This window comes from Nonomuraea sp. AD125B, from assembly GCF_041402765.1.
In the GTDB taxonomy this organism is placed as follows: Bacteria; Actinomycetota; Actinomycetes; order Streptosporangiales; family Streptosporangiaceae; genus Nonomuraea; species Nonomuraea bangladeshensis.
In genome coordinates this window covers 57,033-112,302 of sequence record NZ_JBGLOU010000018.1, presented here as the reverse complement: position 1 = coordinate 112,302, position 55,270 = coordinate 57,033, and the positions used below count along the sequence as shown (strand labels likewise).

The 55,270-nt window shown below is 73.9% G+C and carries 59 protein-coding genes (2 of these 59 only partly in view); 36 read left to right on the top strand and 23 right to left on the bottom strand.

Translation table 11 applies throughout. From position 1 onward, the window contains the following. The 6 genes from ACBR40_RS38080 to ACBR40_RS38055 form a co-directional block, all read right to left on the bottom strand. Window positions 1-321, bottom strand: partial view of a hypothetical protein gene (locus tag ACBR40_RS38080; RefSeq protein ID WP_371251904.1) — the beginning only. Its footprint begins 594 nt before the window's first position; the window shows 321 of its 915 coding nt (coding positions 1-321); the start codon lies at window positions 319-321; the stop codon falls past the left edge of the window. Between the two features lie 30 nt (window positions 322-351). After that, on the bottom strand, window positions 352-1,272 hold the full coding sequence (locus ACBR40_RS38075; protein WP_371251842.1) for a hypothetical protein: 921 nt from the start codon (window positions 1,270-1,272) through the stop codon (window positions 352-354). Between the two features lie 10 nt (window positions 1,273-1,282). Next, window positions 1,283-2,176 (bottom strand): hypothetical protein, encoded by an 894-nt coding sequence (locus tag ACBR40_RS38070; RefSeq protein ID WP_344206123.1) that lies wholly within the window; start codon window positions 2,174-2,176, stop codon window positions 1,283-1,285. A 101-nt stretch (window positions 2,177-2,277) separates the two neighbouring features. Next, complete coding sequence (locus ACBR40_RS38065; RefSeq protein WP_371251841.1) at window positions 2,278-5,115, bottom strand: NACHT domain-containing NTPase; 2,838 nt, start codon at window positions 5,113-5,115, stop codon at window positions 2,278-2,280. Between the two features lie 60 nt (window positions 5,116-5,175). After that, a complete protein-coding gene (locus ACBR40_RS38060) occupies window positions 5,176-7,044 on the bottom strand; it encodes a propionyl-CoA synthetase (protein WP_371251840.1) in 1,869 nt (622 codons plus the stop codon). 72 nt (window positions 7,045-7,116) lie between these two features. After that, complete coding sequence (locus tag ACBR40_RS38055) at window positions 7,117-8,046, bottom strand: GNAT family N-acetyltransferase (protein WP_371251839.1); 930 nt, start codon at window positions 8,044-8,046, stop codon at window positions 7,117-7,119. A gap of 130 nt (window positions 8,047-8,176) precedes the next feature. Between ACBR40_RS38055 and ACBR40_RS38050 the strand changes: the two genes are divergently transcribed. Together ACBR40_RS38050 and ACBR40_RS38045 are read left to right on the top strand one after the other, a co-directional pair. Beyond that, window positions 8,177-9,106 carry a hypothetical protein gene (locus ACBR40_RS38050; protein WP_371251838.1) on the top strand — a complete coding sequence of 310 codons (930 nt, stop codon included), beginning with the start codon at window positions 8,177-8,179 and terminating at the stop codon, window positions 9,104-9,106. Window positions 9,107-9,171: 65 nt separating this feature from the next. Next, entirely contained in the window at window positions 9,172-9,687 is a 516-nt protein-coding gene (locus ACBR40_RS38045) for a hypothetical protein (RefSeq protein ID WP_091084726.1), read from the top strand. Between the two features lie 48 nt (window positions 9,688-9,735). Here the strand turns inward: ACBR40_RS38045 and ACBR40_RS38040 are convergent, their stop codons facing one another. Then, entirely contained in the window at window positions 9,736-10,641 is a 906-nt protein-coding gene (locus tag ACBR40_RS38040; protein WP_371251837.1) for a LysR family transcriptional regulator, read from the bottom strand. A gap of 98 nt (window positions 10,642-10,739) precedes the next feature. On the opposite strand from ACBR40_RS38040, the gene ACBR40_RS38035 reads away from it, so the two are divergent. From ACBR40_RS38035 to ACBR40_RS38010, 6 genes are all read left to right on the top strand, one after another. Further along, window positions 10,740-11,462, top strand: coding sequence for an amino acid racemase (locus ACBR40_RS38035; RefSeq protein ID WP_344206114.1), 723 nt, complete (start codon window positions 10,740-10,742; stop codon window positions 11,460-11,462). Beyond that, window positions 11,459-11,968 carry a RidA family protein gene (locus ACBR40_RS38030; RefSeq protein ID WP_344206112.1) on the top strand — a complete coding sequence of 170 codons (510 nt, stop codon included), beginning with the start codon at window positions 11,459-11,461 and terminating at the stop codon, window positions 11,966-11,968. The genes ACBR40_RS38035 and ACBR40_RS38030 overlap by 4 nt, the downstream gene beginning before the upstream one ends. 79 nt (window positions 11,969-12,047) lie before the next feature. Then, window positions 12,048-12,923 (top strand): acetaldehyde dehydrogenase (acetylating), encoded by an 876-nt coding sequence (locus ACBR40_RS38025; protein WP_371251836.1) that lies wholly within the window; start codon window positions 12,048-12,050, stop codon window positions 12,921-12,923. Beyond that, entirely contained in the window at window positions 12,920-13,924 is a 1,005-nt protein-coding gene (dmpG, locus tag ACBR40_RS38020) for a 4-hydroxy-2-oxovalerate aldolase (RefSeq protein ID WP_344206109.1), read from the top strand. The genes ACBR40_RS38025 and dmpG overlap by 4 nt, the downstream gene beginning before the upstream one ends. After that, a complete protein-coding gene (locus tag ACBR40_RS38015) occupies window positions 13,925-14,713 on the top strand; it encodes a 2-keto-4-pentenoate hydratase (RefSeq protein WP_371251835.1) in 789 nt (262 codons plus the stop codon). Between the two features lie 11 nt (window positions 14,714-14,724). After that, complete coding sequence (locus ACBR40_RS38010; RefSeq protein ID WP_371251834.1) at window positions 14,725-14,850, top strand: hypothetical protein; 126 nt, start codon at window positions 14,725-14,727, stop codon at window positions 14,848-14,850. Here ACBR40_RS38010 and ACBR40_RS38005 read toward each other — a convergent pair. After that, complete coding sequence (locus ACBR40_RS38005; RefSeq protein WP_371251833.1) at window positions 14,834-15,640, bottom strand: class I SAM-dependent methyltransferase; 807 nt, start codon at window positions 15,638-15,640, stop codon at window positions 14,834-14,836. The genes ACBR40_RS38010 and ACBR40_RS38005 overlap by 17 nt on opposite strands. A 136-nt stretch (window positions 15,641-15,776) precedes the next feature. On the opposite strand from ACBR40_RS38005, the gene def reads away from it, so the two are divergent. The 5 genes from def to ACBR40_RS37980 all read left to right on the top strand — a co-directional run bounded on the left by def (window position 15,777) and on the right by ACBR40_RS37980 (window position 19,241). After that, on the top strand, window positions 15,777-16,316 hold the full coding sequence (gene def / locus ACBR40_RS38000) for a peptide deformylase (protein WP_371251832.1): 540 nt from the start codon (window positions 15,777-15,779) through the stop codon (window positions 16,314-16,316). Between the two features lie 7 nt (window positions 16,317-16,323). After that, window positions 16,324-16,953, top strand: a complete 630-nt coding sequence (locus ACBR40_RS37995; protein ID WP_371251831.1) for a helix-turn-helix domain-containing protein — start codon at window positions 16,324-16,326, stop codon at window positions 16,951-16,953. Further along, window positions 16,950-18,356, top strand: a complete 1,407-nt coding sequence (locus ACBR40_RS37990; RefSeq protein WP_371251830.1) for an aspartate aminotransferase family protein — start codon at window positions 16,950-16,952, stop codon at window positions 18,354-18,356. Before ACBR40_RS37995 ends, ACBR40_RS37990 begins: the two co-directional genes overlap by 4 nt. Window positions 18,357-18,427: 71 nt before the next feature. Next, entirely contained in the window at window positions 18,428-18,844 is a 417-nt protein-coding gene (locus ACBR40_RS37985; RefSeq protein ID WP_344206097.1) for a CBS domain-containing protein, read from the top strand. A 34-nt stretch (window positions 18,845-18,878) separates the two neighbouring features. Then, window positions 18,879-19,241, top strand: coding sequence for an MmcQ/YjbR family DNA-binding protein (locus ACBR40_RS37980; RefSeq protein ID WP_371251829.1), 363 nt, complete (start codon window positions 18,879-18,881; stop codon window positions 19,239-19,241). A gap of 81 nt (window positions 19,242-19,322) precedes the next feature. Here the strand turns inward: ACBR40_RS37980 and ACBR40_RS37975 are convergent, their stop codons facing one another. Both ACBR40_RS37975 and ACBR40_RS37970 read right to left on the bottom strand, forming a co-directional pair. Further along, the gene (locus ACBR40_RS37975) at window positions 19,323-20,204 is read right to left on the bottom strand and encodes a hypothetical protein (protein WP_371251828.1); all 882 of its coding nucleotides are present in this window, start codon (window positions 20,202-20,204) and stop codon (window positions 19,323-19,325) included. Window positions 20,205-20,266: 62 nt separating this feature from the next. Further along, window positions 20,267-21,136, bottom strand: a complete 870-nt coding sequence (locus ACBR40_RS37970; protein ID WP_371251827.1) for a hypothetical protein — start codon at window positions 21,134-21,136, stop codon at window positions 20,267-20,269. Window positions 21,137-21,238: 102 nt separating this feature from the next. Here ACBR40_RS37970 and ACBR40_RS37965 point away from each other — a divergent pair, with 102 nt between their 5' ends. The 8 genes from ACBR40_RS37965 (at window position 21,239) to ptsP (ending at window position 28,091) form a co-directional block, all read left to right on the top strand. After that, window positions 21,239-22,000 carry a DeoR/GlpR family DNA-binding transcription regulator gene (locus tag ACBR40_RS37965; protein WP_344206090.1) on the top strand — a complete coding sequence of 254 codons (762 nt, stop codon included), beginning with the start codon at window positions 21,239-21,241 and terminating at the stop codon, window positions 21,998-22,000. Continuing rightward, window positions 21,997-23,022, top strand: coding sequence for a 1-phosphofructokinase (gene pfkB / locus ACBR40_RS37960; protein WP_371251826.1), 1,026 nt, complete (start codon window positions 21,997-21,999; stop codon window positions 23,020-23,022). Before ACBR40_RS37965 ends, pfkB begins: the two co-directional genes overlap by 4 nt. Window positions 23,023-23,086: 64 nt before the next feature. Then, the gene (gene mtlA / locus ACBR40_RS37955) at window positions 23,087-24,211 is read left to right on the top strand and encodes a mannitol-specific PTS transporter subunit IIC (protein WP_344206087.1); all 1,125 of its coding nucleotides are present in this window, start codon (window positions 23,087-23,089) and stop codon (window positions 24,209-24,211) included. A 3-nt stretch (window positions 24,212-24,214) separates the two neighbouring features. Continuing rightward, window positions 24,215-24,523, top strand: a complete 309-nt coding sequence (locus ACBR40_RS37950) for a PTS lactose transporter subunit IIB (protein ID WP_344206086.1) — start codon at window positions 24,215-24,217, stop codon at window positions 24,521-24,523. After that, on the top strand, window positions 24,516-24,941 hold the full coding sequence (locus ACBR40_RS37945) for a PTS sugar transporter subunit IIA (protein ID WP_371251825.1): 426 nt from the start codon (window positions 24,516-24,518) through the stop codon (window positions 24,939-24,941). The genes ACBR40_RS37950 and ACBR40_RS37945 overlap by 8 nt, the downstream gene beginning before the upstream one ends. Further along, entirely contained in the window at window positions 24,938-25,942 is a 1,005-nt protein-coding gene (locus tag ACBR40_RS37940; RefSeq protein ID WP_344206083.1) for a zinc-dependent dehydrogenase, read from the top strand. Before ACBR40_RS37945 ends, ACBR40_RS37940 begins: the two co-directional genes overlap by 4 nt. A gap of 18 nt (window positions 25,943-25,960) precedes the next feature. Further along, a complete protein-coding gene (locus ACBR40_RS37935; protein WP_344206081.1) occupies window positions 25,961-26,248 on the top strand; it encodes an HPr family phosphocarrier protein in 288 nt (95 codons plus the stop codon). After that, window positions 26,241-28,091 (top strand): phosphoenolpyruvate--protein phosphotransferase, encoded by a 1,851-nt coding sequence (ptsP, locus tag ACBR40_RS37930; protein ID WP_371251824.1) that lies wholly within the window; start codon window positions 26,241-26,243, stop codon window positions 28,089-28,091. The genes ACBR40_RS37935 and ptsP overlap by 8 nt, the downstream gene beginning before the upstream one ends. A gap of 97 nt (window positions 28,092-28,188) precedes the next feature. Here the strand turns inward: ptsP and ACBR40_RS37925 are convergent, their stop codons facing one another. Together ACBR40_RS37925 and ACBR40_RS37920 are read right to left on the bottom strand one after the other, a co-directional pair. After that, entirely contained in the window at window positions 28,189-30,690 is a 2,502-nt protein-coding gene (locus ACBR40_RS37925; RefSeq protein WP_371251823.1) for an ATP-dependent Clp protease ATP-binding subunit, read from the bottom strand. A 92-nt stretch (window positions 30,691-30,782) separates the two neighbouring features. Beyond that, complete coding sequence (locus tag ACBR40_RS37920; protein WP_344206077.1) at window positions 30,783-31,427, bottom strand: NAD(P)H-binding protein; 645 nt, start codon at window positions 31,425-31,427, stop codon at window positions 30,783-30,785. 22 nt (window positions 31,428-31,449) lie between these two features. Here ACBR40_RS37920 and ACBR40_RS37915 point away from each other — a divergent pair, with 22 nt between their 5' ends. Further along, window positions 31,450-32,142 (top strand): HAD family hydrolase, encoded by a 693-nt coding sequence (locus ACBR40_RS37915; protein WP_329578683.1) that lies wholly within the window; start codon window positions 31,450-31,452, stop codon window positions 32,140-32,142. Window positions 32,143-32,250: 108 nt separating this feature from the next. Further along, complete coding sequence (gndA, locus tag ACBR40_RS37910; RefSeq protein WP_371251822.1) at window positions 32,251-33,675, top strand: NADP-dependent phosphogluconate dehydrogenase; 1,425 nt, start codon at window positions 32,251-32,253, stop codon at window positions 33,673-33,675. A 6-nt stretch (window positions 33,676-33,681) separates the two neighbouring features. Here gndA and ACBR40_RS37905 read toward each other — a convergent pair whose 3' ends face one another. Further along, window positions 33,682-34,461: a thioesterase family protein gene (locus ACBR40_RS37905; RefSeq protein ID WP_371251821.1), complete on the bottom strand. Its 780-nt coding sequence runs from the start codon at window positions 34,459-34,461 to the stop codon at window positions 33,682-33,684. A gap of 90 nt (window positions 34,462-34,551) precedes the next feature. Between ACBR40_RS37905 and ACBR40_RS37900 the strand changes: the two genes are divergently transcribed. Next, entirely contained in the window at window positions 34,552-34,983 is a 432-nt protein-coding gene (locus ACBR40_RS37900; RefSeq protein ID WP_344206073.1) for a type II toxin-antitoxin system PemK/MazF family toxin, read from the top strand. Here the strand turns inward: ACBR40_RS37900 and ACBR40_RS37895 are convergent. The 4 genes from ACBR40_RS37895 to ACBR40_RS37880 all read right to left on the bottom strand — a co-directional run bounded on the left by ACBR40_RS37895 (window position 34,980) and on the right by ACBR40_RS37880 (window position 38,260). Beyond that, entirely contained in the window at window positions 34,980-35,867 is an 888-nt protein-coding gene (locus tag ACBR40_RS37895) for a hypothetical protein (protein ID WP_344206071.1), read from the bottom strand. The two genes, ACBR40_RS37900 and ACBR40_RS37895, sit on opposite strands and share 4 nt — an antisense overlap. Next, window positions 35,864-36,409: an RNA polymerase sigma factor gene (locus tag ACBR40_RS37890; protein WP_371251820.1), complete on the bottom strand. Its 546-nt coding sequence runs from the start codon at window positions 36,407-36,409 to the stop codon at window positions 35,864-35,866. The genes ACBR40_RS37895 and ACBR40_RS37890 overlap by 4 nt, the downstream gene beginning before the upstream one ends. 117 nt (window positions 36,410-36,526) lie before the next feature. Next, window positions 36,527-37,312 (bottom strand): DUF4184 family protein, encoded by a 786-nt coding sequence (locus ACBR40_RS37885; RefSeq protein WP_371251819.1) that lies wholly within the window; start codon window positions 37,310-37,312, stop codon window positions 36,527-36,529. Between the two features lie 39 nt (window positions 37,313-37,351). Next, complete coding sequence (locus ACBR40_RS37880) at window positions 37,352-38,260, bottom strand: hypothetical protein (RefSeq protein WP_371251818.1); 909 nt, start codon at window positions 38,258-38,260, stop codon at window positions 37,352-37,354. A 103-nt stretch (window positions 38,261-38,363) separates the two neighbouring features. Between ACBR40_RS37880 and ACBR40_RS37875 the strand changes: the two genes are divergently transcribed. The 4 genes from ACBR40_RS37875 (at window position 38,364) to ACBR40_RS37860 (ending at window position 42,640) form a co-directional block, all read left to right on the top strand. Then, complete coding sequence (locus ACBR40_RS37875) at window positions 38,364-39,647, top strand: NAD(P)/FAD-dependent oxidoreductase (RefSeq protein WP_371251817.1); 1,284 nt, start codon at window positions 38,364-38,366, stop codon at window positions 39,645-39,647. Between the two features lie 89 nt (window positions 39,648-39,736). Continuing rightward, window positions 39,737-40,456: a DUF3152 domain-containing protein gene (locus tag ACBR40_RS37870; protein ID WP_344206065.1), complete on the top strand. Its 720-nt coding sequence runs from the start codon at window positions 39,737-39,739 to the stop codon at window positions 40,454-40,456. Between the two features lie 113 nt (window positions 40,457-40,569). Continuing rightward, on the top strand, window positions 40,570-41,691 hold the full coding sequence (locus ACBR40_RS37865; protein ID WP_371251816.1) for an MBL fold metallo-hydrolase: 1,122 nt from the start codon (window positions 40,570-40,572) through the stop codon (window positions 41,689-41,691). Window positions 41,692-41,725: 34 nt separating this feature from the next. Then, on the top strand, window positions 41,726-42,640 hold the full coding sequence (locus tag ACBR40_RS37860) for a pirin family protein (RefSeq protein ID WP_371251815.1): 915 nt from the start codon (window positions 41,726-41,728) through the stop codon (window positions 42,638-42,640). Window positions 42,641-42,665: 25 nt separating this feature from the next. On the opposite strand, the gene ACBR40_RS37855 is transcribed toward ACBR40_RS37860, so the two are convergent. The 5 genes from ACBR40_RS37855 to ACBR40_RS37835 all read right to left on the bottom strand — a co-directional run bounded on the left by ACBR40_RS37855 (window position 42,666) and on the right by ACBR40_RS37835 (window position 47,617). Then, window positions 42,666-43,817 (bottom strand): amidohydrolase family protein, encoded by a 1,152-nt coding sequence (locus tag ACBR40_RS37855; RefSeq protein WP_371251814.1) that lies wholly within the window; start codon window positions 43,815-43,817, stop codon window positions 42,666-42,668. A gap of 56 nt (window positions 43,818-43,873) precedes the next feature. After that, window positions 43,874-44,833, bottom strand: a complete 960-nt coding sequence (locus ACBR40_RS37850) for a hypothetical protein (RefSeq protein ID WP_364456268.1) — start codon at window positions 44,831-44,833, stop codon at window positions 43,874-43,876. 150 nt (window positions 44,834-44,983) lie between these two features. Then, window positions 44,984-45,763, bottom strand: coding sequence for a phosphotransferase enzyme family protein (locus tag ACBR40_RS37845; RefSeq protein ID WP_371251813.1), 780 nt, complete (start codon window positions 45,761-45,763; stop codon window positions 44,984-44,986). 106 nt (window positions 45,764-45,869) lie between these two features. Then, complete coding sequence (locus tag ACBR40_RS37840; protein WP_371251812.1) at window positions 45,870-46,802, bottom strand: hypothetical protein; 933 nt, start codon at window positions 46,800-46,802, stop codon at window positions 45,870-45,872. Between the two features lie 47 nt (window positions 46,803-46,849). Continuing rightward, on the bottom strand, window positions 46,850-47,617 hold the full coding sequence (locus ACBR40_RS37835; RefSeq protein WP_344206052.1) for a hypothetical protein: 768 nt from the start codon (window positions 47,615-47,617) through the stop codon (window positions 46,850-46,852). 224 nt (window positions 47,618-47,841) lie between these two features. On the opposite strand from ACBR40_RS37835, the gene ACBR40_RS37830 reads away from it, so the two are divergent. Beyond that, window positions 47,842-48,180: a hypothetical protein gene (locus ACBR40_RS37830; protein ID WP_344206051.1), complete on the top strand. Its 339-nt coding sequence runs from the start codon at window positions 47,842-47,844 to the stop codon at window positions 48,178-48,180. A 7-nt stretch (window positions 48,181-48,187) separates the two neighbouring features. On the opposite strand, the gene ACBR40_RS37825 is transcribed toward ACBR40_RS37830, so the two are convergent. After that, window positions 48,188-48,829, bottom strand: coding sequence for an Lrp/AsnC family transcriptional regulator (locus ACBR40_RS37825; protein ID WP_371251811.1), 642 nt, complete (start codon window positions 48,827-48,829; stop codon window positions 48,188-48,190). Between the two features lie 111 nt (window positions 48,830-48,940). Here ACBR40_RS37825 and ACBR40_RS37820 point away from each other — a divergent pair, with 111 nt between their 5' ends. The 7 genes from ACBR40_RS37820 to ACBR40_RS37790 form a co-directional block, all read left to right on the top strand. Further along, complete coding sequence (locus ACBR40_RS37820; RefSeq protein ID WP_371251810.1) at window positions 48,941-50,527, top strand: ABC transporter substrate-binding protein; 1,587 nt, start codon at window positions 48,941-48,943, stop codon at window positions 50,525-50,527. Continuing rightward, entirely contained in the window at window positions 50,528-51,589 is a 1,062-nt protein-coding gene (locus ACBR40_RS37815; RefSeq protein ID WP_371251809.1) for an ABC transporter permease, read from the top strand. It begins immediately after the preceding gene. Continuing rightward, window positions 51,586-52,446, top strand: coding sequence for an ABC transporter permease (locus ACBR40_RS37810; RefSeq protein WP_344206046.1), 861 nt, complete (start codon window positions 51,586-51,588; stop codon window positions 52,444-52,446). The genes ACBR40_RS37815 and ACBR40_RS37810 overlap by 4 nt, the downstream gene beginning before the upstream one ends. Further along, the gene (locus tag ACBR40_RS37805; RefSeq protein WP_344206045.1) at window positions 52,443-53,219 is read left to right on the top strand and encodes an ABC transporter ATP-binding protein; all 777 of its coding nucleotides are present in this window, start codon (window positions 52,443-52,445) and stop codon (window positions 53,217-53,219) included. The genes ACBR40_RS37810 and ACBR40_RS37805 overlap by 4 nt, the downstream gene beginning before the upstream one ends. Next, complete coding sequence (locus tag ACBR40_RS37800; protein WP_371251808.1) at window positions 53,216-54,157, top strand: ABC transporter ATP-binding protein; 942 nt, start codon at window positions 53,216-53,218, stop codon at window positions 54,155-54,157. The genes ACBR40_RS37805 and ACBR40_RS37800 overlap by 4 nt, the downstream gene beginning before the upstream one ends. Next, window positions 54,154-55,146, top strand: a complete 993-nt coding sequence (locus tag ACBR40_RS37795; RefSeq protein ID WP_371251807.1) for a M24 family metallopeptidase — start codon at window positions 54,154-54,156, stop codon at window positions 55,144-55,146. The genes ACBR40_RS37800 and ACBR40_RS37795 overlap by 4 nt, the downstream gene beginning before the upstream one ends. Before the next feature lie 98 nt (window positions 55,147-55,244). Next, window positions 55,245-55,270 carry the beginning of a DsbA family protein gene (locus tag ACBR40_RS37790; RefSeq protein WP_371251806.1) on the top strand. It continues 727 nt past the right edge of the window, so the window shows 26 of its 753 coding nt (coding positions 1-26); it begins with the start codon at window positions 55,245-55,247; the stop codon falls past the right edge of the window.

Below are 55,270 nucleotides of genomic sequence, written 5' to 3'. Positions count from 1 at the left end.
CCAGCGCAGCAGCTCGTAGATCTGGCGCTCGGTGTCGTCCTCGTCCTCCCCGGCCAGGTCCTGGCGGGCGAACAGCCCGATCACCAGGGGGACGGCGAACAGCACGAGCAGAAACAGGCCGACACCCCTGCTCGCGGCGCCGAGGCCGAGCACCAGCCCGAAGAGGACCACCATGGCGAAGATCCTCACCATGCCGCGGGGCGCGACCGGCGAGGCCCTGCGCGACTGGGGCGCCCAGCCCTGGCGCATCTTGACCAGCACGCGCCGGGACTGCCTCAGCACCTGCGCGTCGTCCGGTGGTATCTGGGGATCGACCACCATATCCGCCACAAATTCGGATCCTAAGCCAACTCACCCCCCAAGGTGGCGAAAAGCCTCGTGAGCCGAGCTGACGCTGTCGCGTAACGCCTGCTCAAGGCGGCCGGCCTCCTCGGACAATCCGTCGAGCTCCGGGACGGCCGCGCCGTCGGCGCCCGATTCCACGAGCAGCTCCTCGTAGCGGGGCAGGCGGGCGCTGAGCCGCTCGATCTGCCGCCGGGCGCGGTAGGCGCGCTCGGCGTCGGCGACGTGTCCCGCGTAGCGTTCCAGCGCCTCGACGCGGGCGAGCACCGCGGCCTCGCTGCTGTCCAGGGCCTCGGCGAGCGGCCCCGCCACGGCGGCCACCTCGGGCGTCACCCCCTCGGCGATCACCTCCTGGTGCTCGGCGCGCAGCGCCGACAACTTGGCCAGCAGGCGGGCGATCTCCCACTCCTGCGCGGGCAGCATCACCGCGTTGCGCACGTCGTCCAGCAGGCCCTCGGCGTTGATCCGGGAGGCCGTGATCTGCTCGACGGCCGCCCCCGCGCGGGCCAGCAGGGCGCGGGCGGGCTCGTCGAGGTGCTCGTCCAGGACGTAGTGGCCCTCGTGGCCGCGGGCGTGCTGGTGGACCTCGCGTTCGAGGGCGCGACGGCGCTCGATCCCGGCGTCGGTACGCGGCCGCAGCAGCACGGCGACGGTCAGCACGGCCGCGCCCGTCATGGTCATCGCGAAGGACGTGTAGCGCTCGGCGGCGAACAGCGCCAGGCCGTACAGGGCGAGCACCGCCGCCACCACGCCGGTGCCGACGCTCACGGCCAGGCCGAGCGTGGGGTCGGGGCCTTTGGGCGGGGGCCGCCAGCCCTGGTGGACGCGGGCCAGCAGGGCGTGGTTGGCGCGCAGCAGGTCGGCGACCTCGCGGGAGAGCGCCGGATCGACGACGACCTTCGCGGGGCGGCCGGGCAGGATGTCGGTCATGGCGCGGCCGTCAGCTTTCCAGGTGGCGGAAGGCCACGTGCGCGGACTCGACGCTGTGCCGGAGCGTGCGCTCCAGCGTGTCGGCGTCGTCCGCCAGCTTCTCCAGCTCCGCGAGCGCGAGCCCGTCGGCGCCCGACTCGGCCAGCAGCTCCTCGTAGCGCGGCAGCCGCGTCCGCAGCTCCTCGATCTGGGCGTGCGCGTGGTAGGCGCGCTCGGCCTCGCGTACGCGGTCGGCGTAACGTTCCAGAGCCTCGACGCGGGCGACCACCGCCGCCTCGCTGGCGGACAGGGCGCGTTCGAGCGGCTGCAGCACCGGGGCGACCTCGGGCGCGAGGCCGCGTTCGTGCAGCTCGCGGTGCTCGCGGCGGAGGGCGGAGAGCTTGGCCAGCAGGCGGGCGATCTCCCATTCCTGCGCGGGCAGCATGACGGCGTTGCCGGCGTCGTCGAGCAGGCCCTCGGCGTTGACGTGGGAGCGCAGCACCGCGCCGACCGCGCGCTGCGCGCGGCCCAGCACGAGCCGCGCCTCCTGGTCGAAGTCCTCGCCGAGGAGGTAGCGGCCGTCGTACCAGCGGGCCTGCTCGTAGACCTGGCGTTCGTGGGGGCGCTCGTCCTCGGGCGGCTCGCTCATGGAGGCGATCTTCACGAGGACGACGAAGACGAACGTGCCGAGCAGCACGAACCCGGCCGGCGCGAACGGCGAGTCGAGCAGGACGGCCATGAGGGCGATCACCACCGGGGTGGCGGCCAGCAGCAGGGTGCTGGAGGAGCCGCGGCGTGGCCGGCGGGAGTCGCAGGAGGAGTCGCGGGGCGTCCATCCGGCGCGCATCCTGGACAGCAGCGAGGCGTTGACGCGTAACAGCCCGGCGACTTCCGCCGGAACCGACGGATCGACGACCACACCCACGCTCTGTCCTGGCACCCTGGCGCCCCCCAAGCTCGGTATGTGGATATTACGTAACAATCCGCTCGCGTGTCAGCCTCGAATGTCGCCGGGCGTACGGGGTTTCAACCATCGTCCTGCTGGATCTCCCACAGCGCGGTCTCGGGGATGCCCGCCTTGACCAGCAGCTCCCAGGCGGCCCGCCGCTCGCGCGGATCGGCGAGCACGGCGCGCAGGAGGGGTCGCAGCCGCGCGTGGTCGGCGCCGCCCTCCGCCCACAGCGCGCCGAGCGCCTGGTGCACGGCCGGCGAGCGGACCGCGGCCGTGCGCAGCAGCTCCTCCAGGATGGCCACCCGGTCGCGGTACGGCAGGGGCCGCCCCTCCCCCAGCGCGCGCAGCAGCAGGTCGAGCAGGCGGCGGTGGCGCGGGCCGTGCCCGGTGGCGACGGCGACGACGGCGTCACCCATCCCCGTGGGATCGTCGGCGCCGAGCACGACGTCCTCCACGCCGTTCTCCATGACCCGCCGCGCCGACAGGGCGGTGACCAGGCCGTTCCATCCCTCCTCCCCGAGCTGGCCCTTCCACAGGTGGGTGAAGGACGACCAGCGCTCGGCCGCGTCGGGCCCCGGCAGCAGCTCCGAGACGCGGACCGGCCCGTCGGCGGCGGCCACGACGAGCAGCGCGAGGTTCGCCGAGTACGCGGCCAGCCGCCGCGCCAGGCTGTGCCGCACCGGGCGGAAGCCGGTGAAGTGGCGGCGCCCGGTCTCGTGCAGGGAGCGGCGCAGCAGCCCCGACAGCTGCTCGACGCAGCGGGCCCGGATCTCGGGCGGCACGTCGTCGAGCAGGTCGATGACGAACCCGACGATCGGCCCGCGCTCGGCCAGGCAGGAGTGGGAGATGACGGCGTAGAGCAGGTCGTCGTCCACGCTCTGCACGAGCGCCAGGGGCTCGTCACCGGCCTGGCTGCGCCTGCGGTCGAGGTCGCGCAGCGCGTAGACGGCCAGCCAGGCGACCAGGAAGTCGCCGAAGGTGGAGTGCAGGAAGGCGTGGCCGCCCCTGCGGACGAAGAAGAACCGCTCGGTGGCCCTGCGCGCCCAGCCCGCGCGGGCCGGCCGGTCGGGGTCGGCGTCCGCCGGGTCGTCCTCGCCGCCGTGGCACAGGGCGGGCAGGTCGCGTTCGAGCGCCTCGTCGGTGATGACCTGGCGGCCGCGGGCCAGCATGGACAGCGCCGCCGCGCCGAGCAGCACCAGCTCCTGGTCGATGACCACCCGGCCGGCGCCGCCGGTCTCGCGTTCGGTGAAGTCGCGCAGCAGCACCTCGTACAGGCGGGAGCGCTTGAGCGGGCGCCGCCGGGGGTCGTCCTGCTGCGCGGCGTTGCCGCCGGCGTCGTAGAGGGCGAGCAGGAGCAGCAGCAGCGGCTGGCGGGCCATCTCGCCGTGGGCGAGCGCGGCCTCGGCGGGCAGCGGCGTGAGGTCGCGGCGGGCCAGCAGGGCGCGGTTGGCCTGGTCCCAGATCTCCAGCCACTGGCGTACCTGGTCGTCCTCGAACGGCAGGAGCCGCAGCGCCAGCAGCCCGTCGGGGAAGCGGATGCGCTCGGCCACGACCGTGCGGCTGGTCACGATGACGGCGGCGGGGCGGCCGAGCCCGGCCTCGCGGCGCTGGAACTCCTCCACGCGGGCGAGGTAGTCGTAGCGGCCGGCGCCGCCGAGCAGCAGCTCGTCCAGCCCGTCGAGGAGGATGACCGGCTGCGCGCCGCCGGCGGCCTCCACGAGGTCGCCGTAGGAGACCTCCTCGCCGAGCACGGCGGCGATGGCCTGCTCGATCTGCTCGGTGACGTCCGCGCGCGGCGCGACCCCCTGCAGGTCCACCCGGATCGGCAGGAACTCCGAGCGGGCCAGGCGGGCGGCCAGCACCTCGGTCAGCTTGGTCTTGCCCGAGCCGGGGTCGCCGAGCACGAGCAGCGGCGCCCGGGTGGCGCGCAGCGAGGTGAGGTGCCCGACGAGGAACGCCTCGGTGTCCGGCAGCAGCCGCTGGTCCTCCCACCAGCCGTCGAGCGTGGGCGAGGCGTCGCGGGTCAGCTCGGCCACCCGGCAGCGCGGGGTGAGGTAGCCCTCGCCGAGCAGCGGCAGGTAGACGTCCTCGGGCAGCTTGCCGGCCAGCAGGAGCGGCTGGTCGAGCAGGTTGGCGGCCATCCTGGCCAGGTGGACCATGGGGCGGTCGCCGACGCGGGGCGGCGCCAGCTCGGCCAGCAGCCACGCCACCCTGGACAGCGCGGTGGAGGGCTGGGGGCGCTCGGTGACCAGGCTGCGCACGCCGAACTCGTGGCTGTCGAGGGCCAGCGAGCGGTAGTTCTCGTCGTAGACGCGCAGGGCGTGGGCGGGCGGGCCCTCGGCGAGCATCCGGGGCAGCAGGATCTGGTCGTCGTGGCTCAGTTCGTCCCAGACGGGCAGGCCGGCGGCGTAGCCGGTCAGGGCCTCCGACATGCGCGCGTAGGCACGTTCCACCGCCTGGCGGGTCTCGCCGAACGGGACGTGCGGCTCGGGGGTGGGCAGGCGCTCCAGCATCAGGGCGGCCATCAGGCGGGCGAAGCGCTCGGGGGTCGGCACGCCGCGTGCGATCTTCTCGGTGCGGTCGAGCTGCTCCAGCGTGAACGGCAGCTTGGCCTCGCCGAGCGCCTCGAAGTAGGCGGAGACGACGATGACGGCGTGCGCGGCGGCCAGGCGCTGGGTGCGGGTGTGCCGGTCGACGCCGCCGCGCAGCTCCGGCAGGCGGCCGAGGACGTCCTCGCCGTAGCGGACGACGGAGGCGCGCATGTCGGCCACGCCCATGACGAGCTGCCCGGCGCCGGCCAGCGGCCACCCGCTGCGCTCGGCCGCCGCGGCGAACCCGATCACCTTGGCCAGCCTGCCGTCCTTGCAGCCGAGGATGCGCAGGGCGTCGGCGTAGCTCGGGGTCTCGATCATGGCCTTCTCCCGGGGACTGGGGTTGTCCCGTCAGCGCTGGGTGCGGCGGTCACATTCCTTTCATGCCCGTTTCATCGCCTCGGCGATCTCCGGCAGGGCGGCGGGGTCCTCGATCGTGGACGGCGTGGTGTACGGGCGGTCGTCGGCGATGTCGCGCATGGTGCCGCGCAGGATCTTGCCGGAGCGGGTCTTCGGCAGCCGGGCGACCACGACGGCGCGGCGGAAGGCGGCGACGGGGCCGATGCGCTCGCGTACCAGGGCGACCAGCTCGCGCTCCAGCTCCCCGGGGTCGCGCTCGCAGCCGGACTTGAGCACCGCGAAGCCGACCGGGACCTGTCCCTTGAGCTCGTCGGCCACGCCGATGACGGCGCATTCCGCGACGTCGGGGTGGCCGGCGAGGACCTCCTCCATGGAGCCGGTGGACAGCCGGTGCCCGGCCACGTTGATGACGTCGTCGATGCGGCCCATGACGTAGAGGTAGCCGTCGGCGTCGAAGTGGCCGCCGTCGCCGGTCAGGTAGTGGCCGGGATGGCGGTCGAGGTAGGAGGAGCGGAAGCGGGCCTCGTCGCGGTAGAGGGTGGGCAGGGCGCCGGGCGGCAGCGGCAGCTTGACCGTGACCGAGCCCTCGACGCCGGGCGGGCAGTCGTTGCCGTCGGCGTCCAGGACGTGCACGCCCCAGCCGGGCACGGGCTTGGTCGGGGAGCCGGGTCTGGCCGGCAGGGTCTCGATGCCGACGCAGTTGGCGGCGATGGGCCAGCCGGTCTCGGTCTGCCACCAGTGGTCGACGACGGGGACGCCGAGCAGGCCGGCGGCCCAGTGGTAGGTGTCGGGGTCGAGGCGTTCGCCGGCGAGGAAGAGGTGCCGCAGCCCGGACAGGTCCCACTTTTTCGCGAATTCTCCGGAGGGGTCCTCCTTTTTGATGGCGCGGATCGCGGTCGGCGCGGTGAACAGCGTCCGCACGCCGTGCGTGGCCACCACCCGCCAGTACGCGCCGGGGTCGGGGGTGCCGACGGGCTTGCCCTCGTACAGGACGGTCGTGCAGCCGGCCAGCAGCGGGGCGTAGACGATGTAGGAGTGGCCGACGACCCAGCCGACGTCGGAGGCCGCCCAGAAGACCTCGCCGGGGGCGGCGCCGTACACGTTGGCCATGCTCCAGTGCAGCGCGACGGCGTGGCCGCCGTTGTCGCGCAGCACGCCCTTCGGCGAGCCGGTGGTGCCGGAGGTGTAGAGGACGTAGAGCGGGTCGGTGGCGGCCACGCTCACGCAGGGGGCGGGCGCGGCGTCGCGCACGGCCGCGGCCCAGTCGAGGTCACGGCCCTCGGTCAGCTCGGCCGGGCACTGCGGGCGTTGCAGGATCACGCACCGCTCCGGCCGGTGGGCGGCCTCCTCCAGCGCCGCGTCCAGCAGCGGTTTGTACGCCACCACCCGGCTGGGCTCGATGCCGCAGGAGGCCGACAGCACGACCTTGGGCCGGGCGTGGTCGACGCGCACCGCCAGCTCGCGGGCGGCGAACCCGCCGAACACCACCGAGTGCACCGCCCCGAGGCGCGCGCAGGCCAGCATCGCGACCACGGCCTCGGGCACCATCGGCATGTAGATCACGACGGTGTCGCCGGCGCCCACGCCGAGGTCGCGCAGCATGCCCGCGGTCCGCGCCACCTCGTCGAGCAGCTCGGCGTAGCTGAGCACGCGCACGGCGCCGGTGACCGGGCTGTCGTGGATCAGCGCCGGCTGCCCGCCGCGGCCCGCGGCCACGTGCCGGTCGAGCGCGTTGTGGCAGGTGTTGAGCCGCCCGTCGGGGAACCAGCGGCCGTCGGGGCCGAGGACCGCGGCCGGAGCCACGTCCCAGTCGATGCCGCGGGCCGCCTCGGCCCAGAACTCCTCGGGATGCCGGATGCTCCGCAGGTACGTCTCGTCATAACCAGCCACTTATCGATCAGACCAGCCGCCGGGGCCCCGGCGCAAGTGTCCGGCCCGGCGGCGGCCCGATCGTCTGGACGGTCAGCCGGCCGACAGCACCAGCCGGACGGCGAAGGTGCGGTACCCGGCCCGCTCGAACGCCTTCACCATCGGCACGTTGCCGAGGTCGGTGTCGGCCGCGACGCGCTCCACGCCCCGCTCGGCGTGAGAGCGGGTGATCTCGCCGAGCAGGTCGTCCACGTAGCCGTGGCCGCGGTGCTCGGGCACGACGCCGAGGTAGCCGACGACGGGCCCGGCGTTGTTGGCCGACGGCAGCGCGACGCCCACCAGGGAGCCGTCGGCTGCCGAGTACGCCAGCCGCCACCACGACCGGTCCCCCGGCATCTCCCGGTAGTCGGCGACGTCCTGGCGCGCCTGCTCCTCCGGCGTCATGGTGCGCAGGGCCGTCCGGGTGGTGTGGTCGAGCGTGCCCTCCGCCACCCGGCGGAACGCCGCCACGAACGCCTCGTCGTCGTCATCGCCGCGGAAGACCAGCCGGCCCGACGGCTCGGGCACGGCCTCGTCGGCCGTCCAGGCGAACCTCAGGCGTTCCAGCTCGTCGGTGAGCCCGGCGCGGCCGGCGGCCTCCTTGCGCCAGCCGAGCCCGGCGGTGGCCTTCGGGTCCTCGCGCCAGCCCTCGGACAGGAACACGTGGTACGCCGGGCGGTCGCCGAACGCGGCGTGGCCGCGCTCCAGCAGCTCGGCGGCCAGCGCGACCCGGTCCCGGACGGACGGGTGGACATGGATGCAGTCGAGGGCGAGCGGCCGCCCGCCGGGGAAGCCCCACCAGACGGCGCGGGCCAGGATGTCGCCGGTGTCCTCGTCGAGGGCCAGCCAGATGTGGTCGTAGCGGTAGTTCCCGCTCTCCAGGAAGGACAGGAGGCGGTCAGGGTGGGCCCAGCTGACGGACTCGTCGACGACGCAGCCGAGCAGGCGGTCTAGGTCGTCGCCGACCGCGGTACGGAAAAGCACGATTCCTCCGAGAAGGGGAAGAGGGCGCGCGGAGCGCCCGGGGCAGTGCCGAACATCTCAGCGCCTCCTTTCTTCCGACTTTTCGGCGTCAGCGGGCACTGTATCGCAAAGAACGCGAAAGGATGGGCTCGTGAGGTCCTACGACGACGAGACGCTGCCCCTGCAGCCGCCCATCCGGCTGCCCGACGAGGCCACGCTGGCCGCGGCCGTCCGCGCCGCGCCCCTGGCGAAGGAACTGGGGGCGGAGGGCGGCGACGCCGAGGTGCTGGCCGCCTGGGCGGACCACTGCAGGGAGCGGCTGGCCGCCGACGAGGGGCTGCTGGTGGAGCTCATCCGGCTGTTCCTGTCCCGTGAGCCGGTCAAGGGCGAGGCGCCGGAGACGCTGGCGGGGCTCGGGCTGGTGCGGACGGCGGAGCCGTACACGCTGAGCTGGCTCGGCCTCTGGGCGGCCCGGCTGATCATCGCCGACACCACCGGGCAGGAGATCCCCGTCATGGGCTCGCTCGCCGGCGCCGACGCGGCCACGCTGCTGCACGCGCTGCGCTCCTACCCCGAGGCCGAGCGTGACGAGGAGCTGGCCGGCTGGCTGAAGGGCCGCGACCGGGACGACGCCGTCGCCTCCCTGGCCGCCGCGCTCGCCACGGTGAGCCCGCTCAGCCGGGCGGTCGGCGTCGAGGTGCTCTCCCACGACCTCGGGGACGAGGGCAGGCACGCGCTGCTGCGGCTGCTGGAGGAGCCGAAGCTGGGCGCGGTGGTCGCGGCCAGGACGGCGAACCCGCAGCGGCAGCCGGTGCCGGAGGAGATCGCGTGGGTGCTGGTGGACATGGCGGCGGCGCTGCTGGAGTTCGGCGACGCGCCGGACGAGGTGATCAAGTCGATCGCCATGGGGATGAACTCCGAGGAGCAGGCCGCCACGATCGCGATCCTGGCGTTCGGCGACCATCCGTGGACCGGGCGGGTGCTCCAGGTCTTCATCGACCACCATCCGGACGAGCGGATCGCGGCCGCCGCCAGGAAGGCGCTGCGGCGGCTGCGCGGCCTGTCGGACCTCCGGGGATGAGCCCGCGCGTGAGCCCGTGATCCGGTCGTGATCGGCGGCCCGCCGGTGACGGTAGAGTCGGCTCGGTGACGAAGCATACGATCTCCCCGCAGAACAGCATCCTCGGTGAGGCGTTCGCCTGCGCGTGCGGCGTCATCCTCGGCGGCCGGATGACGGCCGAGCTCCACGCGGCCGAGAACAACCTCTGCTCGGCCTGCCTCGGCTCGGCCGAGGAGGAGGTCGCCCCGGGCCTGTCGCGCGGCTGCACGTCGTGCGCGGGCAGCGGGCGGCGCAAGGAGCAGATCACCTGGCAGCTCGCCCACGCCGAGGCGGAGAACCTCATCACCATGAGCGTCGTACGCGGGATCGTGGCCCGCTTCGACGGGCCGTTCCGCCTGTCGGAGATCGCCGACACGGTGCGCACCGGCCTCGGCCTGCCCGCCGGACGGCTGCCCGTGGGCCCGCGGGTGCGCGACCTGCTGCTGCAACTGCAGGCCGCGGGCGAGATCGCCATGCTGTCGGCCCCCGACGAGATGCTGGGCACCGACATGGTCCTCTACCGCGACCCGCAGTGGCAGCGCGCCCGCACCCTCGGCCTTTGACGCCTTTCGGCGCCTCGCCGGCCGCTTCTGCCGGGAGGCTCGGGTCCTTCATCGCGGAGGTCGGGCCTTCACGGCGTTCAGTACGGTCATGAAACGGGTGAGAAGCGGCCCTATGTCCCCGGCCTGCCAGACCAGGTGCAAGGTGGTGGCGGTGCCCGCGAGCCGTCGTGCTGTCACGCCCTCCCGGCGCAGCACTCGATAGGAGTCGGCCATCACGGCCGCGCCGAAACCGGCGGCGACCAGCGCGAGGATCGTCTGCACGGTCCGGCCCCGCGCGCCGACGCGCGGCACGATCCCGGCGTGGTGGCACAACGAGGTGATCTCGTCGTGCGCGTGGGGGGCGGCCTCCCGTGGCCACAGCACCAGGGGGATCTCACCGAGCACGGAGACCGGCGCCGGCTCACGGGTCGTGGCGAGCGGGTGCCCGGCCGGCAGGAAGAGGGTCAGCGGCTCGCGCGTCCAGACCCGGGTGGCGAGGCGGGCGTCGCGGACCGGCAGCCGCTGCACCGCCACGTCGAGGCTGCCGTCCAGGATGCCGGCCGACATCTCGGCGTCGTCGAACAGCTCCACCAGGGACAGCTCGACGTCGGGGAGCTCTGCGCGCAGCCGGCCGAGTGCGTCCCCGAGTGCGCCGTTGATGCCCGATCCGGCGAACCCGACCGTCAGCCGGCCGGTCTTGCCCTCGGCGGCCAGCCGTACGTCGTGCAGAGCCCCTTCAGCGTCGGCCAGCATGCGCACGGCCCGCCGGAGCAGCGCCTCGCCGGCAGTGGTGGGAACGAGGCCGCGGCCGGCGCGGGTGAACAGCTCGGCTCCCAGGCGTCGTTCGAGGTCATGGAGCTGCCGGCTCAGGGTCGGCTGGGTCAGCCGGAGGCGGCGAGCGGCCGCGCTGATGGATCCCTCTTCGGCGATCGCCACCAAGTAGCCCAGCAGCCGCAGATCCATCCATGCCTCCACGGCATGGATGCTATATCGATCGATGCCTCGAAGTGGGCAACCGGCGTACTCCAGGGAAGAATGGAGCCGTCCCGAAGTCATGAAACGCCGGAGCCGTCGTGAAACACCTTGGAGTTCTCGCTCACAGCACGGGAGGAGCCGCCCTTTGCTTCCTCGACTTCTGTGAGGAGGGATTCCGCCGGACCGGCCGCAACGAGCATCCCGACGTCACCATGGACTACATCGCCTTCGGCTACAGCATGCCCGCCTGGGACAGCGGAGATCACGCGGCCGTCCGGGCCACCCTGGCGACCAGCGCGCAGCGGCTCGCCCGGGCCGGCGCCGACTTCTTCGTCTGCCCGGACAACACCGCCCACCTGGCTCTGGAGGCACCGGGGCCGGACCTCCCGCTGCCGGGCCTCCACATCGCCGAGGTCGTCGCGGACCAGGCAGCGGCCGAGGGGCGCACCCGTGTCGGCGTGCTGGGCACCAGGTACACGATGGACGGGCCGCTGTACCCGCGGGCGCTGGCCGCCCGCGGGATCGCCGCGGAGCTGCCGGACGCCGGCGACCGCCACCTCGTCAACGAGATCATCTTCAAGGAGCTGGTGAACGGCGTGGTCAGCGACGCGTCGCGCCAGGAGTATCTGCGCGTCATCGCACGGCTGGCCGAGCGGGGCTGCGACGCGGTCGCGCTCGTCTGCACCGAGATCCCGTTGCTGATCACGCCCGATGTCTCCTGCCTGCCGACGTTGGACTCGACCCGTCTGCTGGCCCGCGCGGCCTACGACGTCGCCGTCGGCGAGCGCGCGATGCCGGACTGGCGCGGCGGCCCCCGATGAGCCCGGGACACGCCGGAACGGAGCGGGCGCCGTCTCATCCCGAACGGCGTCTGGAGGAGCTCGGGCTGACGTTGCCGGAGCCCGTCCCTCCGGTCGCGACGTACGTGCCCGCCGTACGCAGCGGCGACCACGTCCACGTCTCGGGCCAGGTGCCGCTGCGGGAGGGGCGGCTGATCGCGACCGGCCGGCTCGGTGACACGGTCAGCGTGGAGCTCGCCTACGAGTGCGCGCGCCAGTGCGCGCTGAACGCACTGGCCGCGCTGAAGGCGGAGATCGGCGATCTCGCGGCGGTGGCCCGCGTCGTCAAGGCCCTGGTGTTCGTCGCGTCGACGGCCGATTTCACCCGTCTTCCCCAGGTCGGCGATGGGGCGTCGGACCTGCTCTGCGAGCTTTTCCGCGACGCCGGGCGGCATGCCCGCTCGGCGGTCGGGGTGGCGTCGCTGCCGCTGGGCGCACCCGTCGAACTGGAACTCCTGGTCGAGATCCGCCGACCGGCCAGCGGCTGAGCCCTCGAATCCCCGTAACCCCCGGGCTGCCGGCCCGCGGGGACAGCAACCCCTTTTCGGTCACAAGGAGGGCGTACGCATGCCCGTGAAAGTCCCGGCGGCGATCGTCGGCTCAGGCAACATCGGCACGGATCTGCTCTACAAGCTGCGCCGATCCGAACTCATCGATCCGCGTTTCATGATCGGAATCGACCCTGACAGCGAGGGCCTGCGGCGGGCGAGGGACCTCGGCGTCGAGGTGTCCGCGGAGGGCGTCGACTGGCTGCTCAGCCGATCGGACCGGCCTGCGCTGGTGTTCGAGGCGACCTCGGCGAAAGTGCACGCCGCGGCCGCGCCGCGCTACGCGGCGGCGGGGATCATCGCGATCGACCTGACACCCGCGTCGGTCGGCCCCTGGGTCGTGCCCGCCGTCAACCTCGACGATCATCTGCAGGCGCCGAACCTCAACATGGTCAGCTGCGCGGGGCAGGCGACCATCCCCCTCCTGTACGCGATCGACCAGGTGGCCGACGTCTCGTACGGCGAGATCGTCGCCACCATCGCGAGCGCCAGTGCGGGCCCGGGCACCCGGTGGAACCTCAGCGAGTTCAGCGAGAAGACCGCACAGGCCCTGACCGCCGTCGCCGGGGTGGACGAGGCCAAAGCGTTCTCGCTGATCAATCCGGCCGAACCGCCCATGGTCATGCGTGACACCGTGTACGCGAGGGTCCGCCGGAGAGACGCCGACCGGATCGAGCACGCCGTACGGGACATCGTCGCCGAAGTGCGACGGTACGTGCCGGGTTACCGGCTGCGGCTCCTGGAGATCGACGGCGACCTGGTCACCGTCATGGTCCAGGTGGAGGGCGCCGGCGACTTCCTGCCCGCGTACGCGGGCAACCTCGACATCATCACCGCCGCCGCGACGGCCGTCGCCGAACGGATCGCGCAGAAGACCCTGGGAGCCGCCCGATGATCACTCTCGTGGACACGAGCCTGCGCGACGGCATGAGCAGTGTCTCGCACCGGTTCACACCGGAACAGGTCGGCGCGGTGGCCGGCGGTCTCGACCGGGCGGGTGTCCGGGTCATCGAGGTCGCCCACGGCATCGGCATCGGCGCCTCCTCGATCCAGTACGGCTTCGCCGCCGCGACGGACGTCGAGTACGTCCAGGCCGCCGTCACCGCAGTGGACCAAGCGGACATCGCGGTGCTGTACGTGCCGGGGATCTCGACGCTCGCCGCCCTGGACGCCGTCCGCGACGCGGGCGCGACCACGGTACGGGTCGCCACGCACTGCACCGAGGCGGACTGCGCGGAGCAGCCGATCCGCCACGCGCGCGACCGGGGCATGCGCGTCATGAGCTTCCTGATGATGAGCCACAAGCTCGAACCCGCGGCACTCGCCGAGCAGGCCGCCAAACTGGACTCGTACGGCGCACAGGTGATCTACGTGGTCGACTCCGCCGGGGCGCTCGTGCCCGGTTCCGCCGGAGCCCGTGTCGCCGCGCTGCGCGACGCGGTCCGCGCGGACATCGGGTTCCACGCCCACAACAACCTGGGCGTGGGCGTCGGCAACGCGCTCGCCGCGGTCGAGAACGGCGCGACCTACATCGACGGGTCGCTCCGAGGTCTGGGGGCCAGCGCCGGCAACGCCCAGACGGAGGCTCTCGCGGCGGCGCTGGAACGTGCCGGTCACCCTGCGGGAGTCGACGTCCTCGCACTGATCGACGTCGCCGAACACCTCATCGCGCCGTTGATGACGCAACCGCAGATCGTCGACGAGACCGCGCTCCTTCTCGGCTACGCCGGCCTCTACTCCACCTTCTTCCACCCGGCCAAGCGCGCCGCGGACAAGTACGGCGTACCTGTGCGCGAACTCCTCCTGGAGCTGGGCCGACGCGAGGTCATCGGAGGTCAGGAGGACATGATCATCGATGTGGCGGCGGAGCTTTCGAGCCGGGCGCGGAGCGCGTGAATGATGAGGCCTTCCGAGATTCGAGAGGCGGCCGCCGCGCTGCTCGGCGCCCACCGGTCGGGTACGCCGATCCCTCCCCTGAGCACTGCCCACCCCGGCGCGACGGTCGCCGACGCCTACCGGATCCAGCAGGAGCAGGTGCGGTCCTGGACCGAGGACGGAGACCAGGTCCGCGGCCACAAGATCGGCCTGGTCTCGGCCGCGATGCAGCGGCAGATGGGCGTTCACGAGCCGGACTACGGCCATCTGACCGCGAGCATGTTCCGCCCGGAGCACCGGCCGATCCCTGCCCGCGGGTTCATCCAGCCCCGCATCGAGCCGGAGATCGCCTTCGTCCTCGGCGCCCCTCTCCGGGGACCCGGCGTGACCGCCGACGACGCCCGCGGAGCGGTGCGATACCTGCTGCCGGCGCTGGAGATCGTCGACTCCCGGATTCAGGACTGGAAGATCTCGATCATCGACACGATCGCCGACAACGCGTCGTCGGGGGCGGCCGTCCTGGGAAGCACGCCGATCGATCCAGCCGGCGTCGACCTGCGATCCGCGAGCTGCGCACTGCTCAGGAACGGCATGGTGACCGAAACCGGCACGGGAGCGGCGGTCCTCGGGACGCCGTTCAACGCTCTGGCCTGGCTGGCGAACGCCATCGGGGCGCTGGGAGTGTCGCTGGAGCCGGGCCAGGTCGTGCTGTCCGGCTCCCTGACCAGGGCCGTCACGATCGCGCCGGGCGACAGCGTCACGGCGGACTTCCCCGGGATCGGCCGGGTGACGGCGGTGCTGGCCTCCTGATCGACAGGCGGGTGAGCGCCATGCTCAGGCTCGGGCGCTACGCGGCGCCCTGCCTGAGCGCCGCGTTCGCCGCGTCCGGCTGGACCAGGGCGCGCTTCCTCGAGCAGGAGCCGTACCCGGTCACGGGCGGCAGATGAGCTCGCCGTGCGGGACGGACAGCCAGCCGTCCTCGGCGGCCGCCCAGGCGCGCCAGCCCGCGGAGATGCGCCGCAGGTCCGCCTCGGTGGCGGCTCCGGCGGCGAGGGCCTGGTCGGCCATGGCGGAGCCGAGGACGCGCTCCGCCCACATGCCGCCCCACCAGGCGCGGTCGTCGGGGGTGGCGAAGCACCAGGTGGAGGAGGTGGCGGTGACGTCGGAGAAGCCCGCGGCGCGGGCCCACGACAGCAGCCGCCGGCCGGCGTCGGGCTCGCCGCCGTTGCCCCGCGCGACCCGCTGGTAGAGGGCCAGCCACTCGTCCAGCTCGGGCAGCAGGGGCCACCAGGCGAAGGCGGCGTAGTCGCTGTCGCGGACGGCGACGTAACCGCCGGGCTTGGTCACCCTGCGCATCTCGCGCAGCGCCCGTACGGGGTCGCCGACGTGCTGCAGCACCTGGTGGGCGTGGACCACGCAGAAGGTGTCGTCCTCGAAAGGCAGGTCGTGCACGTCGGCGACGGCGAAGCCCACGTTGGTCAGGCCGCGGGCGGCGACCTCGGCCCTGGACAGCTCCAGCGCGTCCGCGCTGACCTCCGAGGCCGTGACGTGGCCCGTCAGGCGGGCCAGGTCGGCGGTGATCGTGCCGGGGCCGCTGCCGACGTCCAGCACCTTCATGTGCGGCTTGAGGTGGGGCAGCAGGTACGCCGCCGAGTTCTCCACGGTGCGCCAGCGGTGCGAGCGCAGCACCGACTCGTGGTGGCCGTGCGTGTAGACGGCGGTCGCCGGACGGTCCATCGCCAAACTCCTTCGTTTCGCCTCGGATGCCGTCACTCTAGCGCGTATCTCATTATTCAAGAGAGAACGTCTTACTATTCGAGACATGGCTCTCGCGGCCCTACACTGGGACACAAGGAGCTTCACAGGAGGAACCGTGGGAGAGGTCCGGCCGATCGTGCACGTCGGCGACCCCGTGCTGCATCGTCCGTGCGAGCCGGTCACCCGGTTCGGCGAGGAGCTGGCGGCGCTGGTCGACGACATGTTCGCGAGCATGTACGCGGCGGAGGGCGTGGGCCTGGCCGCCAACCAGATCGGCGTGGCGCTGCGGGTCTTCGTCTACGACTGCCCCGACGCCGGCGGCGTGCGGCACAAGGGCGTCGTCGTCAACCCGGTGCTGGAGCCGCCCGGCCTCGGCGAGCGCCGGCTCGACACCGGCGACGAGGGCTGCCTGTCGGTCCCCGGCCAGTACGCCCCGCTCCCCCGCCCCGACCGGGCCACCGTCCACGGCTTCGACGCGACGGGCGAGCCGGTCACGGTGACGGGCACCGGCCTGCTGGCGCGCTGCCTGCAGCACGAGAGCGACCACCTCGACGGACGGCTCTACATCGACCGCCTGCCCGCCAAGCGCCGCAAGCAGGTGCTGGCCGCCTACCAGGCGACACTATCCGCGATAGCGGACAATTCATCGCTATAGTGGAGGAATGACGGGCGAAAGTGTGCTGTCCAGCGGGCTGTCCATGGCCGAGCTGGGGCAGCGGGTCCGCGCCGAGCGGCGGGCGCGCGGGCTGTCGATCGAACGCCTCGCCGACCTGGCGGGCGTCAGCCGCAGCATGGTCTCCGACATCGAGCGCGGCGCCAAGACGCCGACCGTGCTCGTGCTCGACCGGCTGGCCACGGCGCTCGGCACGTCCATCGCCCGGCTGCTGGACGAGCCGGCGCACGGCGCGATGCGGGTGCTGCGCCACGCCGAGCAGCGGGTGCTGCGCGACCCCTCCGGCTGGGAGCGGCGGGTGCTGTCGCCGGTGCTCGGCGACGTGGAGTTCGAGTTCATGCGCACGACCATCGGTCCTGGCGTGGACGCCGGCGAGTTCGCGCCGCACGCGCCAGGGTCGCGGGAGTACCTCGCGGTCGAGCGCGGCAGCCTGCGGCTGACGATCGACGGGCGGGCGCACACGCTGGAGACCGGCGACTCGGCGTACTACCCGGGCGACCTCCGCCACGCCTTCGCCAACGACGGCGCCGAAGACTGCGTCTACTACCTCGCCATGGAGCTGAGCACCCCCGGACACCTGAACCATCACGGAACCACCTTGGAAGGGACAGCTCGATGACTGACCTGCGCGCCGCCGGTGAGCGGGCGGCCGCCCTCGTGGCCGCGCACCTCGCGGGCTTGCCGGACGGACCGGTGTGGCAGCCGGTCCCCGACGGCGAGCGCGCCTGGCTGAGCGGCCAGGAGCTGCCCGCCGACGGCCGGCCGCTCGACGACCTGCTCGACGACGTCCGCGCGCACGTGCTGCCGCACCCGATGGGCAACGGCCACCCGCGCTTCTTCGGCTGGGTCAACTCCCCGCCCAACCCGGCGGGCGTGCTCGTCGAGCCGCTGGCCGCCGCGCTCAACCCGAGCTGCGCGGGCGGCGACCACGCCGGGCCGCACCTGGAGCGGGCCGTGGTGCGCTGGCTGGCCGAGCTGATCGGCTTCCCGCATCCGCCCGGCGGCGGGCTGCTGACCAGCGGGGCGTCCATGGCCACGATCGTGTGCCTGGCCGCCGCCCGGCAGCGGGCCGCCCTCGCCGACGGGTGGGACGCGCGCGAGGAGGGCCTGGCCGGACGGCCGCCGTTCGTCCTGTACGTCACCGAGGAGGGGCACAGCTGCCTGCACAAGGCGGCCCAGCTCCTCGGGCTCGGCGCGCGGAACGTACGGACCGTGCCGGTGGACGCGGCCTACCGGATGGACGTGGCCGCGCTGCGCGCGATGGTGGCCGAGGACCTGGCGGCGGGGCGGCGGCCGTTCTGCGTGGCGGGCAGCGCGGGCACCGTCAACTCCGGCGCGGTGGACCCGCTCGACGCGATCGCGGACGTGGCGGCCGAGCACGGGCTGTGGTTCCACGTGGACGGCGCCTACGGGGCGCTCGGCGTGCTGGCCGAGGGCGCGGCGCCGCACTACGCGGGCCTGGACCGGGCCGACTCGCTCGCCCTGGACCCGCACAAGTGGCTCGGCGTGCCGGTCGGCTGCGGGTGCGCGCTGCTTCGCGACCCGGGGGCGGCGCGGGCCGCCTTCAGCCTGGTGCCGTCGTACCTGGTGGACGACAACGCGGGCGACCTGGGCTGGCTCGCCGAGTACGGGCCGGAGCAGACCCGCCCCTTCCGCGCGCTGAAGACGTGGGCGACGCTGTCGTCCCTCGGCCGTTCCGGCGTGGTCCGCCTGGTCGAGCACACCACGGGCCTGGCCCGTACGCTGGCGGCGATGGTGGAGCGGGCGCCCGACTTCGAGCTGCTGTCGCCGGTGGTCACGTCGATCACCGCCTTCCGGCACACGCCGGCGTGGAGCGGCGACCCGGACGCGCTCAACCGGGCGATCCCGTTCGCGGTGCAGGCGCGCGGGAACGCGTTCCTGACCGGCACCCGGCTCGGCGGCCGGGACGCGCTGCGGGCCTGCTTCCTGCACCCGGACACCACCGAGCGTGATCTGGAGATCCTCCTGGACGAGATCCGCGTGGCGGCCAAGGGCCTTTGAGCAGGTGGGGTGAGGTCCGGCCCGCTGCGGGTAGGGGGCGTTTGACATCCGTTCGGCAGAAGGAGGTCCCCATGGCGAGGACCGTGGCAGACGTGATGACAAGGGACCCGGCGGCGGTGGAGGCCGAGCAGCCGGTGTCCGTCGCGGCGGCGCTGATGCGCGAGAACGACGCCGGGGCGGTGATCGTCAACGAGAACGGGCGCATGCAGGGCATCGTCACCGACCGCGACATCGCGGTGCGGGTGGTGGCCGACGACAAGGGGCCGGAGACGCCGGTCCGCGAGGCGTGCAGCGCCTCCGTCGAGGCCGTCGGGCCCGACACCGAGATCGACCAGGCGGTCCAGCTCATGCGTACGCACGCGGTGCGCCGCCTGCCGGTCGTCGAGGACGGCCGCGCGATCGGCATCGTGAGCCTCGGCGACCTGGCGATGGAGCGCGACCAGAACTCGGCGCTCGCCGACATCTCCGCCGCCGAGGGCAACCGCTGAGAAAACTGTCGGTCGCGGCGGTTAGCGTGGCCGCGTGTTCACAGTCGAGGATGTACGACGGTTCGCGAGCACCCTGCCGCGCTCGTCGGAGCACCTGATCCGGGACCGCGTGAAGTTCCGGGTAGGCAAGATCGTCTACGTGGCCTTCTCGCGGGACGAGACGCTCATGGGCTTCGGGTTCCCCAAGGAGGAGCGCGAGGCCCTGGTGGCGGCGGAGCCGGCCAAGTTCCAGCTGCCGCGCGAGTCCGACCTGCGCTTCCACTGGGTGGTGGCGCGCACCGCCGCGCTCGACGTGACGGAGATGCGCGAGCTGGTGCTGGACGCGTGGCGCATGTGCGTGCCCAAGAAGGTCCGCGCCGAGCAGGAACTCCTCGCCGCCACCCGCCCGGCCCCCTGACCGCCCCACCCGGCCCTCTGACCGTCCCGCCCGGCCCGCCCGGCTCTCTGACCGTCCCGCCTGCCTGGGACGGGAGGCGGGTCAGGGGGCCAGGGCGAGGCGGTCGAGGCCGAGGGCGCTGATGAGGAGGCGTTCCTTGCGGTTGCCGAGCAGGCGGGCCGTCCAGTCGGTGAAGCCGCCGTCGCCCACCTCCACCCCGCCCGCGTACACCTTGAAGCACAGCCCGCTGTAGTAGCCCCTGCCGCTCTCCCGCCCCGGGTCGGGGGTGCCGCCGAGGGCCGCGGCGACGCGCTCGAGGCGTTCGTCGAGCACCGTGACCCGGGCCTCGGGCTCGCCCGCGCCGCACGCGCGCACCGCCTCGCCCAGGATGGCCAGGTGCTCGGCGGCGTGCTGGCGTTCGAAGGCGTGGTCGCCGGTGTCGCGGCCGGCGGTCACCAGCGCGAACAACGTGAAGTGCGCGAAACGGGCGGCTCCTTCGACGTGCTGGGCCCGCACGACCCGCTGCACGGCGGCCAGCCGCACCGGCTCGGTCCCGCCCGCGGCGCGGCGGCGGACCGCCGCCTCCAGGGCGAGGGCGTTGGTGGGGTCGGCGGCGACCTCGCCGTTCCTGACGGTCGAGATCACCTTGTTCTGGTCGACGGTGGCGAGGGCCGAGCACGCGCCGAGCGGCGTGACCGGGGAGAGCACGACGGGCTCGAAGCCGGGCGGGAGCGCCGACAGCGCGGCGTCCTCGGCCCGCCGCAGATCACGGAACGCGACCGCTCCGGGCGCGGCGAAGCGGTCGTTGCCGTAGCGGCGCAGCACGTCGGCGGGCGAGAGTGCGCCGGCCCTGCGCCGCATGACCTCCAGCAGCAACGTGGTGAGGTCCGCCCCGGACAGCCGTTCGGCCAGGACGTCGAGGATCTCGGGTCCGCCCGCCTGCCGCAGGACGCGGTCGAGTGCAGCGGTCGTTCGCTCAGCCATCCTCCATGCCTACCTGATCTTCGCCGGCGCCCGCGAACGCTTTTCCGCGCGCGCGGGCCGGGTCAGGACGTGGCGTCGCGGTAGAGGCCCCTGGTGAGGTCGGTGATGCGCTTGACGGAGGCGCTCCACGTGCCGCCCGCCGGGTGCGCGGTCAGCACCGCCATGACGTACCGCTCCCCCGGGCCGACCAGGCCGGTCGTGTGCAGCACGGGGCGGCCGTAGTCGGGCACGCCGGAGCCGGCGGCGCGCTGGGCGATCCACGAGACGGGCGCGCCGAGGGCCCTGGCGTCGCGGCAGCGGGTGGGCGGCGTGGTGCCGAACCCGGACCAGCCCTGCTTGACGGCGTGGGGGCGGGGCACCGCGTCGGGGATGCCGAAGGTCTGGTCGAAGCCGTCGGTGCCGCAGGGGGCGGCCCGGCGCAGGTGGCCGAGGATGGTGTCGCGGACCCGGGCGTCGGCCCTGTCGAGCAGGTAGCGGTAGGTGCGGACGACGTCGTACGCGCTGAGCGAGGTGTAGCCCCAGAAGCCGGGCTTGGACGCGGGCGGCGGCGTGGTGTCGGCGAGGCCGAGCCGGCGCGCGGTGCGCACGATGATCCGCCCCTTGCCGCCCCGGTCCCAGAGGGTGGAGGCGGCGTCGTCGTCGCTGGCCCGCAGCATGACCTTGAGCAGGTCGGCGTCGGCCCTGGGCACGCTCTTGCGCCGCTCCAGGTAGTCGATGGCGATGAGGATCTTCACCACCGACGCCGAGCGGTACTTGCGGTGGGCGTTGCGCGCCGCGACGAACCTGCCCGCCTGCCGGTCGAAGACCACCCAGGCCGCCGTCGTCCCCACGGGCACGCGCGGCGGCCCTGCGGCCGTCGCTGCGGCGGGCGGGGCGAGGGCGGCGAGGAGGGGGACGGCCGCCACCGCGGCGGCGAGGGAGGTGATGCGCATTCGCCTATAACTACCAGATCCGGCACCGGCACCCTTGACCTTCCCACCGAAGCGGGTATAAACACAGAAGAAACCAACCCGAAACGGCGGTGAATCAACATCATGTACGCCGAGGAGCGGCAGCAGGAGATCCTGCGGAGAGCGCGCGCCGCCGGCCGCGTCGACGTGGTGACGCTGGCCGCCGAGCTCGACGTGACCACCGAGACGATCCGCCGCGACCTCACCGCGCTGGAGCGGGCGGGGGTGCTGCGCCGGGTCCACGGGGGCGCGATCCCCGTCGAGCGGCTCGGCTTCGAGCCGGCGCTGTCCACCCGCGACGAGGTGATGACGACCGAGAAGGAGCGCATCGCCAAGGCGGCGATCGCCGAGCTGCCCGAGGACGGCTCGGTCATCATCGACGCCGGCACCACCACGGGCCGCCTGGTGCAGGTGCTGCCCGCCGACCGCGAGCTGACCGTCGTGGTCAACTCGCCGCCGCTGGCGACGGCCCTCGCGGCCCGGCCCAATCTGCACGTCATCGTGCTGGGCGGGCGGCTGCGCGGCAACACGCTCGCCACCGTGGACGACTGGGCGCTGCGCCCGCTGGAGCACCTCAACGTGGACGTCGCCTTCATGGGCACCAACGGCTGCTCCCTGGACCGGGGCCTCACGACGCCCGACCCGGCCGAGGCGGCGATCAAGCGGGCGATGGTGCGGGCGGCGCAGCGCAGCGTCCTGCTCGCCGACCACACGAAGTTCTCCAACACCTACCTGGCGACGTTCGCCGCGCTGGCCGAGATCGACGTGGTGGTCAGCGACACCGGGCTCGACGCCGCGCTCGCCGCCGACCTGGCCGCCGCCGGGCCGGAGGTGATCCGGGCGTGATCCTGACGCTGACGCTCAACCCGAGCCTGGACCGTACGATCGAGGTCGCCGCGCTGCGGCGGGGCGAGGTGATCCGCGCCGCCGCGGCCCGCCTCGACCCCGGAGGCAAGGGCGTGAACGTCTCGCGCGCGCTGCTGGCCAACGGCGTGGCGGCGCGGGCGGTGGTGCCGTTCGGCGGGGACGAGGGCCGCCAGCTCGTCGGGCTGCTCGCCGCCGAGGGCCTGGACATGGTGACCGTCCCGGTGACCGGGCGCACCCGTTCCAACGTCACCCTGGCCGAGCCCGACGGCACCGTCACCAAGATCAACGAGCCGGGCACCGCCCTGTCCCCCGCCGAGCTCGACACCATCGCCGACGCGGTGCTCGCCGCCGCCCACACCGGCGGGCAGGGCGCGGACTGGGTGGTCGCCTCCGGCAGCCTGCCCCCGGAGGTGCCCGCCGACGTCTACGCGCGGCTGTGCCGCCGGTTCGCCGAGGCGGGCATCGAGGTCGCGGTGGACACCAGCGGGCCGGCGCTGTCGTACGCGCTCGCCGCCGGGCCCGCCCTGGTCAAGCCGAACCTGGAGGAGCTCGGCCAGGCCACCGGCCGGCCCCTCGCGTGCCTCGGCGACGTGGTGGAGGCCGCGCGAGCGCTGCGGGCGGCGGGCGCGCGGGCGGTCCTCGCCAGCCTGGGCGCCGACGGGGCCGTGCTCGTCGAGGACGGCGGCGTCTGGTACGGCCGGGCGCCCGCCATCGAGCCGCGCAGCTCCGTCGGCGCGGGCGACGCCATGCTGGCCGGGTTCCTCGCCGCGGGCGGGCACGGGCCGGAGGCGCTGGCCCGCGCGCTGGCCTGGGGCGCGGCGGCGGCCGGGCTGCCCGGCAGCCGCATGCCGGGGCCCGCCGACATCGACCCGGCGGTCACCGCGGCCGGCCCGCCCGACCCGGCGTGCCCGCTCGCCGTCCCTTTCGTCCCGCCCGCCGATCCCCCCTCCGTCCTCTCCTCCGGTCCCTCCACCGCGAACGCACCCGCTCCTCTGCCGTAGCCCGGCCGCCCCGGCCGGGCACCGGCTGCCGAACATCTGCTCAACCCCCCGAAGGAGCAAGTCCATGGCCGACACTTACACACCCCCGGTCGCCGGCACCGGCGTCAAGGCCACCATCCAGCGCATCGGCGGCCACCTGGCCGGGATGATCATGCCGAACATCGGGGCGTTCATCGCCTGGGGCCTGATCACCGCGTTGTTCATCCCGACCGGCTGGCTGCCCAACGAGACCCTCGGCAAGATGGTCGGCCCGATCATCTCGACCCTGCTGCCGGTCCTCATCGCCTACACCGGCGGCCGGATGGTGCACGGTCAGCGCGGAGCGGTCGTCGGCGCGGTGGCGGTGATGGGCGTCGTGGTGGGCACCGACGCGCCGATGTTCCTGGGCGCCATGATCATCGGCCCGCTGACCGCCTTGATCCTGAAATATGTGGACAAGTTCACCGAGGCGCGTACCCGAGCGGGCTTCGAGATGCTGGTGGACAACTTCTCCGCCGGCATCGTGGGCGCCGCGATGGCGGTGGTCGGCTTCCTCGCCATCGGCCCCGTCGTCCAGACCATCACCACCGCCGCAGGACAGGCCGTCGAGTGGCTGATCACGAACAACCTGCTGCCGGTCGCGTCGCTGCTCATCGAGCCGGCCAAGGTGCTGTTCCTCAACAACGCCATCAACCACGGCGTGCTCAGCCCGCTCGGCGTGGCCGAGGCGGCCGAGACCGGCAAGTCGATCCTGTTCATGCTGGAGTCGAACCCCGGCCCCGGCCTCGGGCTGCTGCTGGCCTACCTGCTGTTCGGGCCGCGCGCGCTGCGCCCGAGCACACCGGCCGCGATGATCATCCACTTCTTCGGCGGCATCCACGAGATCTACTTCCCGTACGTGCTCATGAAGCCGCGCCTCATCGCGGCCGTCATCCTGGGCGGCGCGGCCGGCGTGTTCACCTTCATGATCACCGGAGCGGGCCTGGTCGCCACCCCGTCGCCGGGCAGCATCTTCGCCTACATCGCGGTCACGCCCAAGGGCGGCTGGCTGGCCTCCAGCCTCGGCATCCTCGTGGCCGCCGCCGTGTCGTTCGCCGTCGCCGCCGTCCTGCTGGGCTTCGGCAGGGGCGAGAAGAAGGACGGCGAGGACGACCCCGCCACCGCCGGCGCCGAGACCGGCGCCGAACCTCTCACCAGCAAGGAGGCCTGACTCATGGCCGGCATCGACAGCAAGGACATCCACAAGGTCATCGTCGCCTGCGACGCCGGGATGGGCAGCAGCGTGATGCTCGCCTCCCAGCTCCGCAAGCAGCTCAAGGACAGCGGCGTCACCGTGGAGCACACGCCCGTCAACTCCATCCCGGACGACGCCGACGTGGTGGTCTGCCACACCGGCCTGGCCGCCCGCGCCCGCGCCGCCGCTCCCGGGAAGGTGCTGGTGTCGTTCCAGGTCTTCCTCGGCGACCCGGCCGTGACCAAGCTGGTCAACACCATCAAGAACGGCGGCGTCGTCGATGCCTGACCTGCTCGACCCCCGCGCGGTGCTGCTGCACGAGCGCGCGCCCGACCGCGAGGCGGCGATCCGCCGGTGCGGGCGGGCACTGGTCGAGGTGGGGGCGGTCACCGAGCCGTACGTCGCGGCGATGCTCGAACGCGAGCGGTCCATCTCGACCTACGTCGGCGAGGGGGTGGCCATCCCGCACGGGACGAACGCCTCCAAGGACGCCATCCTGCGCGACGCACTGTGTTTCGTACGCTTCCCGGACGGAGTCGACTGGGACGGCGAACAGGTCACGGTCTGCGTCGGCATAGCCGCCCGCGAGGGCGGGCACGTACCCCTGCTGGCGGCGCTGGCCGAGATCCTCATGGATCCGGACCGCGCCAGGACGCTGCGCGAGGCCACCGAGGTCGCGCAGGTGATGAAGGAGCTCACGCTATGAAGGTCGCCAGGTTCCACGCCCCGGGCGACATCAGGATCGAGGACGCGCCCGAGCCCGTCGCCGGGCCGGGCGAGCTGAAGATCCGGGTCCGCAACTGCTCGACCTGCGGCACCGACGCCAAGATCTACAAGTTCGGGCACCACCACATCGTGCCGCCCCGGGTCATGGGCCACGAGATCGCCGGGGAGGTCGTGGACAGCGGCGCCCGCGTGCAGGTGATCGCGGCGATCCCGTGCGGCTCGTGCCCCGAGTGCCTGCGGGGCCGCCGTACGGTCTGCCCCAACCAGGAGTCGATGGGCTACCACTACGACGGCGGCTTCGCCGAGTACATGATCGTCCCGGCGAAGGTGCTCGCCGTCGACGGCGTCAACGCCATCCCCGAGAACGTCGGCTTCGCCGAGGCGTCGGTCGCCGAGCCGCTGGCCTGCGTGCTGAACGGCCAGGAGCTGGCCCGCGTCGGGCCCGGTGACGACGTGGTGGTGATGGGCGCCGGCCCGATCGGCTGCCTGCACGTACGGCTGGCGCGGGCGCGCGGCGCGGCCCGGGTGTTCCTCGTGGACGTCAACGCGCAGCGGCTGGCGATGGCCGAGGAGCTGGTGCGCCCGGACGCCGCGATCGACTCCGACCCGGTCGACCAGGTGCTCAAGCTGACCGGCGGCCGGGGCGCGGACGTCGTGATCACGGCGGCGGCGTCCGGCGCGGCCCAGGAGCAGGCGGTGCGGATGGCCGCCCGCCAGGGACGGATCAGCTTCTTCGGCGGGCTGCCGAAGGACGACCCGGTCATCGCGCTGGACGCCAACCTGGTGCACTACCGCGAGCTCACCATCGTCGGCGCGAACGGCTCCAGCCCTGCGCACAACGCCGCCGCGCTGCGGCTGGTGTCGGAGGGCGCGGTGCCGGTGGCCGACCTGATCACCCACCGGCTGCCGCTGCCGCGCGTGCTGGACGGGATCGATCTCGTCAGCCGGGGCGCGGCCATCAAGGTCACCATCGAACCCTGACACCTGGAGGCTTTCGTCATGTCACAGCGAACGGTGGCCGTGGCCTCGGCGAGCGGGCTGCACGCCCGTCCCGCCAAGCTGTTCGTGCAGGAGGCGGCGCGCCTCGGCGTGCCGGTGACGGTACGGCTCGGCGAGAAGGCGGTGCCCGCCCGGAGCATGCTGGGCGTGCTGTCCCTGGGGGCCGTCCAGGGGACGGAGGTGACGCTGGAGGCGGACGGGCCGGGGGCCGAGGAGGCGCTGGACGCGCTGGCGGCGCTGCTGTCGCGCGACCTGGACGCGGACACGGAAGAGGCTCTCGATGCCTGAGACGGGGTCTGCAACGGGGCCTGCAACGGGACCTGACACGGGGTCTGAGACGGGACCTGGGACGGGGCCCGAGACAGGGCCGGGGACGGGTTGGGCCGGGCCCGGAGGGCGGCTGAGCGGGCTCGGGGTGAGCCAGGGGCGGGCGGCTGGTCCGCTGGTGCGGATGTCCGGCCCGCCGAGCCTGCCCGCGCCACGGCGGGTCGCCGATCCGGAGGCCGAGGCCGCCACCGTCGTCAAGGCGCTGGAGGCGGTGACCGCCGACCTCAACCGCCGGGCCGCCGCCGCCCGCACCGGCGGGAGCGCTGGTGAGGGCAGTGGCGCGGGCACTGGCGCTGACGCTGACGGAGGCGCGGGCGCGGGCGGAGGCACGGGCGCGGGCGGAGGCACGGGCGCGGGCGGAGGCACGGGCGCGGGCGGAGGCGCGGGCACGGGCGGAGGCGCGGGCGGGGAGGCGGCGGAGATCCTGGAGGCCCTCGCCATGATCGCCGACGACCCCATGCTCCGCGAGGAGGCCGAGAGCCGCGCCAGGGGCGGCGCCGACGCGGCCCACGCCCTGGACGCCGCCTTCACCGGCCACCGGGACGCCCTGGCCGCCCTGGGCGGCTACCTCGCCGAACGGGCCGCCGACCTCGACGACCTCAAGCACCGCGCGGTGGCCGCCGCCCTCGGCCTGCCCATGCCGGGCCTGCCCGATCCCGGTCATCCGTACGTGCTGGTCGCCGGGGACCTCTCCCCCGCCGACACCGCCGGACTCGGCCCGGACGTGCTGGCGCTGGTCACCGAGCGGGGCGGCCCGACGAGCCACACGGCGATCCTGGCCCGCGCGCGCGGGCTGCCCGCCGTGGTCGCCTGCCCGGCGGTCGCGGACGTCCCCGACGGCACGATCGTCGGCGTGGACGGCGCGAGCGGCGAGATCGCCCTCGGTCTCACCCCGGAGCAGGCGGCCGAGGTCATGGAGCGCGACCGCGCCGAGCGGGCCAGGCTGGCCGCCGCCACCGGCCCCGGCAGGACCGCCGACGGCCATCCGGTCAGGCTGCTGGCCAACATCGGCTCGGCCGCCGACCTGCGGCCGGGGGCGGAGGGCGTGGGCCTGTTCCGTACCGAGTTCCTGTTCCTCGACCGCAAGCAGCCGCCCTCGCCGGAGGAGCAGACGGCCGCGTACGCCGAGGTGTTCGAGCGGGCCGAGGGCCCGGTGATCGTGCGGACCCTGGACGCGGGCACCGACAAGCCCCTGCCCTTCCTCGGCCTGCCCGAGGAGCCCAACCCGGCCCTGGGCGTACGCGGGCTGCGTGTGGACCGCCTGCTGCCCGACGTGCTCGACGCACAGCTCGCCGCGATCGCCGAGGCGGCGCGCGCGACGGGCGCGGACGTGCGGGTGATGGCGCCGATGGTGACGACGCCCGCGGAGGCGGCCGGCTTCGCCCGACGGGCCCGCGCGGCGGGCATCGCGCAGGTGGGTGTGATGGTGGAGGTGCCGGCCGCGGCGCTGCGGGCCGCCGAGGTGCTGCGCGAGGTGGACTTCCTCAGCATCGGCACCAACGACCTGGCCCAGTACACCTTCGCCGCCGACCGCCAGCATCCGGCCCTGGCCGACCTGCTCGACCCGCGCCAGCCCGCCCTGCTGGGGCTGATCGAGGCGTGCGCCGCCGCAGGGCGGGAGGCGGGCAAGCCGGTCGGCGTGTGCGGCGAGGCGGCGGGCGATCCCGCCGTCGCCCCGCTGCTGGTGGGGCTGGGGGTGACGAGCCTGTCCATGGCGCCGTCCTGCGTCCCGCTGGTCCGCGAGGCACTGGCGCGGCTGACGCTGGAGGAGTGCAGGGAGCTGGCCCGAGAAGCGCTGGCCTGACCAGGCCCGGCGCGACCGGCCCCGCCTAGCTGGGCGCGGCGCGACCGGCCTCGCCTGACCGGACCCGCGCCAGTAGGCCCACCTGACCCGGGCCCACCTAGCCGGCGGGCGTCGGCTCGTGGGCCCGGAGCTGGAGGGTGTCGCCGGTGACGTCCACCGTGACCTTGCCGCCCTCGGTGACCTCGCCGGTGAGCAGCATGGTGGACAGCCGGTTGTCCAGCTCACGCTGCACCGTGCGGCGCAACGGCCGGGCGCCGAACTCGGGCTGGTAGCCGCGCTGGGCGAGCCAGTCCTTGGCGGCATCGGTGACCTCCAGCGTGATGTTCTGGCCGCGCAGCCGCTGCCGGGTGCGCTCCAGCAGCAGGTCCACGATCTGGCGGAGCTGATCGCGTTCGAGGCGCTTGAAAATGATCGTCTCGTCGATGCGGTTGAGCAGCTCGGGCCGGATGGAGCGGCGCAGCAGCTCCATGAGCCGCCCTTCCAGCGTGCCGGGGTCGCCGGCGGCCTCCAGGATGAGCTGCGCGCCGATGTTGCTGGTCATGATGACGACGGTGTTGCTGAAGTCGACGGTACGGCCCTGGCCGTCGGTGAGGCGGCCGTCGTCGAGCAGTTGCAGCAGGATGTTCATGACGTCCGGGTGGGCCTTCTCGATCTCGTCGAGCAGGATCACGCAGTGCGGGCGGCGCCGTACGGCCTCGGTGAGCTGCCCGGCCTCCTCGTAGCCGACGTAGCCGGGCGGCGCGCCGATGAGCCGCGAGACCGTGTGCCGCTCCTGGAACTCGCTCATGTCGACGCGGACCATGTGGTCCTCGCCGCCGAATAGGGCCGCGGCCAGCGCCCTGGCCAGCTCCGTCTTGCCGACGCCGGTCGGGCCGAGGAACAGGAAGCTGCCGATGGGCCGGTTCGGGTCCGACAGCCCGGCGCGGGCGCGGCGGACGGCCTCGGCGATGGCGGTGACCGCCTCGTCCTGGCCGATGACCCGCTCGTGCAGGTGCTCCTCCAGCCGCATGAGCCGGTCGCGCTCCTGCTCGGTGAGCTGGGTGACGGGGATGCCGGTGCGGCGCGAGACGACCTCGGCGATGTCCTCGACCATGACCTGCGGCACGTCGTCGTGGCCGCGGCGGGCGCGCTCCAGCTCGGGGCGGAGCTTGTCGATCTGGGCGGTGATCTCCTTGGCCCGGTCGAAGTCGTCGGCGGAGACGGCCTGGTCCTTGTCGCGGCGCAGCGCGTCCAGGCGCCCCTCCAGCTCGCGTACGTCGCTGCCGGGCGTGCGGGCGCGCAGCCGCACCCGGGCCGCGGCCTGGTCCATGAGGTCGATGGCCTTGTCGGGCAGGAAGCGGTCGGTGATGTAGCGGGCCGACAGGGTGGCGGCCGCGTCCAGGGCCTCGTCGGTGATGCGGACCTGGTGGTGGGCCTCGTACGCGTCGCGCAGCCCGGCCAGGATCTCGACCGTCTGCTCCACGGTCGGCTCGGCGACCAGGATCGGCTGGAAGCGGCGTTCGAGCGCGGCGTCCTTCTCGATGTTCTTGCGGTACTCGTCGATCGTGGTGGCGGCGATGACGTGCAGCTCGCCGCGGGCCAGGGCGGGCTTGAGTATGTTGGCGGCGTCCATGCCGCCCTCGGCCGAGCCCGCGCCGACGAGCGTGTGCACCTCGTCGATGAAGACGATGATCTCGTCGGCGTGCGCGCGGACCTCGTCGATGACCTTCTTGACGCGCTCCTCGAACTCGCCCCGGTACTTCGACCCGGCGACCATGCCGGTCAGGTCCAGGGCGATGACCCGCCGGTCCTTCAGGGTGTCGGGGACGCCGCCGTTCACGATGCGCTGGGCGATGCCCTCGACGATCGCGGTCTTGCCGACGCCGGGCTCGCCGATCAGGCACGGGTTGTTCTTGGTGCGGCGCGAAAGGACCTCGATGGACTGCTCGATCTCGTCCTCGCGGCCGACGACCGGGTCAATCCGGCCCTGGCGGGCCTCCTCGGTGAGGTCGCGGCCGTACTCGTCGAGCGACGGGGTGTCGCCGTCGCGGCGGGCGCTCTCGCCGGGGTGGGCCGACGCGGTGGCGAGGGCCTGCTGCAGCTCGTTGGCCGAGACGCCCTGCTCGCGCAGCAGGCGGGCGGCGGTGGAGTCGGGGTTGGCGGCCAGCGCGAGCAGCAGGTGCTCGGGCCCGATGTACGACGACTCCAGCGCCCGCGAGATCCGCTGCGCGTCCAGGATGGCGCGTTTGGCGGCCGGCGAGAGCGTGGTGGGCGGCTCAGGGGCCTCCCCCGGCCCGGCGAGCTCGTCGACCCGGTCGCGCAGCCGCTCCACGTCCACGCCGGCGGCGCGCAGCAGCGACCGGGTGGCGTCCACGTCGATGAGGGCGTCGAGGAGGTCGAGCACGTCCAGGTCGGGGGCACCGCGCTGCCCCGCCCTCTCGACGGCCTGCCGCAGGGCGTCCCTGGCCGAGGCGCTGAGCAGCCGCCCGACGTCCACCCGCTGGACGCCGGGCCGGGACGGCGGCCAGCCCTCCATGCCGCCGAACACCCGGCCCGTCAGCTCCTCGAACCCTCTGAACGGGTCTCCGCCGAAAAACGACCTGAACGGCATGTCCGCCATGGATGTCCCCTTTCACGTTCCAAAGGGGCTCCTAGCCGCCCGCGCCGCGCGTCAATGCCAGCGTTCGGCAAAAGCTGCGGCGGCGGGGGTGCTCACTCGTTCGTCGCGACGAGGTCGATGACCGGGGTGTCGCCGGAGACCAGCTCGTACGTCCGCCGCGCCGTGCCCGGATTGTCCAGCAGCGCCATGATGACGGCGGCCACGTCGTCGCGCGGCACCGCGCCCGGCGGCACCTCGGAGGCCAGCCGGACCAGGCCGGTGCCCGGCTCGTCGGTGAGGCGGCCGGGGCGCACGATGGTCCAGGCCAGGTCGTCGCGGCGGCGCAGGTCGTCCTCGGCCGCGGTCTTGGCCGCGATGTAGGCGGCCCACACCTCGTCACCGCCGGCGGGCGGCTTGCCCGCGCCCATGGAGGAGATCTGGATGAAGCGCCGCACCCCCGCCCGCTCGGCGGCGTCGGCCATGAGGACGGACGCGCCCCGGTCGACGGTGTCCTTACGGGCCGCGCCGCTGCCGGGCCCGGCGCCGGCCGCGAACACGACGGCGTCCGCGCCGCGCAGGATGTCGGCGACCTGCTCGACCGAGGCCGTCTCCAGGTCGCACACCACGGCCTGCGCGCCGGTGGCCTCGACGTCGGCGACGTGCGCCGGGTTGCGCACCAGGCCGACCGCGCCCTCCCTGAGCCGCGCCGCCAGACGCAGCGCGATCTTGCCGTGGCCGCCCGCGATGATGATCCGCATGCGGTCATGGTGTCATGGAGCCATGACGGAGTTCCCGCACGCACCCACCCCGGCGTTTCTGTTCGACCTCGACGGCACTCTGATCGACAGCGTCTACCAGCACGTGATCGCCTGGCGGCAGGCGCTGTCGGGGATGGGGATCGACCTGTCGGTGTGGCGGATCCACCGTCGCATCGGGATGAGCGGCGGACTGTTCGTCAGCGCGTTGCTGCGCGAGACCGGGCTCAAGCTGTCGCGCGAGCAGATCGAGCGGCTCCAGGTCGCCCACATGGAGGCGTACGAGCGGCAGGCCGACTCGGTGCGCCCGCTGCCCGGCGCGCCGGAGCTGCTGGCCGAGCTGACCGCGCGCGGCGTGCCGTGGGCCATCGCGACCAGCGGCTACGCCCGCACCGCGCGGCTCGCGCTCGGCCTGCTCGGCCTGCCGGAGGACACGCCGATGGTGACCCGCGACCTGGTGCGCAGGGCCAAGCCGGACCCCGACCTGTTCCTCGCCGGAGCGGCGCTGGTCGAGGTGGACCCGGCCCATGCCATGGTGGTGGGTGACAGCGTCTGGGACCTGCTCGCCGCCCGCCGGGCCGGCGCGCTCGGCATCGGCCTGCTGTCCGGCGGGTACGGCAGGGACGAGCTGGAACGCACGGGCGCCTTCAGGGTCTACGCCGACCCGGCGGACATGCTGGAGCGGCTGGACGAGCTGGGTGTGCGGCTCGACGATTGACGCCCAGAACAAGGCGCCCAGAACAAGGCGCACGGAACAAGGCGCACGGAACAAAAAGCCGAACTCCCCGGCTGGATCATGCGTATTCCCCGTAAGAGGAGCTTGAATATGGATTTGGCAGACATCGGCGTCACCGGCCTGGCCACGATGGGCCGCAACCTGGCCCGCAACCTCGCCAGGCACGGCTACGCCGTCGCGGTGCACAACCGCTCGCACAGCCGCACGCAGCAGCTCGTCAAGGAGTTCGGCGGCGAGGGCACGTTCGTGCCGTCGGAGGACCTGGCCGGCTTCGTGGCCTCGCTCAAGCGGCCCCGGCGGGCGATCATCATGGTCAAGGCCGGCGCGGGCACCGACGCGGTCATCGACCAGCTCGCCGCGCTCATGGAGCCCGGCGACATGATCGTGGATGGCGGCAACGCCCACTACGCCGACACCCGGCGGCGCGAGGCCGCACTGCGCGAGCGGGGGCTGCACTTCGTCGGCACCGGCATCTCGGGCGGCGAGGAGGGCGCGCTGCTCGGGCCGAGCATCATGCCCGGCGGCTCGGCGGAGTCGTGGGAGGCGCTCGGGCCGATCCTGCAGGACATCGCGGCCAAGGTGGACGGCGTGCCGTGCTGCGTGCACGTCGGCCCGGACGGCGCGGGGCACTTCGTCAAGATGGTGCACAACGGCATCGAGTACTCCGACATGCAGCTCATCGCCGAGTCCTACGACCTGCTGCGGCAGGCGCTCGGCGTCACCCCGTCCGAGCTGGCCGGGGTGTTCCGCGAGTGGAACCAGGGCGACCTCGGCTCCTACCTGATCGAGATCACCGCCGAGGTGCTGGAGCAGGTGGACGCCGCGACCGGCCGGCCGTTCGTGGACGTCGTGATCGACCAGGCCGAGCAGAAGGGCACCGGCCGCTGGACCGTGCAGAGCGCCCTCGACCTCGGCGTGCCGGTGACCGGCATCGCCGAGGCGACGTTCGCGCGGGCGCTGTCCGGCCATCCGGAGCAGCGGGCCGCCGCCGCCTCGCTCGCCGGGCCGAACCTGTCCGGCGTGGACGGGCGCGAGCTGGTCGAGGACGTACGGCAGGCACTGTACGCCTCCAAGATCGTGGCGTACGCGCAGGGCTTCGACCAGATGGCCGCCGCCTCCCGCGAGTACGGCTGGGACCTCGACCTCGGCGCGATGGCGACCATCTGGCGGGGCGGCTGCATCATCAGGGCCAAGTTCCTCGACCGCATCCGCGCCGCCTACGACGCCGACCCGGCCCTGCCGACGCTGCTGGCCGACCCGACGTTCGCGGCCGCGCTGGCGGCGGCGCAGGAGTCGTGGCGGCGGGTGGTGACCACGGCCGTGCGGATCGGCGTGCCGACGCCCGGCTTCTCCTCGGCGCTCGCCTACTACGACGGCCTGCGCCGCGAGCGGCTGCCGGCCGCGCTGGTGCAGGGGCTGCGCGACTACTTCGGCGCCCACACCTACCGCAGGGTCGACAAGGAGGGCGCCTTCCACGTCGACTGGTCGGGCGACCGCGCCGAGCGGCCCGCCTGACCGCCGCTATCTGCCGATGCGGGCGACCGGGTTGGCCACCGCCGTCACCAGGCAGAAGCCGAACGGCCCAGCCGTGTCGTGCATGGTGACCTGCCCGGTCGCGACGCCGCTCGCGCTGAGGTGTCCGGTCGCCTCGACGCCGATCAGCTCGCCCTCGGGCAGGCGGGCCAGGGTGAGCGTGTAGTCGGCGTTGATGAAGCCGAGCCCGCTGGTGCCGACGTTGGCGAGCGGGCTGGCGAAGTCGGCGGCCAGCGCGGCGCGCACGACCGGCGTCACGGGCTCGTCGTCCACCAGCGGGTACGTCTCGCGCATCCACACCCGCCCCGGGCCGGGCTCGCCCCATTCGGTGACCCGCCACAGGTCGAACGGCGGCTGCCAGCCGTCGGCGGAGACCGGCTCGTGCTCGGGCGGGCGCTCGTCCCATGCGGGGGTGACGATGCTCTGCTCGCCCTCGGGCTGCTCGCCCTGCCGCAGCAGCACGGCGGTGACCCGGCCGATCGGGCCCTGGTCGGTGGACAGGACGGCGTCGGCGACGCGGATCCTGCGCCCGTCCCTGACCAGGGTGGTCTCGACGGTGACGGGCAGCAGCGGGCTGTTGCGGAACAGGTCCACCGTCAGCCGGGCGAAGTGCAGCCCCGGCTCGGCGTACCGTTCCTCCAGGGCGCGGGCGGCGAGCCCGCCGAGGAGGCGGCCGTGGAGCATGTCGGGGGACCAGGGGCTGCGGGCGTGGGGCGCGGGCACCAGTTCGCCCTGCTTGCGGGTGAAGAACGCTGTCGTCGGCGGCACAGAATGAGATTCTAGAGCAGGATCGCCACCCGGCCCAGGGCGGCCGCGCTCGATTGGATTTCCGCCCGTCATGGGCCATAAGCTCACCCAATGCGTGATCTAGGTGAGGACCCCCGGCCCGCCCGCGGCGCGGTGCGCGAGATCCACGTCCTCGACGGCAGGGCGACCCTGGCCTACGCCCCCGACCTGGACGGCCTGGCCGATCCGGGGGAGATCGTCTGGGCGTGGGTGCCGTACGAGGAGGACCCGTCCCGCGGCAAGGACCGCCCCCTGCTGGTCGTGGGCCGCACCGGCCGCCGGCTGCTCGGCATGATGCTCTCCAGCAAGGGCGACGACGGCCCTGAATGGCTGCCGATCGGCGCGTGGGGAAGCGACGGGCGGGCCTCGTACCTGCGGCTCGACCGGGTCTTCGTGCTCGACGAGGACGACCTGCGCCGCGAGGGCGCGGTCCTCGACGCCGACCGGTTCACCCGCGTGGCGGCCCGCCTCATGAAGCTCCACGGCTGGGAGGCGGGCCGCTAGTCCGCGTACTGGAGGCCCGTCTGACGCTCGGCGGTGACCTCCAGTCCGACCACGCCTTCACGCGCGGGCACGGCCTTGAAGACGATCCAGTCGCCGCCCACCTGGTCCGCGGCCAGCGGTTCGACGGCGTACCCGCCCTCGTGGACCAGGACGCGGCGGAACTCCGCGCCCAGGCCGCGCCTGCCGACCTCGTCCAGCACCTCGTCGACGGTCCGGCCGCTCACCTTGACGCCGGCCAGCGGCTCTCCCGGGCGGGTGGCCGACTGCCAGTCGTTCTCGTAGGACTCCCCCGGCCCGGCCGGCCGGCCCAGGTCGAAGTGCACCCCGTCAGGCCTGCCCTTGATCGCCGCCGGGACGGTCACCACCATGAAGCAGCCGCTGCCGGCCAGATCGCAGTCCGCCGGCTCCCTGCGGGCGCCGATGGGCACGTTCACCGGGGTGGCGCCGCCGCCCATGCTGACGATCTCCCCGACCGCGCTGGGCGAGACCGGGATCACCCTGAGCTCGACGTCGAGACCGAGGGAACGGAACGCCTCCGAGAACTTCCGCCGGTCCGCGTAGGGATCCTTGATCCGGGCGACGTAGGTGCCGGCCTCCTCGTGGATCTCCACCGCGGAGTTGGCGTAGGAGGTCGCGGCGCCGCCGAACAGGCCCGGCCCGAGGACGACGCCGAGGACGAGGACGCCGGAGGCGGCGATCCCGAGCAGCGCGCGACGCGCGCGCGGGCGTCGCGGGAACGCCGCCGCCTTCGTGTCCCGCTCCTGGGCGATGATGTCGGCGAACAGCGCCTGCGCGCGGGGGCCGCCGGCCCGCCCGCCCGGCTCGTCCGGGCTGATCCTGGCCAGCGGCCTCAGCAGCTCGTTGATCTCGTCGATGTCCCTCATAGTGACCTCCCCGTGGGCACGACCGCGCCGGTCGGCGTGAATCGGACGTCGGCTGCTTCGAGCGCCCGGGAGAAGCGCCCGCGCGCGCGGTGCAGCCGGATGCGGACGGCGTTGCGGGACAGCCCCAGCATCGTGGCGATCTCCCTGCGGTCCAGGCCCTCCCAGGCGACCAGCGCGAGCAGCTCGCGGTCGGCCTCGGGAAGCGTCGCGAACGCCTGGGCGATCGCGTTCCTCTCGACGCTGTGGTCGGCGAGGTCGCCGTAGAGGTCGGCCATCTCCGCGTCGAGGTCCCGGTGCCGCGCCCGGCGGCGCAGCGCGCTGCGGCGGTGGTCGGCCAGCACGTTGCGGGCCACCCCGTAGACCCAGAGCCTCGCCTGCGCGCCCGGGGGCAGCTCGTCGAGCTTGCGCCATACGATGACGAAGGTCTCGGCGACCACGTCGGCCGCGTCCTGCGGCGAGTCGCAGCGGCGTCCCGCGTACGCGGTGATCTGGTCGTAGGTCGCCCGGTAGACCGCTTCGAACCTCTGGACGTCATCCGGCACGGACGGTTCCCATCGTGACTGTCCTCCACTTCCGGTACGGGTACGAACGTCCTCTTCATGGGTGGAGGCGCCCCGATCATTTCGCCCGGAACCGGAGAAACTTGCCCGCGTGAGGGGTCAGCCTTCGGGCCCGCCCGTCCCCACCGCCGGAGTCCGGGCTCGCCGGGCCGCGAACGCCGTCCAGCCGTGCCAGGCCAGCACGTAGCAGGCGAGGACCAGCGCCGCCCCGTCCACGCCGCCCAGGATCGTGCTGCGTACCAGGTCGTAGTCGCTCACCGCGGCGCGCTCCGACGTCGCCCCGGCCGCGGCCCCGGCGGCCGTGGCGAGCAGCACCGCCGCCACCACCAGGCCGCGCGCCCGGCCCGTCAGCCCCGGCCACCGCCCGGGGCGGACCGGAGCCCGCCGGTACCAGCGCGCGAGCCAGCCGGCCAGGATCGCCACGCCGCCCGCCGAGCTGACGTACATCAGCACGTTGAACACCCGGTGCGCGCCGACGACCTGCTCCCGCAAGACCTGCCAGTGCGCCACCGCGAACCCGCCGGCCTGCGTGAAGGCGTCCCAGACGAGATGCGTGGCCATCCCGGCGAGCAGCGCGGCCACCACCGCCGCCGCCATCGGCGCCGTCACGGTCCGGGGCGCGTCCGGCAGCCGGGACCGCAGCCCGGCGGGGGCGAGCGCGGTCAGCGGCGCCCGCAGGACGTGCTGGAACACCACCAGCAGCACCACGCCCGCGGGCAGGCCGAGCAGCAGCGGCCCCCACCACGTGTGGGTGCTCGCCGACGAGAACGGCAACGGCAGATAGTACGGCGCGTCGGGCACCACGGCCCCGACGACCAGCGCCGACGGCGGCAGCCACCGCCGCACCGGCAGAACGGCCACGACATGGCTCAGGGTGAAGGGCACGGTCGATTATGGCCGCCCGACGCCGCTCCCGTCGGCGGATCAGAGCGTGATGATCAGCGCGTGCGCGGCGCGCGCGGGAAACGCCCACACGTGCCTGCCCGCTGTCACCAGCCGCCCGACCGGCCCGGCCGGCCCGAGCGGGATCGCGCGGAGCGGGGCGCCGGCGGCGGGGTCCAGTGTGAACAGCTCGTGCCCGCCGCCGACGAGCGTGCCGTTCGCGCAGGCCAGGAAGGGCACCGGCCCGGCGGGCGCGGCCACGAACCGCCCCGGCTCCCCCGACCAGGTCGAGATCCGCAGCAGCCCGCCCGTGACGCTGATCCAGAGCGAGCCCGCGCAGACGGTCATGCCGCCGCGCTCGCCGTACCGTCCGAGGCCGCCGAGGTCGCCGAGGTCGATGTCTCTTGGCCCGCCGCGCAGGACGTCGTCGTGCCGGGACGTCCACCACAGACGCTCGCCCTCCACGGCGCAGGCGGCGAGGCCGGGCAGCTCGACCGGCGGGCCGAGCGTGCCGGGGCCGGTGAGCCTGCGCGCCCGCGTGCCCGAGACCGCCCAGATCTCGCCGCCGCCGGCGATGACCCGGCCGGGGCAGCGGGCGGCGGCGATCGGCGCGCCGTCCGGCGCGAGCCAGTGCACGCGGCCCTTCGCGGTGGCGGCGAGCGTGCCGGAGAGCGCCTGCGGCACCGGGATGGGCGCGGTCGCCAGCGTACGCGGCACCACGACGGTCTCCGCCAGCGTGCCGGGAACGCCCGCCGTCCCCGCCACCGTGCCGGGGACCGCGGCCAGCGACCGTAATCGCGGCAGGGCCCCGGCCTCGCCGGGCGGGAGGGGCGTGCCTGTGGCCGTGTAGGCGCGTACGCCGTGCGCGTCGGCGCACCACACGGTGACGCCGTCGGAGGCGGCCGCCCGCACGGGCGCGGGCAGGTCGATCCTGGTGAGGGCGGCGTCCATGCGCCGACCTTAGTCCTCGTACGCGGCCGGGCCCATGAGGGGGCGGCGCCGATCCGGCGACCCGGCCGTCACCCCAGGTCCGGCGGGCTGCGACCATGGCCGTATGCGTGTTGTGGTGATCGGGGGCGGCATCGTCGGAGCCGCGGCGGCCTACTACCTGACCGGCCGGGGCGCGTCCGTGACGGTGGTGGACGGCGGCTACCAGGGCGAGGCGACGCAGGCGGGCGCGGGCATCGTGTGCCCGTGGGTGGACCATCCGGAGGACGACGACTGGTACCGGCTCAACCGCGAGGGCGCCCGCGCCTATCCGGGGCTGGTGGAGGAGCTGGGCGAGGACTTCGGGTACGCCAAGGTGGGCGCGCTGCTGGTGTCGGAGGACCCGGCGGAGCTGGAGCCGGTGCGCTCGCTGCTGCAGCGCCGCTACGCCGACGCCCCGGAGATGGGCGAGGTCGTGGACGTGGCGGCTCCGGCCGAGCTGTTCCCGCCGCTGTCGGACACCCTGAGCGCGCTCCTCGTGCCCGGCGCGGCCCGCGTGGACGGGCGGTCGGTCCGCGGCGCGCTGCTGAACGCCGCCGTCGCCCGGGGTGCGCGGATCCACGCGGGGGCCGCGACCCTCACGCCCGACGGCGAGGTCCGCGTCCACGCGGCGGCGGGCACGCCTGCGGAAGCAGGATGGACGTGGACGCCGGGCGGCGGGCCGGGCCAGGCCCGCAGCGAGGAGACCGGCTCATGGCGACAGGCCGCTCCGCGAGGCCCGGCGGCGGCGCGGGGACCGGAGGCCACGCCGGGCCCCCAGACCGGGAACGACACGGAGGCGGTGCGGCCGGTCGCCGCCGGCGCGGGCCGGGTGTTCGCCGACGAGGGCGTTCCGGTGGAGGCGGACGCCGTGATCGTGGCGGGCGGCGCGTGGACCGGCGAGGTGTGCCGGCCGCTCGGCGCGGAGCTGCCGGTGTTCCCGAGGCGGGGCCAGATCCTGCACGCCACCCTCGAAGGCGTCGACACCGCGTGGTGGCCGATCGTGCTGCCCAGCGACGGGCCTTACCTGCTGGGGTTCCCCGGGTCGCGGGTGGTGATCGGGGCGACGGTGGAGGACGTCGGGTTCGCGCCCCGGGTGACGATGGGCGGCCTGGAGGAGGTGCTCCAGGCGGGGTTGCGGGTCGCGCCGGGGCTGGCCGGGGCGACGATGGCGGAGACCCGGGTGGGGCTGCGGCCGGTGTACGCGCCGGGCCGGGCGCTGATCGGCCCGCTGAACTCGCGGGTGGTGGTGGCGACGGGCCTCAGCGCGTACGGCCTGACGGCGGGCCCGTACGCGGGCCGGCTCGCGGCGGCGCTCGCGCTCGGCGAGACCCCGCCCATCGACCTCACGCCCTACGCCCCCTGCCCCTGATGCCGGGGCCGACCCTCCCCCGGGTCTGTCCGTTTGCCCAGCGTATGATCGGTTTCCTCCCCACCGTCGCGTTTCGTGGGGAGGCCGGGGTGCCGCGCATCGCACCGTGGATGACGCCGTGGATGACGCCGTTCGTGCTGGCCGGGCTGCTGCTCGCCGCCGGGTGCGGCGCGGAGCCACCGTCCCGGCCCGTGATCCGGTCCGTGCCGCCGCCCACGCGCCCGCCCGTACGCCCGCCCGTGCGCCCGCGGCGGACGGAGCCGCCCGCGGTCCAGGTGCCGTACGCGGCCTCCGGCTCGTACGCCGTCGTCCCCGGCGGCGCGCCCCCGCGTCCGGGCCGGGGCCGGCCGGTGCGTTACCTGGTGGAGGTGGAGCGGGGCCTGCCGTTCGGGCCGCGCGAGTTCGCCGCCCAGGTGCACCGCATACTGAACGACGCCCGCGGCTGGGCCCGCTTCCAGCGGGTGGACCACGGCCCGGTACGGGTCCGGGTGGCCCTGTCGAGCCCCCGCACGACGACCCGCCAGTGCCGCCCCCTCCGCACCGGCGGCGAGCTGTCGTGCTGGAACGGCCGCCGCTCGATCATCAACGCCCTGCGCTGGGCGGTCGGCGTCCCGCAGTACGGGGGCGATCTGGCCGCGTACCGCAGCTATCTCATCAGCCACGAGGTCGGGCACGCCCTCGGCCACGGCCACGAGCCCTGCCCGGGCCCCGGGCGGCCGGCCCCGGTGATGACGCAGCAGTCGAAGTCGCTGGGCCGCTGCCGCCCGAACCCGTGGCCGTTCCCCGGCCGGGGCGACGGGAAACCCTGAGCCGGCGGGGGCGGCCGCCGCACGAAGAAGCGTCGCGATATATCGTACGGAGGGGAACTCCGGGACCCCGTCCCGGATACGCGAATGTACCGATTTCCAGGGGAGTGTGGGCGATGGCGGGAATGCGGACGGCACGGCGGATCCTCGTGGGCGGCGCCGCCCTGGCGGCCGCCGGATGGGTGGTGCGCAACGTGCCGGCGGAGCTCGGGGTGCGTCCGCTGGAGTCCGGCCCGGAGCGTGCGGCGCGCATCCAGCGCTCGAAGCAGTTCAGGGACGGCTCCTTCTACAACTCGATGCCCGAGCCGACCCATGTGATGAACACCCCGCCGGTGGGCCTGCTGGGCGAGCTGGCGAAGAACAAGCAGGAGCGCCGTCCGGCCGGCCCGCTGCCGCTGCGCGTGCCGCCCGCCGGGCCGGCGCCCGCCGACGGGGTGCGCGCCGTCTGGTACGGCCACGCCTCGACGCTGGTCGAGATCGAGGGCAAGCGGGTGCTGTTCGACCCGGTGTGGAGCCGGCGCGTCTCGCCGTCGCAGCTCGTCGGCCCCAAGCGGCTCCACCCGCTGCCGGTCGAGCTCGGCGACCTGCCGCAGGTCGACGCGATCGCGATCTCCCACGACCACTACGACCACCTGGACCGGGCCACCGTCCAGTCGCTCGTCCGGACGCAGAAGGCGCCGTTCCTGGTGCCCCTGGGCATCGGGGCGCACCTGGAGCGGTGGGGCGTGCCGGCGTACCGGATCATCGAGCTCGACTGGGACGAGGAGGCCCAGGTGGCGGGGCTGCGCTTCGTCGCCACGGCGGCCCGGCACTTCTCGGGGCGGTCCCTGCGCCGCAACGACACCCTGTGGGGGTCGTGGGTGGTGGCGGGCGCGGCCAGGCGGGTGTTCTACGCGGGCGACTCCGGCTACTTCGAGGGCTACCGGGGCATCGGGGCGGCGCACGGGCCGTTCGACCTGACGCTCATGCCCATCGGCGCCTACAGCCCCGCCTGGCCGGACATCCACATGAACCCGGAGGAGGCCGTCAACGCCCACCTCGACCTGGGCGGGAAGCTGCTGCTGCCGGTGCACTGGGCGTCGTTCACGCTCGCGCTGCACCCGTGGGCGGAGCCGGTGGACCGGCTGTGGCGGGAGGCCAAGGCGCGCGAGGTCTCCATCGTCGTGCCGCGTCCCGGCGAGCTCGTGGACGCCGCCGAGGCCCCGGCGGTGGACGGCTGGTGGGAGACCCTGGGCTGACCGAACCCGCCACGGCGGGACGTACAGTGCGAGGGTGAGCAACCTGGAGCGTGAGCCGCGGGAGATCCGCTGCGCCGCCGAGCCCGGCGCGGACGGCGAGCTGCTGGAGGGGCGGGCGGTGCCGCTGGGCGGGCCGCGCGCGATGTCGGTGAGCAGGACCCTTCCCGGCGTGCACCGGCGCATGATCGGCGCCTGGTGCTTCCTCGACGCCTACGGCCCCGAGGTGACGGCCATGCGCGTGCCGCCCCACCCGCACACCGGCCTGCAGACCGTCACCTGGCTGCTCGCCGGCGAGGTCCTGCACCGCGACAGCCTGGGCAGCCTCCAGCGGGTACGCCCCGGGCAGCTCAACCTCATGACCGCCGGCCGCGGCATCTCCCACTCGGAGGAGTCGGCCGAGACCACGCTGCACGGGGTGCAGCTCTGGGTCGCGCTGCCCGAGGAGCACCGCGCCGACGCGCCCTCCTTCGAGCACCACGCGGAGCTGCCGGTGCTGGAGGGCCCCGGGTTCGCCGCCACGGTGATCATGGGCGCGCTGGGCGGGGCGGTCTCCCCCGCCACCGCCCGCACCCCGCTGACCGGCGCGGAGATCGCGGTGGACGGCACGGGCGAGGTGCCGCTCGATCCCGGGTTCGAGCACGGGCTGCTGCTGCTCGACGGCGAGGTCGAGGGCCTGGAACGGGGTCCGCTGGCGTACCTGCCGCCGGGGCGGGGCGGGCTGCGGCTGTCCGGGCGCGGGCGGGTGCTGCTCGTCGGCGGCGCCCCGTTCGGCGAGGAGATCGTCATGTGGTGGAACTTCGTGGGCCGCTCGCACGACGAGATCGCGGCCTTCAGGAAGGAGTGGGCGGAGGGCGAGGGCTTCGGCGTCGTCGAGGGGTTCGACGGCCCCCCGCTCCCCGCGCCCGTCCTGCCCGGCATCCGGCTGAAGCCACGCGGCCGCGTGAGATGACCGGGGACCGGCCCTCCGCACGGGCTCAGGAGCCCTCTCCGCTCACCGGCCGGCCCATCCGGTAGACGGCGAGCGGACGGCACAAGGCCGTGATGTCGTCGAGAGGATCGCCGGCGACGACCAGCAGATCGGCGTCGTGGCCGGGCGCGATCATGCCCTTGCGCCCGTCCACGTGACAGGTCACCGCCGCGACCGAGGTGATCGCACGCAGCACGTCCACGGGCGCGTACCCGGCCCCGACCAGCATCTCCGCCCCGTACGGCAGCACGCCGTGCGGCTTCGGCGGGCCGACCCCCGCGTCGGTGCCGATGACGAAACGCACCCCGGCGGCGTACATGACGCTCAGCCCCTCCAGCGCGGCCGACAGCCGGGCCCGGATGCGCGGAGGCGGCGGCGGGGCGCCCGGCGCGACGCCCGCGGTGAGCGAGGCGACGACGCCGGACGCGGCCAGCCGCCGGATCAGCGCGTGGTCGAGCTCGTAGAAGTCCTCGGTGAAGAACGAGCAGTGCTCGATCGAGTCGAACCCGGCGTCCAGGGCGGCGGCGATGCCCGCCGCGCAGTGGGCGTGCCCGGTGATCGGCAGCCCGTGCGCGTGCGCCTCGCCGGCGGCGGCCCTCAGCTCGGCGGGACCGTACTGGAGGAGGTGGGAGCGGGACCCGGGCGTCATCTCGCCGCCGGTGACCATCATCTTGACGACGTGCGCGCCGCGGGCCGCCCGCTCGCGCACCGCCGCCCGCACCTCCCGCTCCCCCGCCGCCTCGCCGCCCAGGAACCAGCAGTGCCCGCGCGGCGTGGTGATGGGCGGCCCGGCGGCCAGGATCTCCGGCCCGTCGAGCCCCAGCCCGAGCTCCAGCGCCAGGTAACCGAGGTCGCCGAGGTCGCGGACGGTGGTGACCCCGGCCGCGAGCTGGTGCCTGGCGGCCTGCCGCATCCGCCCGGCGAGCCCTGGCCGCTCCAGCCCGCCGAGTACGTCGGGGCTCGCGTCGAAGGCCAGGTGGACGTGGCAGTCGATGAGGCCGGGCAGCAGCGTGGCGTCCGCCCCAAGGTCCACGACGGCGGCGCCCTCCGGCGGGTCGCCGGAGATGACGGCGGTGACGCGGCCGTTCTCGACGAGCACCACGCGGTCGCGGTGCAGGTCCCGGCCATCGAACAGGCGAGGGGCGCGGATGGCGAGCATGCCGCCAGTGTGAACCCGTTCCGCCGGCCGCGCCGGCGTTCTGTGATGGCTCGTCGCTAGTAAACGGAAATGTGCGGGTGGTCGTAGTGGTTTGCGGTCGTGCCGCCGCGGTCGGACATGGGGCGCCAGGCTCCCGTGCGTGTGTGCCAGATGCGCTGGCGGTAGATCACGTACATGATGCCGAGGCGGCGGGCGTTCTTGATGGCCCAGGCGGCGATCTGGTCGCCGCGTGCCTGCTCGGCCGCCGACGGCAGCGCGCCGCCGCGGCTCAGCATGAAGTCGCAGGCCCGGCCGAGCGGGTGCTCGCCGCCGTCCTGGATGGCGCGGTAGCAGCCGATCCCGAACGGCACCTCGAAGCGTTCCTTCACGAGCTGCCTGACCAGCGCCATGCGCGGCGTGATGTTGTCCGCCCCCTGCGGGAGCTGCGGGACGAACGTGCCGTCGGGCCGCATGCCGGGCGCCCGGTAGAGCTGGTCGATCTTGTCCTTGATGCGCTCGATCTGCTTCTCGGCCTTCTTCTTGCGCCCCTCCAGCTCGCCCAGCGTCTGGTCGAGCTCCTCCGCGCGGGCCGTGGCCTCCTCCTGCGCCCGCTGCCGGTCGTCGCGGACCTTTGCGTAGCCGCGCAGCTTGGCGTCCTGGAGTGAGACGAGATGCTGGACGAGGGCCAGGCGGCTGAGCAGCGTCTCGGGGGCCTGGCCGGAGACGAGCAGGGCGGTCTGGTTCGGCTCGGCGCCGGTGTAGTGGGCGACGGCCAGCGCGCGCAGCTCGGTGGAGTGGCGGTCGAAGACCTCCTGCGCGGCGGTCAGCTTCTCGCGGGCCGCCTTCTCGGCCTTGTCCGCCTTCTGGTGGGCGATGCGGCTGCTGTAGTAGTCGGTGATGAGCCGGTCGGAGTCCTTCTGCAGGTCGGCCAGCTCCTTCTTAAGCTGCTTGACCGTCGGCTTCGGCTCGGCCTGCGCCGGGGGCGCCCCGGCGAGGAGTCCAGCGCAGACGGCGGCGAGGACCGGACGCCACCGCACCGGTCGTCGCGGGACGCATGACCGCGGAGCGGGGGACTCAGCCGCCACACTTCTCCTTCTCCCGAACCACAGGGCCGGGCCCTCTGTCCGAGGTGTGATGGTAGAGGATCACGCGCGGCGGTATGCACTTTATGACGATTACGGGTACCCCTAGCGCGGGGGTGGAGCGCCCAACGCCCGGCGGAAGGCGTCGCGGTGCCGGGCGAGGTGCTCGTCGTCGGTCAGGTAGAAGCGGTCGTCGCCGCGTTCGAGGTGGCTCGCGAACCCGGGATGCCCGGCCGCGGCCTGCTCGCGCATGTGCCGGACGAGGTGCGCGAGCCGGGCCCGCGCGGTGTCGATGAGCGCCTCACGCCCGGCGGGATCCAGCCCGTACGCGTCCGCGAACAGCCGCAGCCTGCGCGCCTGGCCGTCAACCGGGGGCCCGTCCAGCTGGAGGGGATCGGAGAGCGGGACGAAACGGTAGGCGGCATAGGCCACGTCCCAGACCCGCGGACCAGGATGCGCGGTGTCGAAGTCGATGAACGCCACCGGCCGCCCGTCCCTGAACACGCAGTTGTACGGGGCCACGTCGCCGTGACAGATGACCTCAGCAGGGCTCACGGCCGGGAAGTACCACGTCAGTCCCGGATCCGCGGGGAAGCCGGCGGTCGCGTCGTGGAAGTCGCGCAGCAGCCTGGCGACGCCCGCCAGCACGTCGTCCGCCAGCGCCCACGCGGGCAGCGGGTAGTCGGGGACCTCGCCGGGCACGTGGTCGAGGATCTCCCGCCCCCGCTCGTCGACGCCGTGGGCGCGGGGCGCGCCCGTGAAGCCGCGCTCGGCCAGGTGGGCGAGCAGGGCGTGCACGGCCGGCGTCCAGGGGCCGGTCAGACGGCGTACGGTGTCGCCGGCCCTGACGACCCGGTTGACGCTTCCCCCGAGCAGCTCCTCCACGGCCTCTCCCCCGCCCGCGCGTACCGACGTCAGCGCGTCGGCCAGTGTGCCATGCGCCGGCCATGAGCCACCACCGGCGAGGGCGGCGGCGGGGTCAGCGGCGGGGTCAGCGGCGGGCGCCGAAGGCCACGGCGGTGGTGGAGGCGATCGTGGTGACCAGGACCACCATGACCAGGACAGAGCCCAGCGGGTTCTTGCGGCGGGCCTGCGGCGGGGCCGCGGCCTGCCTGACGCGAGCCGGCGGGGTGAGACTCGGGGTCGGTTCCGGGGTCGGCGTGGGCGGGAGCGACGCGCGGGCCGGGACGACGGGCGGCGCGCCCGGCGGGCGGGGCGTGGAAGGGAGCGTGCCGCGCTGGGAGCACTGCCCCACCTGCACGCTGCCCTCGCACACGGCCCTGGGGTAGATCGTCATCCCCGGCACGGTGACCTTGGGGATGAGGCGCCCGCCCGGCGGCCGGCCGGCGATCGACACGTGCGGAACCGGCGCCTGGCCGACCCGCACCCCCGCCACCGACCCGTCCCGCGACACCTTGCCGGCCCGCACGGCCGCACCCGTCGGGACCTTCCCCGCCCGCACCCCGGGCACGGATCTCCCGTCGGGCACCTTGCCCGTCCTCACCTGCGGCATCGCCCCGGCGCGAGGCAGTTTGCGGCCCCGCGGCCCCGGCACCGCACCGCCGACCGGGACCTTGCCGCCGCGCCCACCCGGCACGGCGCCGCCGACCGGGATCTTGCCGCCCCGGACACCGGGCACGGAGCCGCCGACCGGGACCTTGCCGTCCCGGTTGCCGGGTGCCGTAGCTCGGACATGGACCTTCCTCGCCTGCACCCCGGCGTCTGCCGCCCCGGCGGCGTGCATCGGGCCCACACCCGGGGCCTGCCCGCCTGGCAGCTCAGGCGGGTGCGCCGAGACCTGAGAGTAGGCGGCGAGCGCCGCCCCGGAGCGCGCCTCGTCGGCGACCACGGGGCCCGCGACCGCGGCGCCGAGCAGCGCGACGGCGAGCAGCGTCAACGACGCGACGCGGTACCCACCCCCCACCGGGCCCCCCTCGTCCGGGGACGCGACGCCGTGCCCATCGTCAGTACTCACATGCTCCCGCCTATCCGGGCGAACTCCTGCAGCGCCGCCTGGAAAGGCTCCGGCCCCACCGCGAGCGGGCCGTCGAAGGCGTGGGAGATGTCCCAGGTCAGGTAGACGCCGAAGCCGAGCAGGCCGCCCATGGCGAGCAACGGCAGCAGGGTGAGCCCGCGCGGCCGGGCCCCGGCCATGAAGGGGAAGACGAGCACCACGAGCCCCGTGAGGATGGTCAGGAACAGCAGGCCGTCGGGCGGCGTGGCGGCGGCGTCGGCGGCGCGCTGGGCCCGCGCGCCGGAGACGGCGCCGAGGTTGGCGAGCAGGTCGGTCTTGGCGTCCTCCTGTGCGGTGCCGCTGACCTTGAGTGCGCTGACGCGGCCGCGCAGGGCGTCCATCCGGGCGGCGCCGACCGGGTCCATGTGGCCCTGGGCCATGAGGGGCCACTCGTCGCGGACCACGAAGGTGATGTAGTCGCGCAGGGCGGAGCGGACCTGGCGGGCGTCGTCGGGAGGCAGGGCGGCGGCGGCCCAGTAGGCGTTGATCGCGGCCTGGCTCTCGGCGTGGGTGTTCTGCCGGGCGGCGTCGGCGGTGGTCCACGGCACGATGATCGCGATGGCGAACACCAGCAGGAACAGGGCCGACAGCATCGATCCGGCGTGACCGGCGGAGGGGCCGCCGGGATCTCGGTCGTCCTCCGCCCGGCGGACCTTGCGGAACAGCAGCGCGGCGAGGACCACCACACCGCCCGCCGCGAGGATCGAGAGCGCGTACGCCACCATATGATCTCCCGAAGAACTCCGGATACGCAGTGTCACATTACTATCACACCGTGCAATGATGGCGTGAGGCCCGGAAAGGTAAAGCCGTGGCAATGCGTGCGAACGTGAGTCGGTGCGAGCCGGGGGCGGCCCCGCCACTGGACGGATTGGCCGGCATGACCGGAGGCGCTGACCATTCGTCCAGCGGCGCGGTGATGTCCCGGAAATGTGTGGACCATGGGTCCGTGAATCTCAACGACCGTAAATTCGTGATGGTGAGCTCGACCGCGAGCGCGGTGGACCCGGACAGCCCGACGGAGTTCCACTACTGGGAGTCCGACGGGCTGGTGTGGGGCAGCTACACGGGCGACACCGTCATCCAGGGGCGCTTCGTGGGCACGCGTGAGGGCGAGAACGTGCAGATCTCGTACGTACACGCGTTGAAGGCGGGCGGCACGGCCGCCGGCCGGAGCAGCAGCCGCCTGGAGACCGGCGAGGACGGGCTGCTGCGCCTGGTGGAGGAGTTCAGCTTCGACGGCGACGACACGCCGCACGTGAGCGTGTGCAGGGAACTCGCCGGCTAGGAGACGCTCAGTCGTCCTTGCGCAGGGCGGCCCGGCCCTCGGCGGCGCCGACGAAGCGCATCTTGCCGAGCGGCACGTCGTCCCGCTCCTCCGAGGGGGCCGGGCGGCGTGCCTGCCGGGCGGCCTGGCGTCCGTCGCCGGGCAGCACGTACGGCCGCCGCAGCACCTCGTCCAGGATGAACACCGTCTCGGTGGCCTTGACCGCCGGGATGTTGGCCAGCCGGTCGGTGACCATGGTGTGCACGGCCGCGACGTCCGCCACCCTCACCTGGATCATGGCGTCGTGCTGGCCGGTGGTGATGGCGCAGTATTCGACCTCGGGCATCCGGGCCAGCTCGGCCCGGAACTGCTTCCACATCTGCTGGCGTACGGTCACGAAGATCAGGGCGGTGATGCCGAGCCCGGCGCGCCCGTGGTCGATCTCCGCGGTGAAGCGCTTGATCGCGCCGTCCGCGCGCAGCGCCTCGAAGCGCGTGTAGGCGTTGGCCCGGGAGATGCCCACCCGTTCGGCCAGCGCCGCGACCGAGATCCTGCCGTTCTCCCGCAGGATCTCAAGGATCTTCAAATGGATGTCGTCCAGCTCGAGACCGATGCCGATCCGTCCAGGCTGACCGCTCCCGCTGTGCCCATTTCTGGAAATTTCACTCATCATTACCTCACTGACCTTTATATACGTCTCAGCGACCGCACAGTACCTGGACGATCTGCCGCACAATCCTCGGCATCTCCCAACTGAACGTCCAGATCTTGGAGGACCTCCATGGCGACCCGCTCGCAGAAGGCGGCCGTGCTGCTCGCCGGTGCGCTGACCCTCGCCGCCTGCGGTAGCGGCGGCACGTCGTCGCAGGCCCCCGCGGACGGCGGCGGTGGCGGCGGCAAGACGCTCGTCATCGACACGTCCTTCGACCTGAAGACCGCCGACCCCGGCCGCACGTACGAGCCGACCGGCCTGATCGTCGGCAAGGCCGTCTACGAGACGCTGCTCACCTTCGACGGCGCCGACGTGACCAAGCCGGTGCCCGCGCTCGCCGAGTCGTACGAGCTGAGCGAGGACGGCAAGACGCTGACCCTGAAGCTCAAGCAGGGCTCGACCTTCGCCGACGGCTCGCCGGTCACCGCCGACGACGTGGTGTTCTCGCTGACCCGCGTGCGTGACATGAAGGGCACCCCGTCGTTCCTGCTGGACGGCGTCGAGGTGGCCAAGACCGACGACACGACGATCACGCTGACGTCGAAGGCGGCTAATCCGGCGCTGCCGTACATCCTGCCGAACCCGGCGCTCGGCATCCTCAACAGCAAGCTCGCCAAGGAGCACGGCGCGACCGCGGACGCCCAGGACAAGGCCGAGCAGTGGCTGAACTCCAGCTCCGCCGGGTCGGGCCCGTACACGATCGAGTCGTTCAACGTCAGCAGCCAGGTCACGCTCAAGGCGAACCCCAAGTACTACGGGACCAAGCCGACCTACGACAAGGTCGTGCTGCGCAACGTCGAGGCCTCCACGCAGAAGCTGAACGTCCAGCGCGGCGACAGCCAGATCGCGCTCAACCTGTCCGGCGACCAGGTCACCGGCATGCCCTCGACGCTGCAGGTGAAGAAGACCGCCTCGGCGAACGTGCTGTTCCTGCTGGCCAACCAGGACTCCTCGATCAGCAAGACCACGCCGAACCCCAAGTTCGTCGAGGCCGTGCGCAAGGGCGTCGACTACGCGGGCCTGCTGGAGCTGGCCGGCGAGGGCGCCACGCAGGCGCCGGGCATCATCCCGTCACAGCTGCTCGGCGCGCTGCCGCCGGAGCAGGCCCCCAAGCGGGACGTCGAGGGCGCCAAGGCGGCGCTCGCCGCGAGCGGCCTGTCGAACCCCACGGTGAAGCTGGAGTACCCGAGCGAGCTGACCGTGAACGGCCTGTCGTTCCAGCCGCTCGCCGAGCGCATCCAGGCCAACCTCAAGGAGGTCGGCATCACGGTGGACCTGCAGCCCGCGCCGGTGACGACCGCGCTCGACAACTACCGCAACGGCAAGGAGGAGATGGGCCTGTGGTACTGGGGCCCTGACTACCCGGACCCGAGCGACTACCTCGCCTTCCTGCCCGGCAAGACGGTCGGCCTGCGCGCCGGCTGGAAGGAAGGCACGGCCAAGGAGATCGAGGCCGCCGGCGTGAAGGCCGCCGAGGCGGTCGGCGACGAGGCCCGCAAGAGCGCCTACGCCGACATGCAGAACAAGCTCAACGCGGCCGGCCCGTTCGTCCCGCTCATCCAGGCGAGCCAGAACATCGTGACCGCCGCGTCGGTGACCGGGCTGGAGTACCACCCGGTGTGGACGGTCGACGTCGCCGACCTCGGCGCGAAGTAGATGAAGCCGGACGCGACGCGCGAGCGGACCGGGCGGCGGGTGCCCCCGCTCGCCCGGTTCCTCGTGCGCCGGGTGCTGCTCGCCGTGCTCATGGCCTGGGGCATCACGCTCATCACGTTCGTGCTGACGAACCTGGTGCCCGGCGACCCCGTGGCGGCCAACCTGGGCCAGCGGGCGCTCGGCGACCCGGCCATCGTGGCGCAGTGGCGGGCCGAGCACGGCCTGGACAAGCCGCTCTGGCAGCAGTACCTCCTGCACCTGCAGGGCCTGCTGCACGGCGACTTCGGCACCAGCCAGCAGAGCCACCGGCCGGTCGCCGCCGACCTCGCCGAGTTCGTGCCGGCGACGCTGGAGCTGGCCGGCGCGGCGATCCTGGTGTCGCTGGTGCTGGGCGTGGCCTTCGGCGTGGTCGCCGCGCTGCGCAGGGACCGCCTCGCCGACCACACGCTGCGCGTGGTCAGCCTCATCGGCATCTCGGTGCCGACGTTCTGGCTGGCGCTGATGGCGTTCTACGTGTTCTTCTACCGCCTGCAGATCACCCCCGGCAGCGGCCGGGTGGACGTGGCGCTCGGCTCGGCCCCGCCGGTGACCGGGCTGCAGACGGTGGACGCGCTGCTCGCCGGCCGGTGGGACATCTTCGCCTCCGCCGCCGGGCACCTGGTCACCCCCGCCCTGGTGCTGGCGCTCTACACGATCGGCCTGCTCACCCGCTTCACCCGCTCGGCGGTGCTGGAGGTGCTGGGACAGGACTACGTGCGGGCCGCCCGCGCGAAGGGCCTGCCCGGCCGGGTGATCCTCTTCCGTTACGTGCTGCGCTCGGCCCTGGTGCCGATCATCACGGTGGCGGGCCTCGCCTTCGGCTCCCTGCTGTCCGGCACGGTGCTGGTCGAGGCGATCTTCGCCTGGCCCGGCATCGGCCAGTACGCGTACAAGAGCGCGACCACCCTCGACCTGCCCGCCGTCATGGGCGTCGGCCTGGTCGTGGGCGTCGTCTACCTGGCCATCAACCTGGTCGTGGACGTCCTGTACGGCGTCATCGACCCCCGAGTGAGGTTGCAATGAGACGCGCGAGCCTCCTCGCGAGGCTGCCCGAGGCGTGGCGGCAGCCGCTGGCCGTCAGCGGCGCGGTGCTGGCCGCGATCTGGCTGGTCGTGGTGCTGGCCGCGCCGCTGCTGGCCCCGCACGACCCGCTCGCCCAGGACCTGCCCAGGCTGGCCCCGCCGGGACCCGGGCACTGGTTCGGCACCGACCAGCTCGGCCGCGACATCCTCAGCCGCGTCCTCTACGGCGCGCGGGTGTCGATCCCGCTGACGCTGCTGCTGGTGGTGCTGTCGGTGGCGATCGGCGGCCTGCTGGGCGCCTGCGCGGGCTACTTCGGCCGCTGGGCCGACGAGACGATCATGCGGGTGGCGGACCTCGTGTTCGCGTTCCCGACGGTGATCCTCGCCATGGTGGTGGCGGCCGCGCTCGGCGCGAGCCTCGCCAACGCGGTGCTGGCGGTGCTGGTCGTCGCCTGGCCCTCCTACGCCCGCGTCACGCGCGGGCTGGTGCTGGGGATCCGCGAGCGGGAGTTCGTGCTGAGCGGGCGGCTGCTGGGCTTCTCGGTGTGGCGCTCGCTGCGGGTGGACGTGCTGCCGAACATCACCGGCCCCGTGCTGGTGCTGGCCACCCTGGACATCGGCACGGCGCTGCTGCTGCTGTCGGGCCTGTCGTTCCTGGGGCTCGGGGCCAAGCCGCCGTCCCCGGAGTGGGGGGCGATGGTGGCCTCCGGCGTCGAGGTGTTCGACAGCTGGTGGGTGGCGACGTTCCCCGGACTCGCGATCCTGACGGTGGTGCTGGCGTTCAACTTCCTCGGCGACACCCTGCGTGACGCGCTCGACCCGCGTACCGCCCGTGCGATCAAGGAGCGTGCGCTGTGACGGCACTCGACATCGCCGGGCTCAAGGTGACGATCGGCGGGCGGGACGTGCTGCGCGGCGTGGACCTGCGGCTGGAGCCCGGCAAGGTGCACGGCCTGGCCGGCGAGAGCGGGTCGGGCAAGACCATGACGGGCCTCGCGGTGCTGGGGCTGCTGCCGCACGGCTCGCGCGCCACCGGGGCGATCCGGCTCGGCGGGCGCGACCTGCTGACGCTGCCGCCCAAGGAGCTCAACAAGGTACGCGGCGGCGAGGTGGCCATGGTCTTCCAGGACCCGGCCACCAGCCTGCACCCCATGCTGACCGTCGGCCGGCAGCTCACCGAGCACATGCGCCACCACCTCGGGCTCGGCAAGGCCGAGGCGCGGGCGCGGGCCGTGGAGCTGCTCGGCAAGGTCCGCATCCCGGGCGCCGAGGAGGCCTACCGGCGCTATCCCCACCAGTTCTCCGGCGGCATGCGGCAGCGCATCGCCATCGCCGTGGCGCTGGCCTGCTCGCCGAAGGTGCTGATCGCCGACGAGCCGACGACCGCGCTCGACGTGACCGTGCAGGCCGGCGTGCTGCGCCTGCTGCGCGGCCTGTGCGACGAGCTGGGCCTCGCGGTGCTGCTGGTCACCCACGACCTCGGCGTCATGTCGGCGGTCGCCGACGAGGTGAGCGTGATGAAGGACGGCCTGGTCGTGGAGTCCGGGCCGCGGGTCCGGGTGCTGCGCAGGCCGGAGCACCCCTACACCCGGTCCCTGCTGGAGTCCCTGCCCGACGCGGAGGTGCGATGACCCCCCAGCCCACGACTGCGCCCACGACAGCTCCCCTGCTGACGGTGGACGACCTGGTCGTCGAGCACCGCACCTCCGGCCGGCCTCCGGTGCGTGCCGTGGCGGGCGCGAGCCTGCGGGTCGGCCCCGGCGAGGTCGTGGGGCTGGTCGGCGAGTCCGGGTGCGGCAAGTCCACGCTGGCGCGGGCGGTGTGCGGGCTCGGCCCGGTCAGCGGCGGGTCGATCACCTTCGAAGGTGAGCCGGTCACGCCGCTCGGGCTGCGCCGGCGGCGGCACACCAGCGTGCAGATGGTGTTCCAGGATCCGTACACGTCGCTGAACCCGCGGCGCCGGGTCGGCGACCAGATCGCCGACGGGCTGCGGACCGCGGGCGACACCACCACCTCCCCCGCCGACCTGCTGGAACGGGTGGGGCTGCCGCGCGAGTTCGCGAGCCGGCACCCGCACGAGTTCTCCGGCGGGCAGCGGCAGCGGGTGGCGATCGCGCGGGCGCTGGCCGCCCGGCCGCGGCTGCTGATCGGCGACGAGCCCATCTCGGCGCTGGACGCCTCCGCGCAGGCGCAGGTGGCCAGGCTCATGCGCGACCTCGCCGTGGAGTCGGGCGCGGGGCTGCTGTTCATCAGCCACGACCTGTCCGTGGTGCGGCTGATCGCCGACCGGGTGGCCGTCATGTACCTGGGGCGGATCGTCGAGATCGGACGCACCGAGGAGGTGTGGGCCGAGCCGCGGCACCCGTACACGAAGGCGCTGCTGGCGGCCATCCCGCATCCCGACGGGATGGGCGTGCTGCCCGCGGAGCTGCCCGGCGACGTGCCGGACCCGGCCGCGCCGCCCGCGGGATGCCGCTTCCATCCGCGCTGCCCGCTGGTCATGGACCGGTGCCGGGAGGAGGACCCGGCGTTCGGGCCGGTCGCCTGCTGGCTGCACGAGCCGAAGTGACGCCGCTGCCGGAGGCCGGGCGGGCGGCCAGGCTGGCCGCCGCCCGCGCCGCGATGGCAGCTGCCGGGGTGGACGCCTTAGTGCTGCGGCCCTCGCCGGACTTCCGCTTCCTCGGCGGCCGGGACGGTGCCGGTTTCCTCGTCGTGACGGGGGACGCGGCCGTCGAGACCGGCGACCCGGCCGCGCTGGTGCCCCCGGGCGCGCGGCGGGTCGGGGTGGACCCGGAGATGCGGGTGCGCGAGCTGTTCGGCATGACGATCGAGGCCGAGCTGGTGCCCGCGTCGGCGGTGCTCGCGCCGCTGCGGCTGCGCAAGGAGCCGCACGAGGTGGCCGCCGTCGAGCGGGCGGCGCTGCGGGCCGAGGAGGTGCTGCGGCAGGCGCGCGAGCTGGCCTGGTTCGGCGCGACCGAGCGGGCGATGGCCGCCCGGCTGCGGCTGCTGGCGCTGGAGTCGGGCTGCGAGGAGGTGCTGGCGCTGCGCGTGGCGGCCGGCGAGCACACGGCCAGGCCCGCGCATCTGCCGGGCGGCCGGGTCATCAACCCCGGGGACGCGCTGGCGGTGTCGGTGTGCGGCCGGTGGGGCGGCTACTGCGCGGAGGTCGCGCGGGTGTTCGCGGTCGCCGAGCCGCCGGAGGACTTCGAGGCCATGTACACGGTGGTGGTGGCCGCCCACCGGGCCGGGCTGGCGGCGGCCGGGCCGCCCGCGCCCGCCCGCGCCGTCGCCCGGGCCGTCGGCGAGGTCATCGACGCCAGCGGCTACGGCCGCTTCGCCGCCGCGCACGCCGGGCGCGGCGTCGGCCTCGGCCCCGAGGAGGGGCCGTGGCTGGGCGAGGACACGCCGCTCGCGGCCGGCATGACGCTCTGTCTGGAGCCGGCGATCTACGTGCCCGACCTGTTCGGCGCCCGGGTGGCGGACGTCGTGGCGTGTACGGACTCCGGGCCGCTGGTGCTGAGCGGCGGGCCGCCGCCGCTCCAGGTGCTCGACCGGTGACGGGGTAGCGCGGATCGCCCGATCCGGGACCAACGGCCTCAAGATCGGGACCCTTCGGCCCAGGTGCGCGCCCGCCCCGATGCCCGAGGCTGGCAGCCATGAGCACCGAGGCACGGAGCAGGTC

Coding starts and splice junctions, on each gene's coding strand:
- ACBR40_RS38075 (WP_371251842.1), bottom strand. CDS start 1,272: ATGACCGACATCCTGCCCGGCCGCCCCGCGAAGGTCGTCGTCGATCCG.
- ACBR40_RS38065 (WP_371251841.1), bottom strand. CDS start 5,115: ATGATCGAGACCCCGAGCTACGCCGACGCCCTGCGCATCCTCGGCTGC.
- ACBR40_RS38030 (WP_344206112.1), top strand. CDS start 11,459: ATGAGCCCGGGACACGCCGGAACGGAGCGGGCGCCGTCTCATCCCGAA.
- ACBR40_RS38025 (WP_371251836.1), top strand. CDS start 12,048: ATGCCCGTGAAAGTCCCGGCGGCGATCGTCGGCTCAGGCAACATCGGC.
- dmpG (WP_344206109.1), top strand. CDS start 12,920: ATGATCACTCTCGTGGACACGAGCCTGCGCGACGGCATGAGCAGTGTC.
- ACBR40_RS38015 (WP_371251835.1), top strand. CDS start 13,925: ATGATGAGGCCTTCCGAGATTCGAGAGGCGGCCGCCGCGCTGCTCGGC.
- ACBR40_RS38005 (WP_371251833.1), bottom strand. CDS start 15,640: ATGGACCGTCCGGCGACCGCCGTCTACACGCACGGCCACCACGAGTCG.
- ACBR40_RS37995 (WP_371251831.1), top strand. CDS start 16,324: ATGACGGGCGAAAGTGTGCTGTCCAGCGGGCTGTCCATGGCCGAGCTG.
- ACBR40_RS37990 (WP_371251830.1), top strand. CDS start 16,950: ATGACTGACCTGCGCGCCGCCGGTGAGCGGGCGGCCGCCCTCGTGGCC.
- ACBR40_RS37985 (WP_344206097.1), top strand. CDS start 18,428: ATGGCGAGGACCGTGGCAGACGTGATGACAAGGGACCCGGCGGCGGTG.
- ACBR40_RS37975 (WP_371251828.1), bottom strand. CDS start 20,204: ATGGCTGAGCGAACGACCGCTGCACTCGACCGCGTCCTGCGGCAGGCG.
- ACBR40_RS37970 (WP_371251827.1), bottom strand. CDS start 21,136: ATGCGCATCACCTCCCTCGCCGCCGCGGTGGCGGCCGTCCCCCTCCTC.
- ACBR40_RS37965 (WP_344206090.1), top strand. CDS start 21,239: ATGTACGCCGAGGAGCGGCAGCAGGAGATCCTGCGGAGAGCGCGCGCC.
- mtlA (WP_344206087.1), top strand. CDS start 23,087: ATGGCCGACACTTACACACCCCCGGTCGCCGGCACCGGCGTCAAGGCC.
- ACBR40_RS37950 (WP_344206086.1), top strand. CDS start 24,215: ATGGCCGGCATCGACAGCAAGGACATCCACAAGGTCATCGTCGCCTGC.
- ACBR40_RS37945 (WP_371251825.1), top strand. CDS start 24,516: ATGCCTGACCTGCTCGACCCCCGCGCGGTGCTGCTGCACGAGCGCGCG.
- ACBR40_RS37940 (WP_344206083.1), top strand. CDS start 24,938: ATGAAGGTCGCCAGGTTCCACGCCCCGGGCGACATCAGGATCGAGGAC.
- ACBR40_RS37935 (WP_344206081.1), top strand. CDS start 25,961: ATGTCACAGCGAACGGTGGCCGTGGCCTCGGCGAGCGGGCTGCACGCC.
- ptsP (WP_371251824.1), top strand. CDS start 26,241: ATGCCTGAGACGGGGTCTGCAACGGGGCCTGCAACGGGACCTGACACG.
- ACBR40_RS37925 (WP_371251823.1), bottom strand. CDS start 30,690: ATGGCGGACATGCCGTTCAGGTCGTTTTTCGGCGGAGACCCGTTCAGA.
- ACBR40_RS37920 (WP_344206077.1), bottom strand. CDS start 31,427: ATGCGGATCATCATCGCGGGCGGCCACGGCAAGATCGCGCTGCGTCTG.
- ACBR40_RS37915 (WP_329578683.1), top strand. CDS start 31,450: ATGACGGAGTTCCCGCACGCACCCACCCCGGCGTTTCTGTTCGACCTC.
- gndA (WP_371251822.1), top strand. CDS start 32,251: ATGGATTTGGCAGACATCGGCGTCACCGGCCTGGCCACGATGGGCCGC.
- ACBR40_RS37900 (WP_344206073.1), top strand. CDS start 34,552: ATGCGTGATCTAGGTGAGGACCCCCGGCCCGCCCGCGGCGCGGTGCGC.
- ACBR40_RS37895 (WP_344206071.1), bottom strand. CDS start 35,867: ATGAGGGACATCGACGAGATCAACGAGCTGCTGAGGCCGCTGGCCAGG.
- ACBR40_RS37880 (WP_371251818.1), bottom strand. CDS start 38,260: ATGGACGCCGCCCTCACCAGGATCGACCTGCCCGCGCCCGTGCGGGCG.
- ACBR40_RS37875 (WP_371251817.1), top strand. CDS start 38,364: ATGCGTGTTGTGGTGATCGGGGGCGGCATCGTCGGAGCCGCGGCGGCC.
- ACBR40_RS37865 (WP_371251816.1), top strand. CDS start 40,570: ATGGCGGGAATGCGGACGGCACGGCGGATCCTCGTGGGCGGCGCCGCC.
- ACBR40_RS37855 (WP_371251814.1), bottom strand. CDS start 43,817: ATGCTCGCCATCCGCGCCCCTCGCCTGTTCGATGGCCGGGACCTGCAC.
- ACBR40_RS37835 (WP_344206052.1), bottom strand. CDS start 47,617: ATGGTGGCGTACGCGCTCTCGATCCTCGCGGCGGGCGGTGTGGTGGTC.
- ACBR40_RS37825 (WP_371251811.1), bottom strand. CDS start 48,829: ATGAGTGAAATTTCCAGAAATGGGCACAGCGGGAGCGGTCAGCCTGGA.
- ACBR40_RS37820 (WP_371251810.1), top strand. CDS start 48,941: ATGGCGACCCGCTCGCAGAAGGCGGCCGTGCTGCTCGCCGGTGCGCTG.
- ACBR40_RS37815 (WP_371251809.1), top strand. CDS start 50,528: ATGAAGCCGGACGCGACGCGCGAGCGGACCGGGCGGCGGGTGCCCCCG.
- ACBR40_RS37810 (WP_344206046.1), top strand. CDS start 51,586: ATGAGACGCGCGAGCCTCCTCGCGAGGCTGCCCGAGGCGTGGCGGCAG.
- ACBR40_RS37800 (WP_371251808.1), top strand. CDS start 53,216: ATGACCCCCCAGCCCACGACTGCGCCCACGACAGCTCCCCTGCTGACG.